This is a genomic window from Altericroceibacterium indicum, from assembly GCF_009828105.1.
GTDB classification, from domain to species: domain Bacteria; phylum Pseudomonadota; class Alphaproteobacteria; order Sphingomonadales; family Sphingomonadaceae; genus Altericroceibacterium; species Altericroceibacterium indicum.
The window spans coordinates 57,672-111,759 of sequence record NZ_WTYQ01000005.1 but is presented as its reverse complement, the minus strand read 5'-3'; the positions used below and the strand labels follow the sequence as shown (position 1 = coordinate 111,759).

Here is a 54,088-nt window from a genome sequence, read left to right as displayed (position 1 = left end):
CCCCGGTAGGCATCCATATCAATCCGGCCGCTCGATTCCATATCGCGCATATGATCAACAAGGTCCTGTGTGGAATCGCCTGAGACATCACCATCAGCCTTTTGCTTCAGGCTTTCAGTCGGGCTTTCCGAATTCGGCGTAAGCCCCTGCGCTTCTTCGGATATTTCCTGAGCCTGAGAAAGGTGGTCATCCTGCTCGTCATTATGCGTTTCAGGTGCCATACCTGCCTGACGCTGCTCCTGATTTTCAACTGGCTTACTGGTCATGGAATCATCTCCTTTGACTTCCACAACGGGCAGTAAGCAAAGCCTGTTCCCGCTCACCGTGTAGGAACAGGTTCTTCCCCGGCATAATCATAGAAGCCCTTGCCGCTCTTTCGGCCAAGCCAGCCAGCAGCAACATATTTCGTCAGCAGAGGTGCAGAGCGATATTTGCTGTCCCCTGTGCTTTCGAAAATCACATGCATGATTTCAAGGCAGGTATCGAGGCCAATAAAATCCGCCAGTTCAAGCGGCCCCATGGGGTGGTTCAAACCCAACCGACACCCTTTATCAACGTCAGCGACATTCGCGGTGCCCTGCCCAAGAACAAAGATCGCTTCATTAATCATCGGCAGGAGAATACGATTCACGACAAAGCCTGGTTCGTCTTCACTGAGAACCACTTCCTTGCCCAAAGCCTCGGCAAAACCACGCGTAGCCGCCACAGTTTCCTGTGATGTGGCTAGTCCGGGAATCACTTCGATCAACTTCATCACCGGAACTGGGTTGAAGAAGTGGAGACCAATAAACCGCTCAGGGCACGGCGTTAAAGCGGCCATCCGGGTGATTGAAATGGAACTGGTGTTGCTGGCGAGGATCGCACCTTTCGCCAGAATCTCGCAAACCTGTTCAAAAATAGCAGCTTTGATTGTTTCGTTTTCAGTAGCCGCTTCAATAACCAGATCAGCTTCACCCATCGGCGTATAGTCGCCAACTGGAACAATGCGCGAAAGAGCGCCCTGTGCATCGGTGGAACTCATCTTGTCTTTGGAGACAAGCCGCTCAAGACGTTTGGAGATGCCATCCTTTGCTTTTTCGGCGATAGATAATTCACGGTCAGCCAGCCACACATGCTGCCCGCAAGCAGCCACTGTCTGGGCAATACCTGCCCCCATCTGGCCTGCTCCAATGATGCCGATATGCTTCATGATGCCACTCCTTCGCAGTTGCGGCATAAGCATACTAGCTGGGTCAGTTCATGGCTAGCGATTGAACATCAAAATCAGGATAATCACGAAAATGGCAGCGCCTTGATATTTGACGCGGGCAAACATCGCCTTGTTCTGACGCAGCTGCATTTCAGTCACTTTATCGGAGCCGCTTTCCAGATCGACCTTCGTACTCTGCATAAAGGCAACAATGCCCCGCACCAGTGAGACAACCACCATGATCGCTAAAAGAACCAGGACGATGACCAGAAGAACATTCATGTAGACCAGTCTAGAGAACTTGAAAGCGTAAGGCCAGCAGGGAAGCAGTTCTTGCGCAATTCATCGGCTAACGCTTTCCCATCGAGACCAGCAGCGCGCATTTGAAACAATGAGGCAGATTGGCGCCTTTTCGCAAGCTTCTTGCCACTTGTATCAACCAGTAATCCATGATGATGCCATCTTGGCACCGGTAGATCGAGCAAGGCCTGAAGCAGACGGTGAATATGGCTTGCGAAAAACAAATCCATGCCCCGCGTTACCAGACTGACTCCATCGGCCGCGTCGTCAAGGGTTGCCGAAAGATGATAGCTTGATGGCGTATCGCGATCCTTGCGTAGCAGAACTACATCCCCGGCTAAACCAGGTTGAGCGACCTGCTCCCCCGCTAATTCATCTATCCAGGTGAGCGGGCCAGTTTCTTCCATTGCAGCGGCAATATCGAGACGCCATGCAACATTTTTTGCATCACTGGGCGGAGGATTGTTTCGGCAATGACCGGAATAGATCATCCCCAATGGGCCTATTTTAGGTGTTTGCGCCAGAATCTGCGCTCTGGTGCAATTGCAAGGGTAAAGCAGCCCTTTGGCCTTTAGAATATCCGATGCCGCTTCATACGTTGCCAGGCGAGTGGATTGCGCGGGCACCTCTTCCCACGACAGCCCAAGCCACGCGAGGTCTTCGCGGAAACTATCTGCGAGTTCACGACGCGAGCGTACACCGTCGATATCTTCAATCCGCAAGAGAAAGCGCCCTAAGCCATTTTGGGCCAGATCATAGCTGGTTATCGCAGATAGAGCATGGCCAAGATGAAGAGAGCCATTAGGACTGGGGGCGAAGCGGGTAACGATCATTCTCAGTTATTCCCAGCGCAGCAGACATAAATAAATTAAATTTCTGTGGATTGTCTGTTTGTAACAGGCTTGACGCTTTTCGCAGCAAATGCTCCCTTGCAATCATCAGGGAGGGCACAAACAGTGTTCACAGCCGAACTGATTGAAAGAGCTGCTCGCTTCCGTAGTGCGGATGATGATCCGACACGCAAGCTTGAAAACTGCCCGGCGTTGGTCCTCAACGCCGATTACACTCCTTTATCCTATTACCCACTAAGCCTGTGGCCTTGGCAGACCGCAATAAAGGCAATCTTCCTTGAACGGGTTGATGTGGTTGCGAGCTATGATCGCGAAGTGCGATCTCCCTCGCTGGACATGAAGATACCTTCCGTGATTGCCTTGAGGCAGTTTGTAAAACCTAGCGAATTCCCGGCATTTACGCGGTTCAATTTGTTTCTGCGGGATCGCTTTGCTTGCCAATATTGCGGCAGCAAGCAGCATTTGACCTTCGATCATGTCATTCCTCGCCGATTGGGTGGCCGTACAACTTGGGAAAATATCAGCACGGCCTGCGCGCCCTGCAACATGCGCAAGGGCGGCAGAACTCCGAAACAGGCTCATATGAAGCTAAGGATGGAACCATTCCGTCCTACCAATTGGCAACTTCAACAATATGGCAAAAGCTTCCCGCCGAACTACCTACATGAGACATGGCGGGATTGGCTCTATTGGGACATTGAACTCAAGGAATAGTGATCAACCCTCAATGATTTGCCCAGCAGGATGATGCTTATCAAGGTGCTTGCGGATAATCTTCAGATTGCGCGAGTTTGAACGATAAATGAAATCGAACAAATCGCCGGCCACAGGGATAGCACCAATGGCTGTATCGAAGGCGATATTGCCTGCCATGCGCCATAGCTTCCATTTCGGGATGCCAAGGTTGCGAGCCTCCCAGACGATATAAGCGCCCATCGCTGCGGTAATGATGTCTCCAACAACTGGGATAAGCCCGATAATGGGGTCCAACCCAACGCCGCGATTGATTCCGGGAATCGTGAAGGACCGCTCCAGCATCATCTCGACCATCTCGATCCGGCGACGAATCGACACCGGATCGTTACCGATAGGAAGTTCAAAACCCATAGGGCTGGGGCGTTTGGGGTCAGACATTTGCTCTCCTTCCTTGTCTATTTGGGGAGCGCAGCAAGCTCCGGCAAGGGATGGAAAGCCCAACGGTTGGTAGCGAACCCAGTCTGGCTACCGCGCACAAGTGACCAACGAATCGGTGCACCAAATGGAATATAGGCATTGCTGCTCGTCAATTCTGCCTCGGCTTCTGTGAGAAGAGCCGCCCGTTCCACGGGATCGGTTGCAACAATCGCTTCGCTGACCCGTTTATCAGCCTCCGGTGAACACACACCGCGCTTCAATTTGCAATTGAACTGATTGAGGAACCAGCGCGCTCCTGCATAACGGGCAACTTCATCCACCAGCGCCAAATCCGCTGACTTGTAATTGTCAGCCCGTTCAAGCTTGACGCCAATTTCTGCGTATTGGCGGGTCAGCTCTACCAGCAGACGATCAAAACCTGGCCCTTTGGGAAGCCAGACAGTTAAGCGAAAAAGTAAAGGTTCAGATGCAGCAGGTCCTGCCCTTTTGGTTTTTCCGGATAATTCGCTGCGTATTGATGCTTTCCAGGCTGCAACACGTAAAGCGGCCTCCTCACGCCGCTGCGCTATCGGCACGTCCGTCCAACGCTCGCCAATAGTCCCAAGGTCACCCTCCAACCCTGCCGCCACGATACGCGATGTTGGTGTCCAGCCACCAATATTAACCGCATTGCCTAAACTATCACGATCAAGCGCCATACTCAGCGCTTCTCGACCCTCTGCCTCTGCCAGAAATCCCTTGTCATGCTTCACTTGCAAGCCAAACAAACCAAGTGCCGGGTCAAGTTGCAAGACACTTCCAGACAAGGGCCCCATATCTATGAGCGGCAATGCCCCCAACCTGCCATTCAACACAATGTCTGCGGTGCCGCTTTTAAAGCGTGAAATCGCTTCTTCTGCTTGCAGGGATTGAACCTCTACCGGGCGATTATGCTCGCCCCACTCATCATCGATTGGTAGCCCCATCTCGTCGGGACTTCTGAGTTCTAATGTCGCAATACTCCCTTTGCGCGACATGCTCATTGGCCCAAAAGCAGCCCCTTTCCTGCGAATCGCCAACTCAGGCTGAGCCAGAAGTTGAAGAAAATCAGGCATTGGGCTGGACAAGCGGATTTCAACAACGCGCTCTGCCATGGCGCGCACGTCAGAGATTTGCGCTGCATCTAACCCAAGTGCTGAACCGGAAAGGCCTCGCAATGTGCGCTGCAATCCCGCACGGACGGTTTTAGCCGTTATAGCACTTCCATCCGGCCAATCTCCGTCGCGTAAACGGAAAATATAGCTTTTGCCGTCGTCAGTAACGATCCAGCGGTCCGCAATGGCAGGTGTGACTGCACCGTTTTTATCCAAGCCAACAAGGCCTGAATCGGTTGCCTCCCGAATATATAAAGCTGCACTATCCGCGGCCCCACCTTCAGCGAAAAGAGAACCTGCCGATGTCGGAAAAACAACTTTAAGAGGGCCACTCCGCCGATCACCACAACCCGAGATTATGCATAGTGCAACACAAAGGGCGAAGATTCGGCGATAGCTCATGCCATTGGCTTACGCTGAGGCCGATGAGGCATCAAATGATATTGATATGAGTGAACCCGGCCGGCGATTAAACGTTGCGGAGCTTGGACAGATCTTTTTGATCGACCTGAGGCATAGCTGTTCGGGTAAAACGAGGACTTTCGATATCGCCAGAACTTTTGACCGAATTGCGCACCCTTTTCGGATCGATCTCATCCACAAATGCAATACCGAAGCGGTTATCCTGGGTCCATGCGACCGCACCATTGACCCAACCAATATTGCGCAAATCGACGGAAATAGGCATTCCCGTAGAAACCTTTACATCACCTTCAGCCATCATCCCACCAGCGGAGAGATTGCGCACTCTCACGTTATGGGACTGTTCTCCTCCATCTACACGCAACTGCGCGAGAAGGAAAAGACTGTCACGACTGACCTGGCGAGTATCGACCTTTGTCATTGTTCCACGATCTTGCCACACTGAGGATACACTTGAGAACTCTGGCAGCCGTGCTGCACTGCCGGAGGTTAATCTCTCCTTAAAATGCTACAGCAAATTTAGGCGCGATCCACTGTAAAACAATCCGTGTTTACTCGTTCAATCATCGCGCGAAATTTTTTCCCGCCGCTCATGCGCTTGCTGGGCCTCTACAGTCATTGTCGCAATAGGTCGTGCAATCAAGCGATTAATGCCAATCGGCTCTCCGGTCACTTCACACCAACCGTATTCACCTTCATCGAGTCGGCGCAAAGCAGAATCGATTTTAGCAATCAGCTTACGCTGGCGATCACGCGTACGCAGTTCGATGCCCCAGTCGGTCTCACTGGATGCACGGTCATTGAGGTCTGCCTCTCTGATCGGGCCATCCTGAAGGGATTGAAGCGTTGTCTCCGCTGCTGACAGAATGGCCTTCTTCCATTCAAGCAACAGTACTCGGAAATAATCGAGTTGCTTGGCCGACATATACTCTTCGTCATCGCCGGGTGTGTAGTCACCATCCAGCGCCCGCTTAGCCTTCGCGAGAATATCGATATCGTCACCTAAAATCGTAGCCATATATGCTACTCCGCAATCGGTCCACCTCGCCAAATCGCCCCGAGCGTTGTGCTATTATGTGCATCTGCTCACGCCAGGCCACGATTGGCCGGGCATATAAAGCGAGGAATATTATGGCACAAGCCGCAATTGGTTCAGGGCCAGACAAAATCATGAATGTCCCTTTTGCGGACTGCCTTTTCTGTATAATAGAATACAAATAACTGAGGTTGAGTTCCTTGCTAATCCGACCCTTCGCGTATTGTACGCCGCTTACCCTCTCTTGAAAGGGCTGCGGCGTCCAAGATAAAACTGATCTTGAGCAATGCCGGATTTTTCTTGCTCCAGAAAGTCAGCCACGGCTTCTCTGAAACTTGGGTTGGCAATCCAATGTGCTGACCATGTACGCACTGGTTCATAGCCTCTGGCCAGTTTGTGCCCCCCTTGAGCCCCCGCTTCTACCCGCTTCAAGCCTCTTCCAATGGCAACATCTATCGCCTGATAATAGCACAGCTCGAAATGCAGGAATGGCTTATCAATTCGGCACCCCCAATAGCGTCCATATAACGCCTCATCACTGGCAAAGTTCAACGCTCCAGCAATGGGCTCGTCATCCTCAAACGCCAGAAATAGGATCACCTTTTGCCCCATCCTTTCACCGAAAAGGTCAAAGGCTTCACGAGTCAGGTAGGGCGTTCCCCATTTACGCGCACCGGTATCCTGATAAAACTCCCAGAAAGCATCCCAATGTTGAGGCTTGATCTGATCGCCGTAGAAGTGGCGGATTTTCACACCATCCTGCGCTGCCTTGCGCTCCTTACGTATGGCTTTACGCTTACGTGAGGCAAGTACACCTAAAAAGTCATCAAATGTCTGAAATTCAGCGTTTTTCCAGTGGAATTGAATATCATTTCGGGTGAGCCACCCTGCCCCTTCAAACACGCGCACCTGTTCTGGTTCAATAAAAGTTGCATGTGCTGAAGATAGCTCATTCTGCTCACACAGTGCCTCTGCGGCCCTTAAAAGCACCGGCGCGAGCGCTTCGTCGCGCACCAAAAGGCGAGGACCTGTAGCAGGCGTAAAAGGTGCTGCAATCTGGAGCTTGGGGTAATAGCTTCCTCCAGCCCTGTGCCAGGCATCAGCCCAAGCATGATCAAAGACATATTCCCCCTGGCTATGCTCTTTGAGATAAGATGGAATCGCGCCCAACAAGCGCCCACCTTCGTCCTCAATGACCAATGGTGCAGGAATCCAGCCAGTACCCACACCGACGCTGCCAGAATCTTCCAAAGTAGTCAGAAATGCATGTGACATGAAAGGGTTACCGGCTCCGCCAAGCACATCCCATTCTTGCTGCGAGAATGACCCTACAGACGGAGCCAAGCGGGCTATCAGTTTATCGTCAGACATTACGATTTAGATAGGATAGCCCGCTTCCTTATACGACCCCCTCCGCCTCTGCGATTGAAGCATCAGCGTAAGTGTCGGCTATTTCCTGCGCCGTAAGGGAGTTTACTGTCCAGGTGAGAAGCGGCACCCCCCGCCTGCGCTGGCGCGCAGCGAAACGGCTAGGAAGGTCACGAACATCATAGGCTAGAAAGTGTGGTTTTGCGGCCCAAAAGGATGTGTTCCGCTTAATGCTGCCTGACAGGGTTCGTGCATTTTCTTCAGTCACAACCAACCCCCGGCACACAGTCTTGCCATGCCTGGAAAACCAGTTCGACACGCGCGGATCAAAGCTCATCACGCCAATGGCGCCAGGATATCCTTCAAGCTCTCGCCTGACTGCGAGGCAAATTCGTTCAATTCGACCACTGTGAGGGATTTTAATTTCCACGAGGATCGGCACCCGGCCACGCACGAGTTTCAAAAGGTCGTGCAAGGTCGCGATATTATCCGCAGTATCGCCAAGCCCGATACGCGTCAGTTCACCTATCGTCCTCTGGCTCACTGGGCCCCGTTGGTGAGTGAGCCGGTCCAAATTGGTATCGTGGAAGACCACAGCGCGGCCATCAGCGCTGGTCTGAACATCGCATTCGATGCCCATTCCAGCGTTAAGCGCAGCAGAAAAAGCGGAAAGTGAATTCTCTACTTTCCCTCTTCCATGCAGTCCACGATGCGCGAACTGCCAGCCCCTTAGCCAATCTACGCGGTTTCTCTCAGGAGTTGGCGCCAGCCAATTATCAATCGCTCGCCAAAGCAATGATTGCATCCACTTCCACAGCTGCACCCAGTGGGAGAGCCGCAACGCCTACGGCGCTACGGGCATGTTTTCCGGCTTCAGCCAGAACATCCACCATGAGGTCTGAGGCACCATTGGCCACCTTGGGTTGATCGGTGTAATCCGCAGAGGAATTCACGAAAACGCCGAGTTTTACCACACGCTCAATCCGGTCAAGCTCGATACCTGCCGCTTTCACTTGAGCGAGGATCATCAATGCACACGCCTGTGCCGCTTTTTGCCCCTCTTCAAGAGAGACATCGTCGCCCAGCTTACCGGTAACCAGTTCATCGTCCACGAACGGAAGTTGGCCAGAAATGTGAACCAGATTTCCGTGAACGACCACCGGAAGATAGCTGGCGACTGGAGCTGCCGCTTGCGGAAGCTTATACCCTTTTTCAGCCAGACAGGCTTCAACAGTCATTTTGTTTCTCCATGAAGATTGTCGAGCAACCAAGGTAACGCCTCTGCCCAATTGTCGATCCGAGCATCTGCATGTCCGGCCTGAAAAGCGCAAGACACATGCGGAGCAATTGTTGCTTCTCCGCAGAAATGCAACCGCCCTATTTCAGGGACTGTTTCTGCAGCAGAGGCATGGTGCACAGCAAGATCATCAACGAATACAGCCCGAGTAGGACGATATTGATCGAAAATCCGACGTAACGCTTCGCCCTTTGGCCCCTGATTTGTAAAGACAGGAGCGTCGATACCATGCTGCTTAAGTTGCTCGACCCGAGCAGCATTTCGCGCATCACCAAGATTAGTGAGAATCACCACATCTGCATTTCGCTGGATTTGCGCTATAGCATCCACAGCGCCTTCAATTGCCGTTTGCCGAGACATTTCAGTGTCGAAAAACAAACCCAGGAAGCGGAAGGTATCCTCTTGCGAAAGGTTTTCACCCGTATCTTGCCTAGTCATAGACTGCACAAATGGTTGCCCATTCAACGAAAAATCGACCCCGTGTTCCTCATCCAGCCAATCACGGAAATGCCGCACCATATGCAGCAGCACTTCGTCACAATCAGAAATCAGTAGAGGGCGATTCATCGGTCCAGCCTTTCACGCGCAGTCGCTATTTCAACAGGTTCAATGCCAATCGCCTCGGCTGCCGCAACCAGATCTGGTTCATGCGCACATAGAAAATCAAGCACCGCCGCTTGAACCGATTTATCTGACAATCCATCTCGTAAAGAATCGGGCGTCAGACCAGTCAGAGCAAGAAAACGCTGCGCCCGGGGTTCATCAGCCAGAATCCAGGCAAGAGCCTGTAGCGCCAACGTTGCCGGGTCTATGGATATATGGTTGGTGCGGTTAATAATTGCCAGATTCTCACAAAATCGATAAGCAGATGAGTAACCTTTCCTTCCACTGACAGGAAAAGTCTTGGGGGACACATGACTAAGAGGATCCTCGTTGTCGAGGATAACGATCTTAACCGGAAGCTTTTTTGCGATGTCTTACGGGCAAGCGGCTTTAATGTAGAGCCGGTGGCCGAAGGGCATGAGGCGATTGCAAGAACTCGCGATTTTTCGCCTGACCTGGTGATCATGGATATCCAGCTTCAGGACTTATCAGGTCTTGACCTGATCGCTGAAATCAAGCGAGATTCTGCGCTTCAGAGCATTCCTGTGCTGGCAGTGACTGCTTATGCCGGGAAGGGTGACGAAGAACGGATTCGTAGCGTCGGGGCGGAAGGATATCTGTCCAAGCCTGTCTCCATTGGTCCCTTTATGACCAAGGTGAAAAGCCTGCTGGAATCAGACAATAATGTTGCCCGGGCACAGGCTATCGCTTGACAAGCAGTGCCTTGCGCCGCTTTTGCGCCTCATTTGGATTATAGACGGCGGGTTAAACGCCAAGGAGTTCTTTTATGGAACGCGCACAAGTTGAGAGCCGCATCCTTTCGCTGATTGAACCTTTCAACAAGAAGGGCATCGAAATCTCAGACGAGACCAGTTTTGCTGGTGACCTCGAATTCGACAGCTTGACTGTGATGGATTTTGTCGCCGCAATCGAAGACGAATTCGACATCATTATCAGCATGAACCAGCAGGCCGAGATTGAAAAGTTCAGCCAGCTCGTTGATGCTGTTTGCAAGCTGCAGAACCGCTGAAATCCTGATGAGCGAGGGTATCAGCCAGTCCGACCAGCCTGTTGCGCGTGAAGGCCTTCAGGGTGATTTGTTTTCCAAATTCGATCCGCTGATCAAACAGCGCACAGACCTTTTGAGCAGTGGCCAGGAAGATCCGTTCAGCCTGGTGATGGAGAAAGTTCTCTCCCCAACGCAGGCCATCTGCAATGGACGTGAGACAATTCTGCTCGGCACTTACAATTATATGGGGATGACATTTGACCCCGATGTGATTGCCGCCGGTAAACAGGCATTGAACGATTATGGTTCCGGCACAACGGGCAGTCGGGTACTGAACGGAACCTATCAGGGCCACAAACAGTGTGAAGAGGCACTGAAAGACTTCTACGGCATGGACCATGCCATGGTCTTCTCAACTGGCTATCAAGCCAACCTCGGAATCATTTCCACCATCGCCGGCAAGGGCGATTACGTGGTGCTCGATATCGACAGCCACGCCAGCATCTGGGATGGCTGCGCATTGGGCAATGCGGAGATCGTGCCTTTCAAGCATAATGATATCGATGCGATGGAAAAGCGCCTGCGCCGGATTCCGGAAGGTGCTGGCAAGCTTGTTGTCCTTGAAGGCGTCTATTCGATGCTGGGCGATATTGCGCCGCTGAAGGAAATGATTGCCGTCGCCAAAAAATATGGGGCGATGGTGTTGGTTGATGAAGCCCACTCGATGGGTTTCATTGGTGAGAATGGACGCGGTGTTGCCGAAGCCCAGGGCGTGATGGATGATGTTGATTTCATCATCGGCACTTTTTCAAAGAGTGTGGGCACTGTCGGTGGGTTCTGCGTTTCGAATCACCCCAAGTTTGAAATCATGCGCCTTGTCTGCCGACCCTATGTATTCACCGCCAGCCTGCCGCCAAGCGTTGTGGCCACCGCCGCCACGTCGATTCGCAAGCTGATGCACAATGCCGATAAGCGGGCGCATCTGTGGGAAAATTCCCAGCGCTTGCACAAGGGTCTTACGGATCTTGGCTTCAAGCTTGGCACCGATGCACCGCAAAGCGCGATTGTCGCCGTATTGATGCCGGACCTCGAAAAAGGCGCAGCCATGTGGGAAGCGCTGCTGACCGAAGGCCTGTATGTGAATCTGGCAAGGCCCCCGGCGACCCCTGCCAATATGACCCTGCTGCGCTGCTCCCTCTGCGCTGAACATAGCGAAGAACAGGTCGGCACGATTCTCGGCATGTTTGAACGCGCCGGGAAGGCTATCGGTATCATTTAATTGGGTTAAAAAGCGCAAGATCGGGAAAGACGGGCGAGCGGCCGCCGGGCAGGATCGAATCATGTCGATTAAAAGAGATGTTCGATGCGCCTGCAGACTGCCGATGACTACACCGCCCGCATTTCCCGCGCGCTCGCCCTGATAGAGAGCCGTGCTTGCGGAGAGGAACCGCCTACTTTGGCCGAGATGGCTGAAGCCGCGGCGCTTTCCCCGTTTCATTTCCATCGCATTTTTCGCCTGATGACAGGGGAAACAGTCGGAGCGCTGTGCAAGCGCTTGCGGCTCGCCCGCAGTCTGGCCGCGCTTGGCGATACCGCGTTCACCATCACCGAAGCCTCCGCCGGATCGGGCTATGCTACCAGTCAGGCCTTCGCCCGAGCGCTTCGGCAGACGACCGGCCTCAGCGCGATGGAAAGCCGCACCAGCCCCGATAGCGCCGCCGCCATGAGCGACCGTCTCATGCAGAGCCCATCAAAAGAAACACCGCTCGCCGTGGAAGTCGTCTCGCTCGATCCTTTCCGGGTGATGGCGTTGCGCCGGCAGGGTGCTTATGACGATCTGGATTCCGCTTACGGAGCTCTGTTCGACACCGTATTTACGGCAGTGAACATGGAAGAATTGGTCAATATCTGGGGCGTGCCGCTGGACGATCCCTTTTCGCATGACGCGGCCCAGCTTTCCTTCGATTGCGCGGTCGACATTGGCGATGCCGCCCCCGACCTGGCAATGCTGGCAGAAAAGGGTATTCAGCCGATTATTCTGGGTGGCTACGCGGCGCTGCACCTTCGCCATGTTGGATCGCATGATGCCGTCCATGCAAAAATGGACGATCTCTATCGCATCGTACTCGAAAGTCAGGGGATAGAGCTGACCGCATCGCCTCCACTGATTCGTTATCTCGATCAGCCCGAAGAAAAGCCGGAGTCAGAATTGCGCAGCGATCTTTATCTGCCCGTCATGCTGGAACTCTGAGCGTTACGGAACACAGCATCGCTTGCCGCGTCTTTCTCCTGAACCGCAAATCAGGAGAAAGACGTATGACCATCAACACGGGCAGCGCGAAATATGAAGGCCTTGGCAAAGAGGGCAAGGGCCATGTGTCCACCCAGTCCAAGGCGCTCGACAATCAGCCCTATGGTTTTCAGACCCGGTTTGAAGACAAGCCCGGCACCAATCCGGAAGAGCTGATCGCAGCGGCCCATGCTAGCTGCTTCACCATGGCGCTGAGCTTTGCCCTGGCTGAAAAGGGCCTGTCCAACGGCACGCTTGAAACCAGCGCCAAAGTGACTTTGGAAAAGGATGGCGATGGCTTCACCGTTACCCGTTCAGACCTGACGCTCACCGGCCATGTGCCCGATACGGATAAAGCTACATTTGAGGAAGTGGCCAAGGGTGCCAAGGCCAATTGCCCGATTTCCAAGCTCTTGAATGCCGAAATCACCCTTGAAATGACATTCGAAGGGTAAAGCGAGAAGAAGTTGGTGGGGCTTTATCTGGCCCCTCCCCCTTTGCTTCAGGCAGGCGCTGTAACACTGGTTGCAGCTTCGCACTTATCCTTGGAATCACTGCCACCATGGCCAAGCAGCGTGATAGCCATGATTCCACCCACGAGCAGCACAACGAAAGCGGCAGTTACCATTCCCAGATATTTGTCGATGAAGCGCTTGATCGGCGCACCGAACAGGCGGAACAATATGCCCACCGTCATGAAAATCAGGCCGCGCCCCGCGATGCTGGCGAGGATGAAGGTGACCAAATTCATCTCGATGAACCCGGCAGTGATGGTCAGCAGTTTGAACGGCACGGGCGTTGTGCCAGCCAATACGATCACTTCCCAATCATATTCGCGCAAATAGCAGGCGGCGACGGGGAAACTGTCATGCAGACCCAGCCCGTCGATCAAGGTCTGACCGATCACGCCATACAGCCCCCAGCCGATCAGATAGCCGAATAATCCACCAATCACCGAAGCCGCTGTGGCGATGAGGCCATAGCGCAGCGCCTTTTTTGGCTGCGCCAGACACATCAGGCCCAGCAACGGATGCGGCGGAATGGGAAAGAAGCTGGCTTCCATGAAGCAGAACAGCGCCAGCCAGCCAACGGCATGGGGGTGCGAGGCCTTGTCCAAAGTCCAGTCGTATAAACGGCGCAACATGCAATGATCCCTCAAACCCGTCAGACAATCTGCCGTAAGTCAGGCTTCACTGCACTGCAACACATTCTATATAACCACTTAGGTTATTTAATGTTGACATCGTAACGCTATTTGGTTAGTGGAGAGGAAGATCGCGAAAGACCGAGTCGCCAAACTCGGCCCTATCGCCCCCTCTTTCAGCGGACAGAATCATCATGACGACCGAGGCCACACCGCCGCGGCGCAGAGCTGCGCGCACCAAAATCAGATCGGAACACCGCAAAGGCGAGGCCGAAAAACTCAACCGCCACTGGCGCACGCTGTTTCTCGACTGCCTGGCTGACACATCCAATGTGAGCGCCGCAGCAAGGGCAGCGGGAATCGATCCGGCGCGTGCCTATAAGGTTCGCCGGGAAGAACGTGGCTTTGCCCTGCAATGGCAAGCGTCCCTGCTGGAAGGCTATGCCAATCTCGAAATGGAAACAGTGTGTCGGCTGCGTATGGGCGCCGCAAAGGATGGCCGGAAATTCGACATTGCCAATGCTCTGCGGTTGCTGGCATTTCACCGGGAGAATGTCCTGCGCGAAAGAGCGCGGCAGGCGGACGAGGATGAAGAAGCGATCCTCGCGTCCATCAATGCCAAGATTGACCAGATGCGGGCGCGGCAAAAAGCGGCGCGCGACAACCTGGCACATGGCGATCAGAACCAGCCGCCCGCTATTGAAGGCCATAAATGTGACTGACCGGTTGCAATGGCTGGTTGATCTTCCGGGCGAAGAACGTTCTTTGTTCCTGAAAAGTCTCAATAAAGGGGAGCATAAGGATCTTCAATTCCATTGGGGCCTTTGGGCACGCCCACAGCAATTGCCCCCGCCCGGTGACTGGCGAGTCTGGCTTATTTGCGCCGGGCGGGGTTTTGGCAAAACCCGCGCCGGGGCAGAATGGGTGCGCCAGATCGCCCGCCGCCATTCTGATGCACGGATTGCTTTGGTCAGCGCATCGCTGGCCGAAGCGCGTGCAGTGATGGTGGAAGGCGAAAGTGGCATTCTCGCCATTTGTCCGCCTTCGCGCCGCCCATTGTTTGAACCATCCTTGCGGCGGATCACCTGGGACAATGGCGCGCAGGCGCTGCTCTATTCCGCCGCAGAGGCCGAAAGCCTGCGCGGGCCGCAACATAGCCACGCATGGTGCGATGAAATTGCCAAATGGGATAATTCGGCCAATCGTGCAATGCGTAGTTGGAACAATCTTCATATGGGCCTGCGGTTGGGCAATGATCCGCGCATTCTGGCCACCACCACGCCGCGCCCGGTTCCGATCATGGAATATCTGCTCCGTCAGGAATCATCGGGTGATGTCGTGGTGACGCGCGGTAAAACGGATGACAATGCGGCGCATCTCGCCCCCGCTTTCCTGCACGATATGCGCAAGCACTATGGCAATACAGCGCTCGGGCGGCAGGAACTCGACGGCGAAATGCTGATGGAGGTGGAAGGCGCCTTGTGGAGCCGGGCGCTGCTGGAACAATGCCGTAAAACTGCACCGCAGGGCAATCTGGTTCGGATCGTGGTCGGGGTTGACCCCCCGGTCTCAGCCCATGGTGATGCTTGTGGGATCATTGTCGCCGGGGTCACGGCTGAGGGGCTTGGCCGGGTGCTTGCCGATGCAACCCTCACCAAGGCCAGCCCCGAACGCTGGGCGCGGCACGTCGCGCTCACTGCCCAAAGCTGGCAAGCCGACCGGGTGGTGGCAGAAGCCAATCAGGGCGGTGCGATGGTGGAAAGCGTGCTGCGCGCCGCCGATTGCGCCATGCCGGTGCGGCTGGTCCATGCAAGCCGTGGGAAATCGGCCCGCGCGGAGCCAGTCGCCGCACTTTATGAAGCAGGCCGCGTGCATCATTCGGCATTGTTTGCCGAACTGGAAGATCAGCTCTGCGGGATGATGGCGGGTGGCACCTATGAAGGCCCCGGCCGCTCCCCCGACCGCGCCGATGCGCTGGTCTGGGCGCTGAGTGACCTCATGCTCCAACGCCATGCGAACCCGCGGGTTTTCGTAATCTGACCTAACTGACTTACCCTCCCCTTATCTGAGAGGTTTTTCCATGTCCTTCCTCGACACACTCCGCACCGCCTTCAAGGGTGGGGGCGAAGCGCGTGTGCCTTTGGCGCGCAGCTATCAATCGCCGTGGTTCCATGCTTTTGAGAAAAGCGCCGCGCGTACACCGTTCGAATATCGCCGGTCGGTGATGCAGGCTTTCCTTGAAAATCCGGTGGCGCAACGGGCTACCCGGCTGGTGAGCGAAAGCGTTGGCAGCGTTCCGCTATCCCCCGCAGATGATGCCGCGCTGGCGCTGGTGAGCGCGTCGAGCGCAGGCCAGGCGCTGATGGAAACGCTGGCCGCGCATCTGCTGCTCCACGGCAATGCCTATGTGCAAATCATGAAGGATGGCGCGGGCCACCCGATTGAGCTGTTTGCCCTGAGGCCTGAACGGATTTCGGTGGTCGCCGGGGCCGATGGCTGGCCGTCTGCCTATCGCTATCAGGTGGGGGACACCACGCTGACCCTGCCGCTGGAAGATGAGGCAGGCTGGCCCAATATCATCCATTTAAAGAGCTTTCACCCGCTGGACGATCACTATGGCGCAGGCTGCCTCAACGCTGCCGATCAGGCCGTGGCGATCCATAATGCGGCGGCAGACTGGAACAGCGCTTTGCTGAAAAATGCCGCCCGGCCATCGGGCGCGCTGATTCACGAGGCGGACGATGGCGGGCCGCTCACAAGCGAACAGTTTGACCGGTTGAAGAGCGAGCTGGTCGACGCCTTTATGGGCGATGGCAATGCCGGACGGCCCATGGTGCTCGATGGCGGGCTGAAATGGCAGAGCATGTCGATGACGCCGGCCGATATGGATTTCATCGAGCTGAAAGCCTCCGCCGCGCGCGATATTGCCCTGGCCTTCGGGGTGCCGCCGATGATGCTGGGGCTGCCGGGGGACAACACCTATGCCAATTACCGCGAGGCCAATCGCGCCTTGTGGCGGCTGACCCTGCTGCCACTGGCGGGCAAGATCCTTGCGGGCATCAGCGAGGGGCTCACCCCGTGGTTTCCGGGCCTTGCGCTCAGCGTCGATCTCGACCGGGTGCCTGCCCTGTCAGAAGATCGGGAGAAGCTGTGGGCGCAAGTGTCCGGGGCTGATTTCCTGAGCGATGCAGAAAAGCGCAAGCTCCTCGACATCGCCCCTGCTGGAGATTTGGCATGACCCCGCAAACCACCCTCGCCCGCCTGATCGCGCAAGCCGCTGAAGAAGGTTCCGATGTCACCACCTTGCGCGGCATTATCGAAGAAGCCAGCCAACAGGGCGCTGACCGTGTGCTCCAGCGGCTCGGTCTCAATGATGACGGTGCGCAGAGCGATATTGACGAATTGCGCGAGCTTCTGCGCGCCTGGCGCGATGCCAAGGCGAGCGCGTGGAAAGCCGTGATCGATTGGGCCGTGCGTGGGATCATGGCGCTGCTGCTGGTCGGGATTGCCATGCGGATGGGCGTGCCGGAGCTGCTGAAATGAATCGCCCTCTCGAAATAGCCCAGCGCACACCACGCCGCACCACCACTAACAAATCAGTGAGCCTTGCAGGCTATGCCGCTTTGTTCGACATCCGCGATGGCGCAGGGGATGTCATTGCGCCTGGCGCTTTTGCCCGCAGCCTTGCCAACGCCGCCGATCCCTTCCCGCTATTGTGGCAACACCGCCCCGAACACAGGATCGGCACGGTGGAATGGCTGGAAGAAGACCGGCGGGGCCTGCGCATCATCGCAAAGCTGGACGATGCCACCGGGCGCGCCGCCCATGCGCTCTATGATCGCACGGTGACCGGCCTCAGCTTTGGCTACCGGGTCGAGCGCTTCCAGCCGCTGCCTGCGGGCCGTTTGCTGGAGGAGATAGAGCTGCTGGAAGTGAGCCTTGTCACCCACCCTTTGCAATATGGCGCCCGGGTCCATCTGGTTCACTGAACCAAAGCCCTCCCTCCCCCCCTTTTCCACCCGCCGCTTCCGAGCGGCTTTTTTGTGCCTGTTTCCCAACCCGAAAGGTGAAATGCCCCATGGATATGATTCCTGAAAACACTCCGCTGGCTGAAAGCTTCGACATCGTTGCGCGCCAGGATGAAGCCGATGCTGCCATTGCTGGCCTGCGCACCGATATGGACGATGTGAAGAGCCGGCTGGAGCGTGTCAGCCGAGCCGCTGCCCGCCCGGCGCTGGCTGGCGGCGCAAGTGACACAATGGACAGCCCGGAGGTCAAAGGCTTCGTCGATGGCTATTTGCGCCGTGGCTCTGAAACACAGGTGAAGAGCATCTCGGGCAGTGTGGCCAAGGATGGCGGCTATGCCGTGCCGCGCGAAATTGATGCGCTGATTGCGCGTGAATTGAAGGAAATCAGCCCGATCCGCGATCTGGCCCAGGTGGTGCAGGTGGGCAGCGCTGGCTATCGCAAGCTCGTTTCCACCGGTGGAACAGCGTCCGGCTGGGTGGGCGAAATCGCCGGCCGCCCGGAAACCGACACACCCGAATTTGCCGAAATTGCACCGCCTACCGGTGAACTTTACGCCAATCCGGCCGCAAGCCAGGCCATGCTTGATGATACAGCTTTTGATCTCGAAGGCTGGCTGGCGAGCGAAATTGCGATGGAATTTGCCCGCGCGGAAGGGGCAGCCTTTGTCGGTGGCAATGGGGTGAACCAGCCACTCGGCTTCCTGTCCTCCCCGGTTTCTACCGCCAGCGATGCACTGCGCCCGTTCAAAACGCTGCAATATATCGGCTCGGGCGATGATGCCGGATTTGATGCCAATCCTGAAGCCAGGCTGATTGATCTGGTTCATACGATGAAGGCCGGGCATCGGCAGGGGGCAAGCTGGGTGATGAATTCCTCCACCCTCTCCATGGTCCGCAAGTTGAAGACCGCTGATGGCGCCTTTCTGTGGCAACCCGGCCTGGTGGAAGGCCAGCCCGATCGCCTGCTCGGCTACCCGGTGGTGGAAGCCGAAGATATGCCCGATGTGGCAGCCGGGGCGTTTCCGATCGCCTTTGGCAATTTCAAGGCGGGCTATCTCATCGCTGAACGCAGCGCCACGACGATCCTGCGTGATCCCTTCACCAACAAGCCCTTCGTTCATTTCTACGCCACCAAGCGGGTCGGCGGGCAGGTGCTCGACAGTGCAGCGATCAAGCTGCTGAAAATCGAGAGCTAAGCCAGCCCGATCCGCTCCCTCACGCGCCTGCGCCGCTGCCTGTCCTCCCCTCCGGGCAAACGGCGCGGGCGCGCCTTTTCTCTCGCCATATGTGGAGACCGCCATGAAGCGGGTAATCATCACGCGGCCCGATCTTTCTGGCAGCGCATTGGACGAGCTGAAAGACTGGCTCGCCATCACCACCCCAAAAGACAATGCCACGCTGGAAGCCCTGCTTCATGCCGCTTGCGACATGTGCGAAGGCTTTACCGGGCGGATGCCGCTGGCAAGCGCCTGTACCGAAATTCGTGGGGCCACGCCCGGCTGGCAACACCTTGGCACTGTCCCGGTCAACGCCGTGACAGTGGTGGAGGCGCTGGCAACAGACGGCAGTGCCGCACCGCTGGCCATCACCGATTATGCACTGGAACTGGAAGCCGATGGGCAGGCCCGTATCGGCATCACCCGCCACCTTAATACCCCGCGTATCAAGGTTCATTTCACCGCTGGTATCGCGCCGGACTGGGCGAGCCTTCCCGATGCCCTGCGCCACGGGATCTTGCGCCTTGCCGCCCATCTTTACCGCAACCGGGATAGCGAAAATTCTGCCTCCCCGCCCGCCGCAATCGCGGCCCTATGGCGACCATGGCGGCGGATACGCCTCGCATGATCGAGGCAAAAACTGGCAGCGCCCAGCTCGTTGATCGGCTGACCCGCAAGGCGCGTGTGCTGGCCGAAGCCCATGGTGAGAGCCAGCGCCTCAAGGCCCGCAATTCACCGGCAAGATGGCGCGATCCGCGCTTGCTCTGGCCGCTTGGTAACAGGGAGTAGAACTCATGGAAACGGCTCTGCGCAGCGCGCTTATCCAGCATTTACAAGACGATCCCCTCCTGACGAGTGAGCTGAACGCCATCACCGAAGAGGCCCCTTTGCGGGCGAGCTTTCCCTGGGTCGGTATCGTCGCCAGCGCCAGCACGGATTGGAGCATGAAAACCACGCAGGGGCGCGAAATTCGTCTGGCGCTGGAGCTTCATTGCCGGGGTGATGACCCGGACACAGCCGCCGCTCTGGTGCAGGCGCTGGAAAAGCGGGTTGAAAGCCTGCCGGCTGATCACACGCTTTTTACTTTGGCCTCCGTCCAATTCCTGCGTGCGCGGGCCGAACAGCGCCCCCGCAATATCCGCGCGGTGCTGCTGGAATATCGTTTCCGCCTCCACGCCCCCCTCATCTGATCTGCTTTTGGAGAAATGCCCATGTCTGCCCAAAAAGGCTCCGCCTTCCTTCTCAAGATTGGCGATGGTTCTGCCGATCCTGCATACACCACCGTTGCGGGCCTGCGCACCACGCAAATGTCCATCAATGGCGATACTGTCGTTGTCACCCACAAGGAATCGGGTGGCTGGCGCGAATTGCTATCAGGGGCAGGCGTGCGCTCTGTCTCGGTCAGTGCGGCGGGGATTTTCCTTGGCAGTAGCGCTGAAAATGCCATCCGCACCCATGCACTGGCCGGAACTTTGGAAGATTATGAACTCTCCTTCGAAGATGGCGAGAAATTGCGCGGGCGCTTCCTTATTCAGCGGCTCGATTATGCCGGCGATTTCAATGGGGAGCGCAATTACACGCTCCAGCTTGAAAGCTCCGGCCCGGTTCTTCCGGCATGAGCATAGCCGCCAATCCCCTGCGCGGGGAAGCCACCCTCACCATTAACGGTAAGCCGCATCTCCTGCGCCCCAGTTTCAACGCATTGGTGGCAGCAGAAGAGGAATTAGGGCCGCTCTTCGCGCTGGTGGAACGGGCCGGAGCGGGCCAGTTGCGTCTCTCTGAAATGGCCGCGTTGTTCTGGCATTGTCTGGCGGACCCTGCCGTTGTGCCGCGCGATGCGGTGGGCGAAGCGGTGTTAGAACTCGGCCTTGCCGGAACAGCCGCGCCTTTACGGCAAGTGCTGGGGCAAATTCTGCAAGGCCGCGCATGAAAGAGCGTTTTGGCCCGCTCGCGCTGCAATGGGCCGGACTGACCTGCCGAACATTCGGCTGGAACCCGGCGCAATTCTGGCAAGCCACTCCGGCAGAAATCATCCCCCTTTTCACGGCGCAGGCCAGCGATACGCCCCGCCCGCCCAGCCGCGCCGAGATTCACACCATGATGGAGCAAGAGCGCCATGGATGACGAAATCGAAACGCTGATCATTGATGTGCGAGCCAGCACCCAGGGATTCCGCAGCGATATAGACACGATGCGCGGCACGCTCGACACCACGCTGACAGATGGCTTTGCCAAGGCCGGAAATGTGCTCGAAAGCGGGCTTCTCAGTGCCATTAAGCGTGGGAATATGGGCTTTGATGATCTGAAGCGCGTGGCCCTCAACACCATGAGCGAAATCGCCGCACAGGCGGTGCAAAGCGGGGTTGGCTCGCTGTTTGGCAATGTGCCAAGCGGCAGCTCATCCGGCGGGTCGCTTGGCAATGTGCTCGGCTCTACCATCAGCGCATTGCTCGGCGCGCCGGGCCGCGCCACCGGCGGGCCGGTCTCTCCGGGGCGCGCCTATATGGTGGGCGAACGTGGACCGGAAATGTTTGTCCCCACCAGCGCAGGGCGAGTGGAAACGCAAACCTCCGGCGGCGAAGCGCCACGCAATGTGACAGTCGGCATTTCCATCGCCGCCCCACGTGGAAGCTCCACCCCCGCCATTCTCCAGCGCTCGTCAAGGCAAGTGGCCAGTTCCGTGCGCCGCGCGCTTGCCGGAAACTGACAGGAGAAACACCATGGCTTTTAGCCTTATCCACACAGCAAGCGGGCAGCAATCTGACTATATCCAGCGGTTTGACCCACGTTTCTGGACCGTCGATTTTCCTCGCCCAATGATGGCAAGCGTTGTCACCACAGGCCCCGATTCCCTGCGTATTGATGCCGAATTTCAACGTAAAAGTGATCTTGCCGGCCTTATCTGGGTCAGCGAAGACACGCTGGATCATCCCCTGCTCGCCTATCGGACAGACCGTGATTATGCCCGCACCACTTTGCGCTTTCACTGGCGTTCGGGCGGTATCATCCCGCTAGATGGTGAAAATGGCCCGACGCTGACCATAGAAGGCCGCGATGCTGCGGGGGAAGCGCATATCTGGTTGGTTCGCTTGTGGAATTACGCCGATGGCGCACCGGATGATGCCGAAATCACACTCGACTTCTCCAATCTGGCGGGTGGCTGGGATCTGGAAAGCGATGCCGATCCGGTCTGGCCGCATGATATTGACCGGATGTTCCTCTCCCTGACCCCACCCGATTTTATACCCGAGGATGACACATTGCTCCCCGCCCGCGCCGATGGCTGGGTTACGCTGAGCGGGATCAGTTGTCAGGGTGATCGGCCGATGCTGGAAATCGGTGATGTGCTGGTGCCGCCGCATGGGGTGCAAATGGCCACCGCTTATGATGACAGCTACAATCAGACACCTGCGCGTATTCTCAGAAATCTGCGCGGTCTCGGTTATCGCGGGCGGGTGCTGCATTATGTCGGGATGAGCCATTTCTACCGGCTGGTGCGGTCAGGCGGTGCATTGTTGGCCGATCCGGCAGGAACGCTCTGCACGCCAGCGCGAAACTGGCATGCAAGCTTCTTCCAGCTCTGCGCGGCGCAAGGGTTGGAAGCGATCATATCGCTATCCTATGAATTGCTGGCCCGGAATTGCCCTGCCTCATGGCAACAATGCGCATCTGACGGCACCCCCGGCCGCACCGGCTGGGAGCCACCATCTGCCCTGCTCTCCCCCGCCAATGATGAAGCAATGGGCTGGCTTCAGGCGGTGGCTGGCAAGTTTATTGCCTTGCAGAAAGCCGCTGGATTGCCGGTGCTGTTCCAGATCGGGGAAGCCTGGTGGTGGATCACACCGGAGGGCGGAATATGCCTCTATGATGCTGCTGCGAAAGCTGCATGGGGCGGCGATCCGGTGGCCATTCCCGATATGCGCGCACCCTTGTCACCCGCGCAGACGGACCTGCTCGATGAGGCAGGGGCCATGCTCGCCCAATCCACAGCCGCACTCACCAGCGCCATTCGCGCGGCGGCAGGCGAAGCGGGGGCCGAAGTCCTGCTGCTGGCCTTCACGCCGACCGTGCTCGCTGCCGACATGCCCGAACTGATCCGTGCCAATCTGCCTCACGGCTGGGCCTATCCCGCTTTCGACCGCTTTCAGGTGGAAGATTATGACTGGCTCACCAGCGGAGCCGAAGCCCAGCGCAAAGCAGCGTATGAAACAGTGCAAGCGCGACTCTCCTACCCAATCGAATTGCAGGATTATCTTGCCGGTTTCGTGCTCGAAGCAGCGGATGCCGGCACCTATTGGCAGCGCATTGATCGCGGCTTGGAAGAGGCTGAACAGCGCGGTGTTGCGCAGCTCTATGTCTGGGCGCTGCCGCAGGTCACCCGCGATGGATACACCCGCACACCTTCGCCCAAGGAGGACGATATGCAGGCTTTTGACGATATTCTCTACCCGCTCGCCCTGGGCCGGGATGCCGGGGTCAGCCCGGAATTTTCAACCTCTGTGGTGGTCACCGCATCAGGCCATGAACGACGCAACAGCCTGTGGAGCGATGCGCGCCTGAGCTATGATGTCGGCCCCGGAATCAGGTCAGAAGAAGAGCTGGGCGTGTTGCTCAGCTTTTTCCGGGCAAGGCGCGGAGCAGCACGTGGGTTCCGCCTGTCTGATCCCTTCGATTGCAGTTCCAACGCCATGCGCGGCACTCCCACTCTGATCGACCAGCGCATCGGTACAGGCGATGGCATCACGGCCAGTTTCCAGCTGGTGAAGCGCTATGGCAGCGGTGACGATGCGCAGATTCGCCCTATCACCCGACCGCGTGCCGGCACCATCACAGTCAGTGTGAATGGGCTGGCTGAAGCCGATTGGACATTGGGTGCGGGCGGCATCATCACTTTCGCCAGCGCACCGCCCGAAGGGGCCGATATTCGCGCCGGCTTTCTGTTCGACGTGCCCGTACGCTTTGCCGAAGATCGACTGGATATCACCGGCGCAACCTTTGCTGCCGGGGAGGCCCCATCGGTGCCACTGATCGAAATTCGGGAGGCTGTATGAGTCGGGTTTTCTTCCGTGAAACGCTGGAATGCGTCAGCATTTTCTGGCGGATATTGAGGCGTGATGGCGTGGCGCTGGGTTTTACTGCCCATGATCGTGACCTGTGGTTTGACGGGATCAACCATCGCGCCGCGCCCGGCATTACCCCCTCTTCCATCCGCCGCAATGCCGATATTTCGATGGATGCTGCCGAAGTTCAGGGCGTGTTGTCGCATAGCGCCATCAGCGAAACGGACCTCGCCGATGGTCGTTATGACGGAGCAGCCGTGCTCATTGGCGTGGTCGATTGGGAGACTTTGGAAAACGCCCTGCTCTATCGGGGTGAAATCGGAGCCATCGCAATGGAAGGCGGGCAGTTCAGTGCAGAATTGCTCTCAGCCAAAGCTGCGCTCGACATTGACACCATTCCGCGTACCAGCCCGACCTGCCGCGCCAATTTCTGCGGCCCCGGATGCACGCTGAGCGCTGTCCAATTCACACATGAGGCCGCCGTGTTATCAGTAGACTGGGACGCAAACCGCGTGGATTTCACCCCTCCAATCGCGCCAAATGTGATGGCCAGTGGTTCGCTTCGCTGGCTCGACGGGCCACATGCAGGATTACAGATGGAGGTGGTGGAGGCCGATGCGACCGGGCTGATGCTGGACAAGGCTCTATCGCGCGAACTCCAACCGGGAATGCGGGCACTCTTACGCGAAGGTTGCGATCATCGGTTGGAGACTTGCCACATACGCTTTGCCAATGCCGCCAATTTTCAGGGCGAACCCTTTTTGCCCGGCAATGATGCGATCACCCGCTACCCGACTTCCTCCAGCGCATGAACGGACGGGCCGCTGCTCTGGCAAAGGCGGCGCAATCCTATGTCGGCATGCCCTTCTGCCTCCATGGACGCCATCCGGCAGGAGGGTTTGACTGCCTTGGCCTGATCCTCACCGCTTTGGCCGATGTGGGCATTATCGCTCCACCACCGCCTGCCTATGCCATGCGCAACAGCACCATCTCACCCTTATTCGCCTTTGCCGAAGAGCTGGGATTGGTGCCGGGCGCAGCACCTTTTCGGGCGGGCGATATTCTGTTGGGTCGCACCGGACCTGCCCAATTCCATTGCGCCATTGCCTTGGGTGAAACGGATTTCATCCACGCCCATGCCGGTTTGCGCCGCGTCGTCAGAACGCCAGGTCCATTCCCATGGCCATTGCGGCGCCTGTGGCGCCTTCCACCAGACTGAAAGCAATTCTCATGGCTACACTCGTCTTTACCGCTGTCGGGACAGCCCTTGGTGGCCCGTTGGGCGGCGCATTGGGTTCACTGATTGGCTCTCAGGTCGATCAGGCAGTCTTTGGCAGCAACCGTCAAGGCTCCCGCCTCAAGGAGCTGGCGCTCACCACGTCAAGCTATGGCACCGCCATTCCCCGCCACTTTGGGCGGATGCGGGTCGCTGGAAGCATCATCTGGGCGAGCGATCTGGTGGAAAGTTCAGAAGCTACAGGTGGATCGAAAGGCGCTCCATCTACCCAGACTTACAGCTATTCAGCATCCTTCGCTGTCGCCCTGTCCAGCAGCCCTGTCCATGATATTGGCCGGATCTGGGCTGATGGCACTTTGCTGCGCGGCGCGGCAGGCGACCTCAAAGTGGGCGGCACGTTTCGGTTCTATCGCGGCGGTGGGGACAATACGATTGATCCACTGATCGCATCTGCAGAAGGGGCGGCCTGCCCGGCCTTTCGCGGATTATCCTATTGCGTGTTTGAAAATCTCCAGCTTGCTGATTTTGGTAATCGCATCCCGGCACTGAACTTCGAACTGATCGGAAAGGATGGTACACCACTGCGCCTAGCATCTCTTATCGGCCCACTTCCCGATACGATCCACACGCTCACCATTTTGCCCGGCCTTTCCGGCTTTTCCTGCGAAGGGGGTTCGCTGCTCAACCTATTGTCCACCTGCGATGCGCTCTATCCACTAAGCTGCAATGTCGATGGCACAGGTCTGACCATTACTTCTGCGCAGAATATACCACCTGACCCACCGCTTCTGCCTGAACCGGCAATGGCGTTGGATTCAGACAGCCACGCACCACAAACCGGGAAATGGCATCAGCGCAAGGCAGGCTCTGCCACCATTCCGAACGCGATACGCTACTATGACGCCACGCGCGATTATCAGCCCGGTGTCCAACGCGCCGATGGTAAAGCGGCCTCAGGGCGGGGAGAAACCCTCCAATTTCCTGGAACGCTCAACGCCCAAAGTGCTCGCGATCTGGTGAATGGCGCGGCTGAGCGAGCCGGATGGCGATCGGAAATGATGGGATGGCGGCTAGCCGAACTGGACCCAACGCTTGGCCCTGGCTCCATTGTACGCGTGCCCGATCAGCCGGGCTATTGGCTGATTGAAAGCTGGGAATGGCGCGATCAGGGGATCGAACTGGAACTGCGCCGCCTGCCCCGTGGCCCCGCCCGGCAAGCTGCCGCTGACGGAGGAACCGTGCTTGCCCCAAGGGATCGGATCGCAACGCCCACTGTGCTCCATGCTTTCGAACTTCCATGGGACGGCATAGGGGCTGCCACCAACCGGAATATCTATGCCGCACCTTCCTCTGTTTCGGATGGCTGGACAGGCGCTGCGCTTTATACCGTGCGCGATGGTCAGTTGATCCCGCTTGGCCCCAGTGGCCCTCGCCGGGCCATTATCGGAAAGTCTCTTACGCCACTGGGAAGCTCGTCATGCCTGCGCCTCGATCCGTCTGCCCAGCTTGAAATTGAACTGGCTTCAGCAGATTTCACACTGACCAATGCCACACCAGAAATGCTGGCTTCCGGAAGCAACCGGGCGCTGCTGGGTGAAGAGGTGATCCAGTTTTCGCAAGCGGCCCATCTTGGTGCCAATCACTGGCGTTTGTCTGGCCTGCTCCGTGGGCGAGGTGGCACAGAAGCCAGGGCCGTCGATGGAAATCCCGCACTATCGCCCTTCACCCTGCTCGATCATCGCTGCATCCCGCTCGACCAGACCGAAATCGCCACACAGGCTGGCACGCAGATATTGGCGCTCGGAATTGCCGATGATGAACCGGTATACGCGTCCCTTGCCAACGCAGGGATCAGTCTCAAGCCATTAATGCCGGTGCATCCCCGGATGATACTCCAGCTTTCAGGAGATATCACTTTCACATGGAGCCGCCGCGCACGCGGGGCCTGGGAGTGGCGCGATCAGGTCGATGTGCCACTGAATGAAGAGGCGGAATCCTACCTCCTCGGCATTGGCCCGTTTGCAAGCCCTGAACAGCAGTGGAGCGTAACGCTGCCTTCCATCACCCTGCCTGCCGATAGTCTGTCAGACTATTCCGGCAAGCCACTCTGGGTGTGCCAGCAAGGTAGTTTTGCCCTGTCCGCCCCCCTGCTCCTCACCATTCTTCCCTGATCCTTAGGAGACCATCATCATGCCCGACCCGATCAGCTTCACCTCCGCCAGTCCACGCTTTGGCCTGCCCCTCCTGTTTGCCGGACAAACGCAGAAAGAGTTCTTCGTCAACGAAGCCCACTGCCTGACAGATGCCCTGCTCCATCCCGCCATCGAAGGTGAACAAAGCGCTCCGCCATCAGCTCCTGAAGAGGGGCAATGCTGGTTGGTGAGCGATACCGCCAGCGGTGAATGGTCCGGGCACGACAGCAAACTCGTCTGCTGGCAAGCCGGGGCATGGCTTTTCATCACCCCGCGTGAGGGGATGGCCGTATTTGACAAGACCAGCAACCAGATGATCCGCTTTGCCGAAGAATGGAAACGCCCTGAAACTCCTGCCCTGCCAATTGGCGGCGCAAACGTCGACAGTGAGGCCAGGGCGGCCATTTCCGGACTTATAGCAGGATTGATCGAGGCTGGCATTTTCCCTGATTCATAAATCTCGGAGCAAATCCGGGATCAGCGCGTTGGTAATCGTTATTCTGACTGGAGGAGCATTTATGACGATCTATCGTTTCGCCGCCCTTGCCCCACTCACCATTGCGCTCGCCGCTTGTGGGGGAACCCCCGAAAAGGCCGCAACGGATAGCCCGACTGAGGCTGCTACTACCACCGCGCCCGAACAGCTCGGCACGGCTGAACTGAAAACAGCCGATGGCAAACCTGCTGGCACCGCCACACTGCTTGCCAATGGTGATGCGATTGAAGTCATGGTCAATGCCACTGGCCTTGGTGCCGGGGCGCATGGCTTCCATCTGCACCAGACCGGCAAATGCGATGCGCCAGATTTCAAATCAGCTGGTGGCCATCTCAATCCCGGCGACAAAGAACATGGCACTGAGAACCCCAAGGGTGCCCATTTGGGTGACATGCCTAATCTAACGATCGATGATAATGGTAATGGCAGCGCCACTGTCACCTTGACCGGCGATCGCGATTATATTCTGTCCAACATCTTCGATGATGATGGCACAGCTATCGTGATCCACGAAGGCCCGGACGATTATAAGAGCGACCCTGCTGGCGATGCCGGCAGCCGTATCGCTTGCGGTGTTATGGAGAAAGCCGCTCCTACTGCCGAGACAACGCCAGCAGCCTAAAACGCCCTGAAGCTATAAAACCGCTCGCCCGCTATTCACCTAGCTGGCGAGCGGTTTTTGGTATGGATTGGCAAGCGATAAAGAGCGCGAGCAATCCAAAGGGCACAGCCACCAATGTGGCCTTCACGCCCAATCCCAAAGCGCCCGTCGCCGTAGAAACATAACCTGCTGTAAACGGTCCAAGCGACAGACCGATCAGGGTTGTCCCGATAAGAAAAATTGCCGTGGCTGTCCCGCGCATATGGGGTTTCACCAGAGACTGGCTGGCTGCTGCGGAAGCTGACAGCGCTGTTGAAGTCGCAAGCTGCAGCAAAAAGCTGATGATGTAAAATGTCGTTGCACTGACATGGCCATAGCCAATCAGAATCAATGGCACTGGAACCAGCAAGCCAATCAGCAAGACCATCGCCCGCCCAATAGGTATTCGGCGGGCAAGAATATCCGCTAAGCGTCCACCACCGATAACGCCCAAAAAGCCGCCTACAGCAGCAGGTGCACCCAGCATCCAGCCAAGCGTTGCCTTGTCCACGGCAAAACTTCTCTCGGCAAAAGGCGCAGCCCAATAGGTGACTGAGTAACCCACAAAGCAGATCGCCCCATAGGCCACCACAATGCCCATGAAAGCAGGTGACCCCCAAGTGAAACGGAAAGTCTCGGCATCTCTATGCTTGAGAGCCATCGCCCAGCTCATAACGGCGTAAACACCAAGACCCAGCAGCCAAAACTGCTCCTGATTGCCGGTAAGGAATGAGACAAGCCAGGCAAGCAGCACCACGCCTGCAAGACTAGCACAATTGCCCAGCAACGCACGCCTTCCACGCTTGGCCGCGCCAATCAGAGTAAGGGGTGGGATAACATCGATACAATCCTGAAGCAGCACTAGCCATGGCGATGCTTTGATACGTTCGGCAGGTTGAGGGCGAACAGGCTCTCGCAATGACATAACGACAGCCGCCAGTATCACCCCTGGCAAACCCACCGCCAGAAACGCCGCTTGCCAGCCTGCAAGCCCGAGAGGGGCACCGCCAGGAAAGGCCGAATTCCATTTCTCTACGACCGTGCCGCCAATCAGCAGCGACAGACCACTCCCGACAAAAAGGCCGGAAGAATAAATGCCAATCGCCGTGCCCCGAAGCCGTTTTGGAAACCAGTCTCCGATCAGGGAATAGGCGCAAGGGTTGGCAGTCGCTTCTCCGACCCCGACACCGATCCGCGCGACTGCGAGAGTGGCACCATTACGAGCCATTCCTGAAAGCGCCGTCATGCCAGACCACAGCAACAAGCCAATGCTGAGCAATCGCACCCGGTGCCAATTGTCCGCCAAGCGCCCCAATGGAATACCAAAAAGCGCGTAAAAAATGGCGAAGGCAGTGCCATACAAAAAGCCCAGATCAGCATCATCAAGACCCAGATCAGCTTTGATATCATTGGCAAGAATCGAGAGAATCTGGCGGTCTACGAAATTTAGAAAATAGACCAGCACCAAGATGCTCAGCGCATACCAGTGATAGGGTGGCACTGCCCTGTTCGGCATGGCCTTATCATGCTGATATACTGACATTTAATCGAGTGAAGGCTCTTCTGCGTAAGGCGTACGGTCTTCCACGCCAGCATCCGCAAAGCCTTTGCGGCGCAAGCGGCAGCTATCGCAAGTGCCGCAAGCAAGGCCGTCACGAGTGGGATCATAGCAGGACCAGCTCTGTGCCGGATCAAGACCCAAACGCGCTGTTTCGCGGGCAATGTCCGCTTTCCCAAGAAATTGCAGCGGCGTATGAATGGTAAACCCTTTGCCCCCATCCCCCGCTTTGGTCGCCAGATTTGCAGTTTTGGTAAAGCTTTCGATGAACTCCGGCCGGCAATCAGGATAGCCTGAGTAATCAAGCGCATTCACACCGATGAATATGTCCTGCGCACCGATTGCTTCAGCCCAAGCCAGAGTGACCGAGAGAAACACCAGATTCCGTGCAGGGACATAAGTGACCGGAATACCATCTTCCAACCCACCCTTAGGGACAGCTATGTCTGTATCCGTCAATGCTGAGCCGCCGAACTGTCGCAAATCAAGCGGCAGAATCACATGGCGCGCCGCACCAAGATTGGCTGCGATTGCTTTGGCTGAATCGATCTCGCAATGATGCCGCTGATTGTAATCAATCGTCAGAGCATTGATTCGATACCCTTGCTCCCGGGCCAGCGCTGCCGACACCATGGAATCAAGGCCGCCACTCAGCAGAACGACCGCGTCCGCACCTTGTTTTGAATTATTCGCCATGATTTCGCGCTAGGCCGCTGAAAGCCTGCGCGCAAGTCCTCGGATTAGCAGGAGCCAACGCGCCGCAGTTCGGCATCAATTGAAAACGGTCGGCCATTGGAAATGCCCTGACTCTTGAGCTGGGCAAGGCCACTGGCTTCCTTGCGGATCGAGGTTCGGCCATAGCCATTACCGTGGCAGGTATATTGCACGATTACTTCATTAGGCGAATCTTTCACCACAAAGCGCTCACATCCAGGCTGACGATGTTCCACCTGAATGAATTCCCGGCCATTGCGCATACAGATACGCTCCAACCGTTCATTCCCGCGGACACGCAATTCCCACATTCCCTTGTCGAGACTATCGAGCATGGCGAGCTTTCCACCAGCCGCCAATGCAGGAACTGCGCCAGCCAGAGCGAGCCCTGCCACCAGCCAGCGGCCAGGCTGCACAGAAAAACTGCGCATGAAGCGGGAAATTGAAAATGTGGTCATAAGTTTCTCAATACCACCCAGCACATGAACGACGAATTGCCCTCCATATACGATGAGGCGAAGTTTAAGTTCCGCAGGCCGCAGGATCAATCCTGAATCGGGAACTCTCGGGAGCAGAATGCACAATCCACGCGAATGATCCCCTGATCATCGCTCATCTCACGACGCTCATCCTTGGAAAAGCGTGAAATGACATTTTCAAAATGCTCGACAGTACAGCGACATCCACGCCTCAATTGCGGACCGGCCTCCACCCGAACTTCCGATTCTTCGTGAAACAGCCGCCAGACCATCGCTTCCTGGGAAAGCGCTGGATCGACCAATTCATCATGACGAATCGTACTGGTGAGAATGGACACATGCTCCCATTCCGGGTGGTCCATTCGCACATGAAGACGTTCGCGCCCTTCCTCACCTTCAGGCAGATGCTGAACCAGTAAACCGCCAGCAACACAGCCGTCTGGCCCTGCTTTAACAGCGGTCTGAATGATTGTTGGAACCTGCTCGCTCTGTGCGAAATAGGCTTGCACGGCTTCAGACAGGGAGCCACCTTCCAAGGGCACTACACCCTGATAACGCTGACCGGAAGTCGCCAGATCATAGGTGATCGCAAGATAACCCTCGCCAAACAGTGCAGCGAGGGTGGGGTTTGCCCCCAATCCATCAAAGCGCTCTCGGTCATGCTTAACATAGCCACGCAACTCATTGTCGCGATAGTCACACACCAGAAGGTCAACCACCCCGCCTTTGGTTTGGGCCTGAAGAGTGAGCTGACTGCCCTCATCCTTAAGCAAACCGCCCATCAAAGCGGTGAGAACCAATGCTTCACCAAGCAGGTGTTTCAGCGCTGGTGGATAATCATGGGCCGCTAGAATAGTATCAAGCACAGGCCCAAGACGCACAGCGCGGCCGCGCGCATCCCGCTCTGGGAGCGAAAAAGCAAGAATTTGGTCAAAGCCGGTTTCGTCAGCCGGCGGCGTCATGGGAATTGGGTTGTCGGTCATCGCAAGGCCATATGGGAAGCGCATAGCCTCTCGGGAAGACCCTGCTGCCAATTGTAAAAGTGTGAGTGCTTCAGGAGCGAGCCGATCAGCCCGCTCCTGAATACAGTATCAAATCTGGCCGAAGCACCAGCGCAGAATAGACTTTTGCGCATGAAGACGGTTTTCCGCCTCATCGAAAACGACAGATTTATCGCTTTCGAACACACTTTCCGTCACTTCTTCCCCGACATGGGCAGGCAGGCAGTGAAGAAAGCGGGCATCCGGCTTGGCCAATGTCATCAGAGCATCATTGACCTGATAGGGCGCCATGGCTGCCAGTTTTTCCTCAGCATGGGCCTGACCCATCGACACCCATGTATCGGTGACGATGATATCAGCTCCGCTTGCAGCCTCGGCGGCATCGCGGGTCATCACGATATTGGCACCGCGCGCGCGCGCCTGATCGACAAATTCACCATCCGGATCATAGCCTTCAGGCGTTGCGACACGCATGTTGAACTTCAGCAAGCCAGCCGCTTCCAACACGGAATGCAGCACATTGTTGCCATCCCCAAACCACGCCACTTCCAATCCTGGAAGCGCCTTCCCATGCTCCACAATCGTCAGCAGATCCGCGACAATCTGGCATGGGTGTGAACGATCAGTAAGGCCATTGATGACCGGAACAGTGGCATGCCGTGCCATCTCTTCGATCTTGGCATGATCATCTGTCCGGATCATGATGGCATCCACCATCCGGCTGAGAACGCGAGCCGTATCAGCGATGGGTTCTCCACGGCCGATCTGCGTGGTCCCGGCATCCATAATCAGCGCATGGCCGCCGAGCTGGCGCATGGCCATGTCAAAACTCACCCTGGTGCGGGTAGAGTTCTTCTCAAAAATCATCGCCAGTGTGCGCCCTGCCAAAGGCGCATCGGGGTCTGGCATGCCTTTCGGCAAAGCCGAACGCGCCGCCTTGCGATCCTGAGCATCGTTGATCATAGCGGCGATAGCATCGCCGCCCGCATCAGACAGGTCGAGAAAATGCCGAAACGTCATCAATCACTCTCCGGCATCGGATAATCATTGGCACCCTTCGACAATTTGTCGAAGAATTCGTCGATTTCAGCATCACCAATGATGAGCGGGGGCAAAAGGCGCAGCGTGTTGTCCCCGGCTGCTACGGTCAGCAACTGATGCTTATCGCGCAAATGCTGCATGAAAGGACGCGGCTCAACTTTCATCTTCAGGCCCAGCATCAAACCCTTACCGCGCACACCTTCGAACAATTCCGGATAATTACCGATAAATTGTTCCAGCCGAGAACGCAGGCGCTCGCCGGTTGCAGTGACTTGACCCAGAAATTCATCATTGGCGACCGTATCTAGCACAGCCATCCCCGCCGCCATTGCAAAAGGATTGCCCCCATAGGTTGAACCATGTGAGCCAAAGCCCATGCCGCGGGCTGCTTTTTCCGTCGCAAGGCAGGCACCAAGCGGGAAACCACCACCAATGCCCTTTGCCGTAGCCATGATATCCGGCTCAATTCCATATTGCTCGTAAGCATAGAGTGTGCCGGTACGGGCGACACCGCATTGCACTTCATCGAGAACCAGCATCAAATCATGTTCGTCTGCCAGATCGCGCAGGCCTTTCATGAATTCCTGCGTTGCCGGACGAATACCTCCCTCACCCTGAATCGGTTCAACAAGGAAGCCAGCGGTGTTCGGGCCGATTGCTGCTTTTACGCCTTCCAGATCGTTAAAATCGACGTATTTAAAGCCGGGCAACAGAGGCATGAATCCCTTATGCATCTTTTCCTGACTGGACGCGCTGATCGTCGCCATGGTCCGGCCGTGGAAAGCATTGTTGAACGTGATCAGTTCGAAACGCTGTTCATTGCCTTCATGCTGGTGATAAGCGCGTGCGGTTTTGATCGCAGCTTCCACAGCCTCAGCGCCCGAATTGGTGAAAAATACTGTGTCAGCGAAAGTGTGATCGACCAGCCGCTGGGCGAGTGCTTCACCTTGCGGACTACCATAAAGGTTGGAGACGTGCATCAATGTCTCAGCCTGCTTTTGCAGCGCGCCAATCAGGGTCGGATGGGAATGCCCCAGAAGATTGACTGCAATACCTGCCGCAAAATCGAGATATCGCGTGCCGTCTTCCGAAATCAGATGGCAGTGATCGCCTCGGACAGGCCGTACGTCACACCGGGGGTAGACAGGCATGAGCGGAGAGATGGACATCGCGTATTTCCTCAAGAATTGGACAGGCTGTATGTTCTGGAGCCTGACGTAAGAAGAGATTGTTAAAACGACAAATGGCGGCTCCCGAAAGAGCCGCCATTTGCATCCGTTTATGATGTTTGCTCAAAATTCGGAGCGATTACCGAATGTGAGCGGCGCGTCAGTCTTGAACGGGCACAAGGTTGACCGCCGAGTGCTTGCCTCGTCGATCGACTTCGAGATCGAACTCAAAACGCTGGCCTTCATCGATGCCAGTCAGTCCAGAACGTTCAACCGCGCTGATGTGAACAAAGGCATCTTCCTTGCCATCGTCACGCACGATGAAGCCGAAGCCCTTCATGGAATTGAAGAATTTGACTGTGCCGGTAGCCTTTTCGCCAGTGAGCGAGCGCTGTGGAGCACCACGATCAGGGCGATCGCCCCCGCGTTCAGGACGATCACCGCCGCTACGCTTCTCAACCGGGATGATGTCACCCACAACCTGGAGATCAGCCGCAGAGACCTTACCGCCACGATCAACGAGATTGAAAGCCAGTTCCTGCCCTTCAGCAAGACCTTCCAGCCCGGCGCGTTCTACCTGGCTAATGTGAACAAACACATCTTCGCCACCTTCATCGCGTTGAATAAAGCCGAAACCCTTTTCCGAGTTGAAGAACTTTACCTTGCCTTGACCGGTCCCAACAACTTGTGCGGGCATGCCACCACCACCGCGCGGGGCGCCGCTGCGGAAACCGCCGCCGCCGCCAGCACCGCCGAAACCGCCGCCGCGATTCCCGCCGCCGAAGCGATCATTGCCACCGCCGAAATCATCGCCGCCACCGAAGCGATCACGACCCGAACTCGGAAAGGAATCAAAACTTTCTTCACCGAATCCGTCGCGTTTGTCGCGCCCACGACCGCGACGACCTCTATCGTAACCCATGAACCTTACGTACCTTCACTTCGCCCTCACCAAACGCTCAGCTACGGGGGCGAATCCGTGCTAAACAGACAATGGAGGCGTCCCCCCCGAATTTATCCGGGAACACTTATAAACCAGAATAGCTCTCATAGCGAATGTTTTAACAGCCTTGCCATAAGACGAGTAAATTTTGACCAGGTCGGCACATGCATGTGCTTGCCAGTCCCCTTAGTCTTGAGCAGAAACATCGCTTATGGAAATCATCGCTCTTCTCTCCGACCCGGCTGCATGGGTCGCATTGTTTACACTCATCGTACTCGAAATCGTTCTAGGTATCGACAACCTCGTGTTCATTGCGATTCTGTCGAACAAATTGCCCGCCCATCAGCAGACCAATGCTCGCAGAATTGGCTTGGGGCTTGCGCTTTTGATGCGAATCGGCCTGCTTATGCTGATCGGGTGGATTGTCACTCTGCAGACGCCTTTGTTCGACCTGGGGCTGCAAGGTGCACCCGGTCCACATGGCGAACCCACCTTCGAAACCGCTTTTTCCGGGCGCGATCTGATTCTGTTCGCCGGGGGCCTGTTCCTGCTGTGGAAAGCCACCAAGGAAATCCATCACAGCATGGAGCCTGACGACGAATCCGGTGAATTGCTCGATCATAAGAAGGGGCTGGGGCAAATAACTTTTTCAGCCGCAATTGCCCAAATTGTGGCACTGGATCTCGTCTTCTCCATCGATTCGATCCTCACAGCTGTGGGGATGACCGATCAGGTGCCGATTATGGTGACAGCGGTGATCATTACGGTTGGTATCATGCTAGTGGCCGCCGACCCATTGGCCAAATTCATTGAGCGCAACCCTTCGCTGGTGATATTGGCGCTGGCCTTCCTGGTAATGATCGGCTTCGTGCTGATTGCCGATGCTTTCGGCTTCCATGTTCCCAAGGGCTATATCTATGCCGCAATGGGCTTTTCCGTTGCCGTAGAGGCTCTCAATATGGCCAAGCGCAACCGCCGTGTGGCGCTGGCACAAAATGAAAAGGATTCGTGACGATGAGCGATTTTCGTCAGCTGACGCCCACCATGTTCGTCAGCCCGCAAATTCAGCCGAGCGATGTTGCGCAAGCCGCTGAGCAAGGCATCACGATGGTCATCAATAACCGGCCGGAAGGCGAATCCGATGATCAGCCTGACGGTGCATCGATTGAACAGGCTGCATCAGAAACCGGACTTGAATATTGCGCCATTCCGATCACCCACGCAGGCTTCAGCGAAGCACAGGTTCAAGCGATGGTTGAGGCCATTGGCCAATCCGATGGACCAATCCTAGCCTATTGCCGTTCCGGCACACGTTCGACCCTGCTGTGGTCCTTGGCTCAGGCAATGATGGGCAAAGACAAAAGCCAGATTACCGCAGCTGCAGCAGGCGCCGGCTATGATATCTCACCGATAGAACCCGCCATAGATATGTTCATCGCTCGCAATCAGGGGGAATGATCTGAATTACAGCTATGAAAAAGGGGCCTTATGGCCCCTTTTTTGTAACAGATGAGGGTATTACCCCTTCTCAATCGCATCCACCAAAGGCTTAAGCGCATCACCATATTTGGCTCGGCGGTTTAGTGAAGTCTGATAGATCGGCTGGCGGACTTGGGCCACGCTAGCTGATCTGACGGGACGATCCAGCTTGTGGAAATCAAGCAATTTAGCGTCCCACTCCAGCCCGACGAATTCGATAATCTCCTTCGCCTGCGCTTCAGTATCCTTCACGATATCTTCGTAATTGACCACTTTCATGACGCCTTTGGGAAGCACCTTTTCCCAATGTTGCATCAAGCTATCATATTTGCGGTAATAGCCGCCTAGTTCCTTCATGTCATAGCTATGCGGCATATCATCGCTGAACAGCTTAGTGAAAGCAGACAGGCAGGTATCCACCGGGTCCCGACGAGTGTTGATGATCTTGGCATTGGGAAACAGCAGATTGATCACACCAGCGAAAAAGAAATTCGTCAGTAGCTTATCGATCGTCACTCGTGCATCGCCAGCATGTTTTCGGATCGCCGCTTCGTAGCCGTCGGCCAGCAATTCCCATTGTGCCGGATTAAGCTCCCTCATCATGTCAGGATAGGCTGAGAGGGAAGGGAAGCGATTTCGCAACCCGACCAGTTCATCATTCAGATATTTGACCTCGCCTGCACCATAGGCATCATCATGGCTGGCAATGATCTGTTCAACCAGAGTCGATCCTGAACGTGGCATGCCAATGATGAACACCAGACCTTCAGTAGAATGGCCATCGAAAGGACGGTTTGTGAATATATTGGCGGGAAAGGCTTTTTCGATGTCGGCAAAGAAGGTAGCCGCTTGACGCTCATCATAACTGACCTGCTTGCGCTTCAGCTTACCAGCGGTCACGTAATGGGATACAGCATCTTCATATTTGCCGTGATCCTCCAAGGCCTTGCCATATGAAAAATGCACCGAGATCCTGGCAGTATCATCGAGGATTTCTCCGTTCTCAGCAAAACCCTTGAGTGTTTCATAGAGCGTTTTGTACTCAGTGAAGTCGATCAGATCGCTCAAATTGGAGTAAGCGCCGAACATATGCGGGTTGATTTCCAATCCGCGCAAAAGATGCGCGCGCGCATCATCAAGCTGCCCTAGAGACTTCAGCGTCACACCGTAATAATTGATGGCTTCGAAGGATTGCGGTGAAATCGCAATTGCCTTTTCAAGTACCTCTTTCGCTTCCAGATAGCGGTCGGTTTCATGGAGAATGAAGCCCAGTACCGTCAATGCATCGACATTGTTCGCATTCACATCCAGCGCCATGCGGCAAGCCTGCTCTGCTGTAGCCATTTTTTTACGCCGCAATTGAATACGAGCGGTCAGAACAAGCGCGCGCTCATGCTGCGGCTGAAGCTTGAACAGCTCCCCCAGTTGCCCCAATGCTTCCACATCAGCTTGTTTCAAAAACAATGTCAAAGCTAGGTTGAAATAGGCCGATACATAGCCCGGTTTTTGCTGAATAGCTTTGCGCAGCGCTTGTTCAGACTGATCAAGCTTACCTGTATCTCGCAGTAACGTGCCAAGATTGGCATAGGCTTCAGGGTAGTTTTCCTTCAGCAGCAACGCGTTCTGATAGGCCTCTTTAGCCGCATCCACCTCACCCGTCCGGCACAACGCATTGCCCAGATTATTAAAGGCTTCAGCAAAAAGAGGGTTCAGTTCAATCGCCTTGCGATAAGAGGTCACTGCGTCATCATAGGCACGACCTTCGAACCGAATGATACCAAGGTTATTATGTGCCTTGGCATTGCGAGGATCGAGATCAATGGCTTCGATCAGGCTCACAGTCGCATCGGCCAGATTGCCTTGCAATCGCTGCACTTCGCCCAGGTTTGAACGAAAAATCGCTGCCTTTGGTGCTAGGCTGATCGCTTTCTTGAGCGATGCCACCGCATCTTTATGCCTACCGAGCGCATTAAGTGTGATCCCGAGGATGGAATGTGCATTGGCAAGCTGAGGCTTATGAGAAATAAGCTGACGGCAGATATTTTCCGCCTGCTTATAACGCCCTTTCGCATAAAGCTGCCCTGCAATATTCATGGCATCGGCTTCGGTCATGCGCATGCTGGCGGACTGTATCTTCTGGATCATCGCTTCAAGGCGATCATCGGTCTGGGCCTGCTGCATCAAAATCTACTTTCTGTCATTCAACGGATAATGCGCCTGGCTGCTGCATCCAAGCGGATGTAGCAGCGATAAGATATGTCAAACTTGGTGTCACGCTGCAGTTCCATTCAAACCATAGCGTGGATTACAGCGCCATATCACCATGCTCATTGGTACGAACCCGAACAGCCTCTTGCAGTTCAAGTACAAAAATCTTGCCATCGCCAATAGCGCCCGTTCTGGCCGCCTGCTGAATAACTTCCACCACCCGAGGCGCAATGTCATCAGCCACGGCGACTTCCAGCCGCACCTTTGGTACCATGTTTATGGAATATTCGGCACCGCGATAGATCTCAGTCTGACCTTTCTGGCGGCCAAAACCCTTCACTTCAGTCGCAGTGAGGCCCGCCACGCCAATGGCGCTGAGGGCTATCCGCACTTCTTCAAGGCGGGATGGCTTGATGACGGCGACAACGAACTTCATGCTTTCCCCTTTGTCCTTATGACATGGGGGATAGGCACATCTGGCCATAAAGTCACCGGCCGATCTGATCCAGACCTATGGGATGCGTACTCAAATCCTCTCCAGACATAAAAAAGGGCCGGAGCAATTTGCCCCGGCCCATTGAGTTGACGTTCGCAGGAGGAACATCTTGAGGCGGGATCGGATCGGAGAGGAGTAATCCCATCCCGCCAAGCTTGGTAATCAGTTGTAAGCGCGTTCTCCGTGCTCACCGATATCGAGGCCTTCCTGTTCAACCTCGGGGGATACCCGCAGGCCAGTCAGTGCCTTGGCGATGAAGATCGCAATGGTCGTGCCAACAGCAGCCCAGACAATGGCAATGACAACAGCAGTGATCTGAATGAAAACCTGTGTGCCCATTGCAGTTGAACCATCACCGGGGCCACCGAACAGGGGCTGATAGACAAGGCCCGTGCCAATGGCGCCGACAATGCCGCCCACGCCATGGATACCGAAAGCATCAAGCGAGTCATCATAACCCAGCATTGGCTTCAGCTTAGCCACTGCAAAGTAGCAGATAACCGAGGCGACCATGCCCAGAATGATCGCGCCAAACGGGCCGGAGTTGCCTGCAGCCGGTGTGACCGCCACGAGGCCGGCGATGATGCCTGAGCAAAAGCCCAGAGCCGAACCCTTGTGACCTGCCAGACGCTCAACAACCATCCAGGTGAGTGCGCCAGCAGCAGTCGCAACGAAGGTGTTGATCATAGCCAGACCAGCCGTGCCGTCAGCTTCAAGCTCCGAACCAGCGTTGAAGCCGAACCAGCCCACCCACAGAAGGCCTGTACCAACCATAGTCAGCGTCAGAGAATGCGGAGGCATGGGTTCAGACGGATAGCCCTTGCGCTTGCCGAGGATGAGCGCGGCCACCAAAGCCGAAACACCGGCGTTGATGTGCACCACAGTACCACCAGCAAAGTCGAGCGCACCCAGCTTGAAGAGATAACCGCCACCGGCCCAAACCATATGTGCGATCGGGAAGTAAACGATCGTCAACCAGATGGCAGTGAACACCATCATGGAAGAGAATTTGAGGCGTTCGACCGTCGCACCCAGAACCAGTGCTGCGGTAATCGCGGCAAAGGTCATCTGGAAACAGACGAAGACATATTCGCTGATCACTTCATCAGAGAAGGTCGCCGCAGTGCTGGATGGCGTGACGGAGGAGAGGAACAGGCTACCGCTACTCACGAAATTGCCAATGAAGCCTTCCGAAGTTGTCGGACCAAAGGCCATGGAATAGCCCCACATTACCCAGATCAACATGGCCAGTGCTGCTGCACCGCCGACCTGCGTCATGGTAGAAAGCATGTTCTTTGAACGGGTCAGACCACCATAAAACAGCGCTAGGCCCGGCAGGATCATCATCAATACCAGAATGGTAGCCGTCATCATCCAGGCATTGTTGCCGGGGTTAGGAACGGCTGCCACGGCGGCGGCAGTTTCTGTTGCAGCAGCGATGGGCGTGCCGGCGGCATCGGCAGCTGTGGTAACAGCTGTCATGGCGGCTTCCTGTGCCCATGCGGCACCTGAAACCATGAATGAGGCGACGGTAGCACCGGCTCCCCAGGCGAATTTGCGGATCATAGTGTTACCCCTCATTTGCAAAGCGTAGCTCACAGCGCCGTATCGCCGGTTTCACCGGTGCGAATGCGTGTTGTCGATGCCAGATCGAGGACGAAAATCTTTCCGTCACCGATGCTCTCGGTGCTCGCGACCTGCTGGATCGTTTCCACGACCTGCGGCGCAATAGCGTCGGTTGCAGCGACTTCGATTTTCACTTTTGGCAGCATATTCGTCGAATATTCTGCGCCGCGATAGATTTCCGTCTGCCCCTTTTGACGCCCGAAGCCCTTGACTTCAGACACCGTCATACCGGCTACGCCGATCCCACTGAGTGCTTCACGCACTTCATCGAGCTTGAATGGTTTGATTATCGCGATGATGAATTTCATCACTCATCCCCCTGTTGCTTTCCGCGCCGGTACCCGGCTGCAAAGATCAATGCAACAAGCGTGCCAGTTTACACATGACACAAAATAGATGGGTATGCGCAATTTTTGGCTGCAATCTGACAGCCTCAAGGCTGCAATATTGTGCAGATGCTCAAAATTTAGGCAAATAATTCCAGATCGGCCTTAACTGGCAGGTGATCAGATGCCTGAACGGCAAGCGCGCTTTGATGAACTGCTGTATTCCGGCAAGTCCACTGCGAAGAGATTACAATTCTGTCGAGTGCGGCGAGCGGACGGCGGCTATGGAAGCTCTTGCCCGGGCGCAGGACTTCCCAACCCTCGCCAAATTCGCGGAAGCATCCGCCTTTGCCCGACCATTCATTAAAGTCGCCTGCAAGCACTGCCGGACCAGGCCGCTCTGCCAAATGCTGGCACACCGACGCGATCTGCTGGCGGCGGCGCAGGCCAGACAGATCGAGATGCATACCGACTACGCGAAAGTCATGGCCAGCCATATTGAGATGCGCACAAACTGCACCGCGTGGTTCAATCGTGGGCAGTCCAATCGGCTCAGCGTCGACAATATCGATTCCGTGCCGAACCAGAATGGCATTGCCATGCCAGCCAATGCTCGCCGGTTTCATCGCAAGCGGCACAAGCTGCCAGTGGTTTTCCGCCAAAAGCCCTCGAGACAGCACCGCGCTGCGCGCACCAATACGGCGGTCCACTTCCTGCAACACAACGATGTCGGCATCCATTTCACGCAACACCGTCATGATCCGCTCAGGATCACGCTTACGGTCGAGGCCAACGCCCTTGTGAATATTGTAACTTGCCAGAGTGAATTGCACAGCCCCGCCCTCTTGTCCCCTGTCAGAATGAGAAGATCGGGAGGAATGGTCTGAACTCTGTGGCATCGGCATCCTATATTGCGATGGGCGCTGGTTGTACGATCACACCGCCCGGACCCTTAACCAGCCAAATGCCCTCAGCGTTCCTTGGTCGCGCTGAAAGTCAGGTCCTTGTTCTTTTCTTCCTGATAGCTCACATCCCATGGGGATTTGGCCATAAACACCAGATCGCCATCACGATCCTTCGCAAGGTTGGCCCGGTTGAACTTCTCAAATTCATCCATCGCGCTTTCACTCCCCTTGAGCCAGCGCGCTGTGGAGAACGGAGAGGCTTCAAGCCCTGCTTCCACCTTATATTCCGCTTCCAGCCGCGCGATAAGCACTTCAAGCTGGAGCTGGCCCACCACACCAATGATCCATTGACCGCCGATTTCAGGATAGAAAACCTGAATCACGCCCTCTTCCGAGAGATCGTCCAGCGCCTTGCGCAGCTGCTTGGTCTTGGTCGGGTCACGCAATTGCACGCGGCGCAGGATTTCAGGGGCGAAATTGGGAAGGCCGGTGAAGCGAATCTGGTTCTTTTCAGACAGAGTATCGCCCACCCGCAAGGTACCGTGGTTGGGAATACCGATGATATCGCCCGCTTCGGCCGTATCGGCAATTTCACGATCCTGTGCAAAGAACATGATCGGGGAATGTACAGCTATAGGCTTGCCCAGCCCAGAAGGCGTGAGCTTCATGCCGCGTTTGAAAGTGCCCGATACCATCCGCATAAACGCGATCCGGTCACGATGCTGCGGGTCCATATTGGCCTGCACCTTGAAAATGAAGCCCGAGACTTCATCACGATCCGGCGTCACCATATCCTCGCCTGCGGGCTGTGGCCGCGGTGGCGGGGCAAATTTCTCAATCGCATCGATCAATTCGACCACGCCGAAATTCTTGAGCGCTGATCCGAAATAGACCGGCGTCAGATCGCCATTGCGATAGGCTTCCAGATCAAATTCGGGATAGCCGATTTTGGCCAGTTCAATTTCTTCAGCAATATCTTCGGGCAATGTCGGATTATCATCCCGCGCCCCCAAAAACTCACGACTTGGCCCTTCAGGGCGGCTCACACTATTGCTGGCCAAGTCGAGCACGCCCTTGAACTGTCCGCCCATACCAACAGGCCAGCCTTGCGGGCTGACATCCAGCGCCAGCATATCGGCCACTTCATCAAGCAATTCGAACGTCGGGCGGCCTTCGCGGTCCACCTTATTGACGAAGGTGATAATCGGCACCGAACGCAGGCGACACACTTCGAACAATTTGCGCGTCTGCGGTTCGATACCTTTGGCGGCATCGATCACCATGATCGCAGAATCGACGGCTGTCAGTGTGCGATAGGTATCTTCCGAGAAATCTTCATGGCCCGGTGTGTCGAGCAGGTTAAAGGTGACGCCATTGCGTTCAAAGGTCATCACCGAACTGGTCACCGAAATGCCGCGCTGCTGTTCGATCTTCATCCAGTCAGACCGGGCCCGCCGCGCTTGCCCACGCGCTTTCACTTCGCCTGCAAGGTGGATTGCCCCGCCTTGCAGAAGAAGCTTTTCAGTCAGCGTCGTCTTACCCGCGTCTGGGTGAGAAATGATGGCAAAGGTGCGGCGGTTTGAAGTCATGAGGTGATCTCGAAAGGGGAAGGGAAGGAACCATTTGTCCAGCCCATCACCCCGGCCGGAACCGAGGTGACACTGGATAGAACGCCTGCCCTACCCGCGCAATTCAGCCCCCTGTTTCGCAGCCGATTTCACGACCTTATCAGAAATACCCTTGAGGTCTTCTTCGGTATAGCTTTTCTCGCCAGGCTGAAGGGTAACTTCGACCGCCAGTGATTTCTTGCCTTCTGGCACGCCTTGACCACGGAAATCATCAAAGATGCGCGCATCGACGATATTGACCTTATCGGCAGATTTCACGCTGCGCAGCAGATCACCTGCCGGAACATCGACATCCACCAGAAACGCAAAATCGCGCATGACCGATTGCAGGGCTGGAGGAGCATAGGCCACACGGGCAAATTCCTGCGCGCCCTTCTTGCCCGGAATCGCATCGAGGAAAATCTCAACCGCCATAACCGGGCCTTCAACGTCAAAGGCTTCTAATGTCTTTGGATGTAACGTGCCAAAGCGCGCCAGCACATTCTTTGGCCCAAGCCGCAAGGTGGCAGACTGGCCGGGATGGAACTGCTCTCCAGCCTCTCCCATCACCTGAAGCTTATCCACCGGCGCACCGGCTTCCGCCAGGAGAGCCACCGCTTCTGCCTTGGCATCATAGGCATCAAACGCTGCCGCTTTGCCACTGGCCCAGCCGCGCGGTGTCTTTTCACCGGCCAAAAGAACCGCCAGCGTCGGGCGTTCATCGCTCATCCCGTCAGCCCCGCGAAGATAACGACGGCCAATTTCAAACAGACGAACGCCTGAAGCACCGCGATCCATATTGCGCTTGGCTGCGGACAGCAGACCGGGAAGCAAGGACGGGCGCATAGCCTTCATGTCTTCGCTAATCGGATTGTCGAGCTGCCACAGGGCCTGATCGTCGCTAACAAAGTGAGCCGCTTCAGCCACCGGAATGAAGGACCATGTGATCGCTTCATTAAGCCCCCGCGCTGCTGCTGCCCGACGCACACGCCGTTCGAGCTTTTGCTGCGCCGTTGCTGTGGGCTTGGCCACACCTTCGGCGCGTGGAAGCGCTGTGCTTTCCACCTTGTCGAGACCGTAGATGCGGACAATTTCCTCAACCAGATCGGGCGCGCCTTCCACATCCGGACGCCATGTGGGCACACCCACCCGCCAGTCTTCCCCGGCGGCAAAGCCGAGCTTTGCCAGAATGGCGCGCTGTTCAGCTTCAGCCACATCCACACCGCCAAGGCGGCTGGTCAGCGCCGGATCAAAGGCTACCACCTTGGTATCGAGCGGCGCTTCGCCAGCGCGGACAACTTCGGAGGCTTCGCCTCCACAGATATCCAGCACAAGCTGGGTCAACAGGTCGAGGCCATCATCGAGGAAAGCCGGATCAACCCCGCGCTCAAACCGCGTACGCGCATCAGAGGCAAGGCCGAGCTTGCGGCCCGTCACACCAATGGCTTCCGGGTTGAAATAGGCGATTTCGAGGAGGACATCCTGCGTGGTGTCGCTCACCCCGGAATGTTCCCCGCCCATGATCCCGGCGATGTCATGCACGCCGCTGTCATCAGCAATAACGGTCATGCTTGAATCGAGCGTATAGGTCTTTTCATTGAGCGCGAGGACGGTTTCACCATCACGCGCCCGCCGTGCCACAACCGCACCATTCAGCTTGGCAAGGTCATAGGCATGGGCTGGACGGCCAAACCCGAGCATCAGATAATTGGTAATGTCCACCAGAGCGGAAATCGGCCGTTGGCCCGCGCTGCGCAGCGCATCCTGCATCCAGTCAGGTGATACGCCATTGCGCACTCCCCGGATCACGCGGCCATGAAAGGCCGGGCAACCTTCTGCATCTTCCGTGCGAATCTCGACCGGGCAGGTATAGGCACCCGCAGTCTTCGCAATGTCGAGCGGTTTCAGCGTGCCAAGGCCCGCCGCTGCCAGATCGCGGGCAACGCCATAAACGCCCATGCAATCGGGGCGGTTGGGTGTAATCGCCACATCAAAGATCGGTGAGGAGCCGTGATATTCGGCAAAGCTGGTGCCGATGGGTGCATCGTCAGGTAGCTCGATGATCCCGTCATGATCTTCGCCCAGTTCGAGTTCACGAACCGAACACATCATGCCGTTGGATTCGACCCCGCGAATAGCGCTTTTGCGCAGCTTCATGCCATTGGCTGGAACCACTGCACCGGGGAGGCCCAGCACGCCCTTCATACCAGCACGCGCATTGGGGGCACCGCAAACAACCTGCAAAGGCTCACCCTCGCCTGTGTCTACCGAGAGAACCTGCAATTTGTCGGCATCGGGATGCTTTGCCGCGGTCAGCACATGGGCAATGCGGAAGCCGTCTAGAGTTTGGGCCGGATCATCAACGCCTTCCACTTCAAGGCCAATTGCATTGAGCTTGGCCGCAATCTCCTCAGCCGAAGCATCCGTATCGAGATAGGTTTTGAGCCAGTTCAGCGAGAATTTCATGCGCTCGCTCCTACGCCAGCGGAAAGAGTTGGCTGGTCCAGCCCGGAGAAGCCGTAATGGGCAGCCCAGCGCACATCGCCATCGAAGAAGGCACGCAGATCGTCCATGCCATATTTCAACATCGCTAGACGATCCACGCCGGTGCCAAAGGCAAAGCCCTGCCACTCATCAGGATCAAGCCCGCTCATTTCAATCACCCGGCGATTGACCATGCCGGAACCCAGGACTTCCATCCAGGCATGGCCCGGCGCATCGCCAGAGCCACCCACAACGCGGCGGCCTTTTTCCATGGAATAGCCAACATCCACTTCCACTGATGGTTCGGTGAAGGGGAAATAGGATGGCCGCAGGCGCAGCACGATATCGTCACGCTCGAAGAAGGCTTTGAGGAACGTTTCCAGCGTCCACTTCAAATGGCCAAGGTGAATGTCACGATCAATCACCAAACCTTCGATCTGATGGAACATCGGCGTGTGGGTTGCGTCGCTATCAGAACGATAGACACGACCCGGCGCGATGATCCGCAAGGGCGCGCCTTCAGCCATCATTGTGCGCACTTGAACAGGGCTTGTGTGCGTTCTCAGCAGCATCTTGCCCCCTTTAGGTGCCTTATCGGGGAAGTAGAAAGTATCGTGCATCGCGCGTGCCGGATGACTTTCAGGCATATTCAGCGCGGTGAAATTATACCAATCGTCCTCAATCTCTGGCCCGGTAGCCACAGAAAAGCCCAGATCTGCGAAGATTTCAGCCAGTTCATCCATGACTTGACTGACAGGATGCACCGAACCTTTGGGGCTGGCTGGCTCCGGCAAAGAAAGATCAAGCGTTTCCTCTGCAAGCCTGGCATCCAGCAATGCCGCCTCCATCATCGCCTTGCGTTCGGACAATGCATCCGACACGAATTGACGAAGCCCTTGGATTTTGGGGCCTTTTTCTTGCCGCTCATCCGGTGTCATTTTGCCAAGCGTTTTAAGCAGCGCAGAAACGCTGCCTTGCTTGCCAAGATATTCCACGCGCAGGGTTTCCAGTGCTGCAAGGCTATCTGCCTCAGCAATACGGGTGCGGGCTTCCGCTTCGATCTGTTCCAGTTCGGCCATGTTTTCTATCGCAAAGAAGGTGTGGCGCGCCTGTTAGCCCCGGTTGTGGCTTAGCCCAACCCCCTAATTCTCTTCCAACGCGCGCCGGGGGTGAGAATTGGCATATTTCGTCGCCCCTAAATCCGTCATTCGCTGTTTCAGCACAACATCAAGAACGGGGTGAGGCATACTGGCAAATTCGCGTGGCGTGAGATGCATAAACTTACGGAATTCCCGCACAAATTGGGCCTGATCGAAATATTGTCCGTCTAACGCTTCAGACCAGTTTTTCCGAGATTCCAGCATGAATTGTGAGATACTACGCAGAAACCTCTGTCGGCGCAGAAGAAATTTCGGCGGGAACCCGAAATGCCGCGCACATAGCCGTTCGAGTGAACGGGTGGGTATTCCAACCTTATCTGCCAATTGCGCGACAGTGGAAGTATCCGGATCATGCAACGCCTGCTGACAGGCCAGAATCTGGTCAGCCTGAGCCGGTGGTTCATCAGCCTGCTCACGCAAAAAATCCGAAATCCATTCAGCAATTCTATCGTGCGAAGAATATTGCGATGCCGTCATTTCCAGGATTGGTGAGAACCGGTTAAAAGGCTCCATACCACAGCCGTTAAAAAGCTGATCGGTCAATTGAGTTGCTGGAATTCCAATATATTTTGCCCAACCCAGAGGGCGTAGCGTTAAGCTCCAGACTTCACTCTCATAGACAGAAAAATAAATCCCTCTGCTGGTAGGGCCGGTCACAACGAAAGGCCAGGTATCCTGCTTCTTATTCGCTTCGATAGCAGCACGAATAACACGGCCCTTTACAAAGTGCATCTCCGCAGGCCCTGGGTACAGAACGTCATTTGCGGACGCACCTTCAGCATAAGCAATTCTACTGGAAATAAGTGTTCCAAAGTAGGGCCGAAGATCTTCGTTCAAATCATAAAACTTGCCTTTAAACACGCTTCCAGGTGGCATATTATTTCAACTCTAAACGTCTGAACGTCGAAAATGGCATATCTATTCGGTTTATGGACTTAAACAATATGTACTCGACCAGTAGCATACAAGGCACAAAAAAAAGGCGCTGGAAAACCCCAGCGCCTTCTCTTTTAATCTGTAAAACTTGAAGCAAATTAAGCTGGCAGAGCGTCTTTCGCCTGCTTCACGATAACACTGAAGGCAGCACCTTCATTCATCGCAAGATCAGCCATCACTTTGCGATCAAGTTCGATGCCAGCAAGCTTCACGCCATGCATGAACTGCGAATAGGTGAGGCCTTCATTACGGACCGCAGCGTTGATACGCTGAATCCACAAGGCGCGGAAATTGCGCTTCTTGATTTTGCGGTCACGGTAAGCGTACTGGCCGGCCTTTTCGACGGCCTGACGAGCGACGCGGATCGTATTCTTACGACGGCCGCGATAGCCCTTGGCCTGATCTAATAGCCGCTTGTGCTTCTGGCGCGTGGTGACGCCGCGTTTAATGCGGGGCATGGTCTAGCTCCTAATTCCTGTAGCCGGGCTCAATTGAGGCCGTATGGGGCCCATTTCTTCACCGTCTTCGTGTCCGCGTCGGACAGGACGGAGGTGCCACGGTTCTGGCGGATATACTTGGCGTTGTGGCTGATGAGCCTGTGGCGTTTGCCGGCAACACCGTGCTTAACCTTGCCGCTTGCGGTGATCTTGAAGCGTTTCTTCACACCACTTTTGGTTTTCAACTTGGGCATTTTCGTCTCCTTATTTCGAGACACGTTTGACTAGCCCTGGCAGCCCTTGTCGCCAGACCAGCCTCAAAAATCGTGTCAATGAAGGGCGCGCCTCTATTCCGGGTGGCACTTAAACGCAAGCATTTATCGCAATTGCCACCATCATTCGGCATAAATCATCTTGCGGGTCATACCACCATCAACCACCAATTGCTCTCCGGTTACAAAACCAGCGCCAGCAAGATAAGCGATGGCCTGAGCAATATCTGCCACTGTACCGACCCGGCCTGCAGGGTGCTGCGCGTGGTCGATAGGACGCAAGCCCTCGCCAAAATCCTCGCTCCCCACTGACGATGGCGTAGCAATCCAGCCCGGAAGAATGGCATTCACGCGAATCTCAGGCCCAAGACTCATCGCCATGGAGTGCGTAAGCGCGCTCACCCCTCCCTTGGCAGCGGAATAAGCAAAAGTGTCTGATTCAGACTGCAGTGCACGCGTAGAAGAAATATTGATGATACTGGCCCCGCCAGACTTCCGGAGGAGTGAGAGCGCTTCACGGCTGACAAGAAAAGTTCCAGTCAGACTCGCATCAATCCATCTCTGCCACTCCGGCAAGGAAAGCGCTTCCAAAGGGCCACAAGCCGGATCAGCGATACCCGCATTGTTGACAAGACAATCCAGTGGTGCGCCGTCAAGCCAATTTGCTACCTCCTGAAAGGACTCCCGCACCTCACCTTCACACCCCACATCGCAACAGAGCGTTAAGCAATGCTCGTGACGAAGATCAGACAGGCCGTCTGCATTCTTGTCGAGTGCAATGATTCGCCAGCCAGCTTGGTGAAAATGCTCCACGGCGCCGCGCCCGATTCCAGAAGCAGCGCCTGTTATGCAAATGGTTTGAGTGATTTGATCAGTCATGCCCCGCTAACGCGCGGAAGACATCTCAGTGCCCGCAAGCAAGCGCCGCTACAACATCCTCAAGCCTGGCCGGATCACCCAACGCAATCACATGGCCATCCGATTCGGCATGAAGCGGATCGCCATTCCAATCGCTCATTGAGCCACCCGCCCCTTCAACAATTGGCACGAGCGCGGCGAAATCATACAATTTCAGGCCTGCTTCGCACACGATGTCGATGTGGCCGGAAGCCAGCATGGCATAATTGTAGCAATCGCCGCCCATCACCATCCGTTTATGATCCGTCTTGGCGGCAAGCGCCATGAAATGCTCACCTTGATGATCATCGAAATAATGTGGGCCAGTGGTTGCCAATGCTGCGTCGCTCAACTCACGGCAGCGTCGTGTGTGAACCGGCTGGCCATTGAGCGTGGTATCCTTGCCCGTCACACCCAACCAGCGTTCATCATTGATGGGCTGGTCTATAATGCCAAGCACAGGGAAGCCTTCAACAAGTAGTGCAATCAGCGTTCCAAACATTGGCCTGCCAGCAAGGAAACCCACAGTGCCATCAATTGGGTCCAACACCCATTTGCGGCCAGAACGGCCTTCCGTCACACCAAACTCTTCACCAATGATGCCATCATCGGCACGTTCTTCGGTGAGAATTGCGCGCATAGCTTCTTCTGCCGCACGATCCGCAATGGTCACCGGTGAGGCGTCGCCTTTGCGCTCAGGATCAAGCGCTGTGCGAAAATGCGGGCGAATGGCCAGACGCGCAGCGTCAGCGAGACGCCCTGCTAAAGTGATATCCGCCCCCAGATCCATATCAGTCAAACAAGCTCGAAACAGAGGCTTCATCAGCAATACGGCGAACCGCTTCGCCGATCAGCGGTGCAATTGTAACGATCCGGATCTTGTTGGAATCCTTGGTCGCATCAGTCGGAAGAATCGTATCGCAGATCACCAGTTCCTTCAGAGCGGAATTGTTGACCCGTGCCACAGCGGCGCCAGAGAGCACGCCATGCGTAATATAAGCGGCCACGCTCTTCGCGCCATTGTCGAGCAGAGCCTGCGCCGCATTGCAAAGTGTGCCACCCGAATCGACAATATCATCAATCAGGATGCAAGCGCGTCCCTTAACGTTGCCGATGATATTCATCACTTCCGATTCGCCGGGGCGATCACGTCGCTTATCAACGATTGCGAGAGGTGCGTTATCGAGGCGCTTAGCCAGCGCGCGGGCGCGCACCACACCACCAACGTCAGGCGAAACAACCATCAGCTCTTCATGGCCATAATGAGCCTGAATATCGGCAGCCATGGTTGGCGCACCATAGAGATTGTCGGTCGGAATGTCGAAGAAGCCCTGAATCTGTCCCGCATGAAGATCGACCGAGAGGACACGGTCAGCCCCTGCCTGTGTAATCAGATTGGCCACAAGTTTGGCAGAAATCGGTGTCCGTGGCCCCGGCTTCCGGTCTTGCCGGGCATAGCCGAAATACGGCACAACTGCTGTAATCCGCCTTGCTGATGCGCGCTTCAGCGCATCAATGCAGATCAGCAGTTCCATGAGGTTATCATTGGCTGGAAAGCTTGTGGACTGAACCACAAACACATCTTCACCACGCACATTCTCATGGATTTCGACGAAGATTTCCTCGTCGGCAAACCGTCTTACACTGGCATCTGTCAGTGGCAGTTCGAGATAGGCGGCAATTGCCCTGGCTAGCGGCAGATTTGAGTTGCCGGCCATAATCTTCATCGGTGGAAGCCCTTTTCTTGCACAGATATGCTTGTGGATGCGGCTCTAAAGAAGAGTCACATGATTGCAACCTTGAGAAGGCCCGCTTCGTGGAAAAGCGGGCCTTCTGTGTGTTTCGGGCACTCTCTTTGCGAATTGCCGAATGGCTCAGGCCCGGCGATGTTCACCCTTCACCCAGCGCACAGTGCCAGAAGCTGCCCGCATGACCACACTATCGGTCGTCATGCGGCCATCGCGGCGGCGCTTCACGCCTTCCAACAACGAACCGTCAGTCACGCCCGTGGCAGCAAAAATGCAATCGCCCTTTGCCAGATCATCAAGCAGATAGATCCGGTCGAGATCTTCAATGCCCCATTTGCGTGCACGTTCACGTTCATCGTCATTTCGGAATACGAGTCGGCCATTGAACTGCCCGCCAACGCAACGCAACGCAGCTGCAGCCAGAACGCCTTCCGGTGCCCCGCCCTGCCCCATATAGATATCAATCGTGGTGTCTTCGTCGGTCGTTGCGATCACTCCAGCCACGTCGCCATCGGGAATGAGGTAAATGCCGCAGCCCAGCTTGCGCAGTTCAGCGATCATATCCGAATGGCGTGGACGGTCGAGCACGCAAACGATGATTTCAGACGGCTTCACGCCTTTGGCAGCGGCAACCGCTTCGACATTTTCAGTGACGGTTTTTTCAAGGCTGATCACACCAGCCGGATACCCTGGGCCAACCGCAATCTTGTCCATGTAAACGTCAGGTGCATTGAGCAGGCAACCTTCTTCTGCTGCAGCCAGAACAGCAAGCGAGTTGGGCCCGGCTTTAGCGGTAATCGTCGTACCTTCGAGGGGATCGAGTGCGATATCAATTTTGGGGCCTTTGCCTGGCGCACCACCGACTTTTTCACCAATATAAAGCATCGGTGCTTCATCGCGCTCGCCTTCGCCGATGACGACGGTGCCATCCATGTAAAGTTCGTCAAATGCCTTGCGCATGGCTTCAACGGCAGCAGCGTCAGCTGCCTTTTCGTCACCCCGACCAACAAGATTTGAGGCGGCGATAGCGGCCGCTTCTGTTACACGCACCATCTCGAGCACCAGCACCCGGTCAAGGACTTTGCTGGCGGTGATTTCTTTCTTGTTCATGTGCAGTACAATCCCTCAAGGCTGATCTTGATTAAGGCTTAGGGTGAGGAAACGACAATGTCGAGAATAGTAAGGCAGCTATTTCTCTTATGGATTGCATTTCTTGCACCATCCACAATGGCCCATGCTCAGGTCACAGCAGAGCAGGCTATTGAGACCGCAAAAGAAACTTACGGGCCGCCCGCCCCAGACAGCCAACCCAAGTGCCCAAAACAGACAAATTCAGATGAAATTATTGTCTGTCGCGAACTGGAGGAACAATCCCAGTTCAGAGTCAAATCGACCAGCGAGCTTGATCCAAAATCCCGTCAAGCGCGCAACAATAGCATTCCAGACGCACCGAATGTCGCTTCGCCCGGGCTGACCGAATATGGGCCGGTGACGATGCGCGGATGCGGCATACAGAAATGCCCACCGCCACCTGCTTACATGATCGACTTCAGCACCCTTCCTGAATCCCCTGAAGGATCAGATGCTGACCTTATTGCAAAGGGTGAAAAGCCAGCGAACTGACACTGCTGTGACGTTCACTCTCCAAGTAAACGCATAACCAGCGGCGGTTCAGTCAGACTTTCGGAACCTTCGAGCAACTTAACTGCATCCGTGACGCAATGTTCAGCACATTCATGGGTCACCATAACCACCAGAACTTCATGCGCATCACCAGCCTGGCCCTTCTGGATCAAGCTCTCAATAGAGACGCCTGCATCGCGCATGGCGGCAGTAATTTCAGCCAACACACCGGGTTTGTCGGTCACGGTGAAACGCAGATAGGCACGACTGAGGCGGTGACCCGATTCTGCCGGGGCCATATGTTCCAACTGACCCACCGGAACAGAAAAAGC

The 54,088-nt window shown here is 56.0% G+C and carries 65 protein-coding genes (2 of these 65 only partly in view); 28 read left to right on the top strand and 37 right to left on the bottom strand.

Annotated features, from left to right (window positions below; all coding sequences use genetic code 11):
- The 4 genes in view from GRI39_RS12770 to gluQRS are tightly spaced (at most 54 nt apart) and all read right to left on the bottom strand, a layout consistent with a single transcriptional unit that may run on beyond the window.
- Nucleotides 1–266: the 5' portion of a hypothetical protein gene (locus GRI39_RS12770; protein WP_160740116.1), read on the bottom strand. It extends 67 nt beyond the left edge of the window; only the first 266 of its 333 coding nucleotides appear in the window; the start codon lies at nucleotides 264–266; its stop codon lies off the left edge, out of view.
- Nucleotides 267–319: 53 nt separating this feature from the next.
- Complete coding sequence (locus tag GRI39_RS12765) at nucleotides 320–1,189, bottom strand: 3-hydroxyacyl-CoA dehydrogenase NAD-binding domain-containing protein (protein WP_160740115.1); 870 nt, start codon at nucleotides 1,187–1,189, stop codon at nucleotides 320–322.
- Between the two features lie 54 nt (nucleotides 1,190–1,243).
- Nucleotides 1,244–1,471, bottom strand: coding sequence for an HIG1 domain-containing protein (locus GRI39_RS12760; RefSeq protein ID WP_160740114.1), 228 nt, complete (start codon nucleotides 1,469–1,471; stop codon nucleotides 1,244–1,246).
- On the bottom strand, nucleotides 1,468–2,322 hold the full coding sequence (gluQRS, locus tag GRI39_RS12755) for a tRNA glutamyl-Q(34) synthetase GluQRS (RefSeq protein ID WP_160740113.1): 855 nt from the start codon (nucleotides 2,320–2,322) through the stop codon (nucleotides 1,468–1,470). Before gluQRS ends, GRI39_RS12760 begins: the two co-directional genes overlap by 4 nt.
- Nucleotides 2,323–2,445: 123 nt before the next feature.
- Here gluQRS and GRI39_RS12750 point away from each other — a divergent pair, with 123 nt between their 5' ends.
- On the top strand, nucleotides 2,446–3,054 hold the full coding sequence (locus GRI39_RS12750; RefSeq protein ID WP_160740112.1) for an HNH endonuclease: 609 nt from the start codon (nucleotides 2,446–2,448) through the stop codon (nucleotides 3,052–3,054).
- Between the two features lie 3 nt (nucleotides 3,055–3,057).
- Here GRI39_RS12750 and GRI39_RS12745 read toward each other — a convergent pair whose 3' ends face one another.
- The 9 genes from GRI39_RS12745 to GRI39_RS12705 all read right to left on the bottom strand — a co-directional run bounded on the left by GRI39_RS12745 (nucleotide 3,058) and on the right by GRI39_RS12705 (nucleotide 9,645).
- Nucleotides 3,058–3,474, bottom strand: a complete 417-nt coding sequence (locus GRI39_RS12745; protein WP_246205074.1) for a DUF4112 domain-containing protein — start codon at nucleotides 3,472–3,474, stop codon at nucleotides 3,058–3,060.
- A gap of 17 nt (nucleotides 3,475–3,491) precedes the next feature.
- Nucleotides 3,492–4,823 (bottom strand): ABC transporter substrate-binding protein, encoded by a 1,332-nt coding sequence (locus GRI39_RS12740; protein WP_160740111.1) that lies wholly within the window; start codon nucleotides 4,821–4,823, stop codon nucleotides 3,492–3,494.
- A 253-nt stretch (nucleotides 4,824–5,076) separates the two neighbouring features.
- Nucleotides 5,077–5,451 (bottom strand): PilZ domain-containing protein, encoded by a 375-nt coding sequence (locus GRI39_RS12735; protein ID WP_160740110.1) that lies wholly within the window; start codon nucleotides 5,449–5,451, stop codon nucleotides 5,077–5,079.
- A gap of 138 nt (nucleotides 5,452–5,589) precedes the next feature.
- Nucleotides 5,590–6,048, bottom strand: coding sequence for an RNA polymerase-binding protein DksA (gene dksA, locus GRI39_RS12730; protein ID WP_160740109.1), 459 nt, complete (start codon nucleotides 6,046–6,048; stop codon nucleotides 5,590–5,592).
- A 252-nt stretch (nucleotides 6,049–6,300) separates the two neighbouring features.
- Nucleotides 6,301–7,437: a GNAT family N-acetyltransferase gene (locus tag GRI39_RS12725; RefSeq protein ID WP_160740108.1), complete on the bottom strand. Its 1,137-nt coding sequence runs from the start codon at nucleotides 7,435–7,437 to the stop codon at nucleotides 6,301–6,303.
- Between the two features lie 28 nt (nucleotides 7,438–7,465).
- Nucleotides 7,466–8,239 (bottom strand): glycerophosphodiester phosphodiesterase family protein, encoded by a 774-nt coding sequence (locus tag GRI39_RS12720; RefSeq protein WP_160740107.1) that lies wholly within the window; start codon nucleotides 8,237–8,239, stop codon nucleotides 7,466–7,468.
- The gene (locus tag GRI39_RS12715; RefSeq protein ID WP_160740106.1) at nucleotides 8,211–8,672 is read right to left on the bottom strand and encodes a RidA family protein; all 462 of its coding nucleotides are present in this window, start codon (nucleotides 8,670–8,672) and stop codon (nucleotides 8,211–8,213) included. The genes GRI39_RS12720 and GRI39_RS12715 overlap by 29 nt, the downstream gene beginning before the upstream one ends.
- A complete protein-coding gene (locus tag GRI39_RS12710; RefSeq protein ID WP_160740105.1) occupies nucleotides 8,669–9,298 on the bottom strand; it encodes an HAD family hydrolase in 630 nt (209 codons plus the stop codon). Before GRI39_RS12710 ends, GRI39_RS12715 begins: the two co-directional genes overlap by 4 nt.
- Nucleotides 9,295–9,645, bottom strand: a complete 351-nt coding sequence (locus tag GRI39_RS12705; RefSeq protein WP_343033344.1) for a DUF3572 domain-containing protein — start codon at nucleotides 9,643–9,645, stop codon at nucleotides 9,295–9,297. The genes GRI39_RS12710 and GRI39_RS12705 overlap by 4 nt, the downstream gene beginning before the upstream one ends.
- Here GRI39_RS12705 and GRI39_RS12700 point away from each other — a divergent pair, their 5' ends adjacent.
- The 5 genes from GRI39_RS12700 (at nucleotide 9,646) to GRI39_RS12680 (ending at nucleotide 13,088) form a co-directional block, all read left to right on the top strand.
- The gene (locus GRI39_RS12700; RefSeq protein ID WP_160740104.1) at nucleotides 9,646–10,047 is read left to right on the top strand and encodes a response regulator; all 402 of its coding nucleotides are present in this window, start codon (nucleotides 9,646–9,648) and stop codon (nucleotides 10,045–10,047) included.
- Nucleotides 10,048–10,121: 74 nt separating this feature from the next.
- Nucleotides 10,122–10,364 (top strand): acyl carrier protein, encoded by a 243-nt coding sequence (locus GRI39_RS12695; protein WP_160740103.1) that lies wholly within the window; start codon nucleotides 10,122–10,124, stop codon nucleotides 10,362–10,364.
- A gap of 7 nt (nucleotides 10,365–10,371) precedes the next feature.
- Entirely contained in the window at nucleotides 10,372–11,622 is a 1,251-nt protein-coding gene (gene spt, locus GRI39_RS12690) for a serine palmitoyltransferase (RefSeq protein ID WP_160740102.1), read from the top strand.
- Between the two features lie 84 nt (nucleotides 11,623–11,706).
- Nucleotides 11,707–12,594 (top strand): AraC family transcriptional regulator, encoded by an 888-nt coding sequence (locus tag GRI39_RS12685; RefSeq protein WP_160740101.1) that lies wholly within the window; start codon nucleotides 11,707–11,709, stop codon nucleotides 12,592–12,594.
- A gap of 65 nt (nucleotides 12,595–12,659) precedes the next feature.
- Nucleotides 12,660–13,088, top strand: a complete 429-nt coding sequence (locus tag GRI39_RS12680) for an OsmC family protein (RefSeq protein ID WP_160740100.1) — start codon at nucleotides 12,660–12,662, stop codon at nucleotides 13,086–13,088.
- A gap of 47 nt (nucleotides 13,089–13,135) precedes the next feature.
- Here GRI39_RS12680 and GRI39_RS12675 read toward each other — a convergent pair whose 3' ends face one another.
- Complete coding sequence (locus GRI39_RS12675) at nucleotides 13,136–13,777, bottom strand: YqaA family protein (RefSeq protein ID WP_160740099.1); 642 nt, start codon at nucleotides 13,775–13,777, stop codon at nucleotides 13,136–13,138.
- 194 nt (nucleotides 13,778–13,971) lie between these two features.
- Here GRI39_RS12675 and GRI39_RS12670 point away from each other — a divergent pair, with 194 nt between their 5' ends.
- From GRI39_RS12670 to GRI39_RS12580, 19 genes are all read left to right on the top strand, one after another.
- The gene (locus tag GRI39_RS12670; RefSeq protein WP_211371601.1) at nucleotides 13,972–14,499 is read left to right on the top strand and encodes a hypothetical protein; all 528 of its coding nucleotides are present in this window, start codon (nucleotides 13,972–13,974) and stop codon (nucleotides 14,497–14,499) included.
- Nucleotides 14,450–15,817: a DNA-packaging protein gene (locus GRI39_RS12665; protein WP_160740098.1), complete on the top strand. Its 1,368-nt coding sequence runs from the start codon at nucleotides 14,450–14,452 to the stop codon at nucleotides 15,815–15,817. Before GRI39_RS12670 ends, GRI39_RS12665 begins: the two co-directional genes overlap by 50 nt.
- A 40-nt stretch (nucleotides 15,818–15,857) precedes the next feature.
- Nucleotides 15,858–17,015, top strand: a complete 1,158-nt coding sequence (locus GRI39_RS12660) for a phage portal protein (RefSeq protein WP_160740097.1) — start codon at nucleotides 15,858–15,860, stop codon at nucleotides 17,013–17,015.
- Complete coding sequence (locus GRI39_RS12655) at nucleotides 17,012–17,320, top strand: DUF6127 family protein (RefSeq protein ID WP_160740096.1); 309 nt, start codon at nucleotides 17,012–17,014, stop codon at nucleotides 17,318–17,320. The genes GRI39_RS12660 and GRI39_RS12655 overlap by 4 nt, the downstream gene beginning before the upstream one ends.
- Nucleotides 17,317–17,766: an HK97 family phage prohead protease gene (locus GRI39_RS12650; protein WP_160740095.1), complete on the top strand. Its 450-nt coding sequence runs from the start codon at nucleotides 17,317–17,319 to the stop codon at nucleotides 17,764–17,766. The genes GRI39_RS12655 and GRI39_RS12650 overlap by 4 nt, the downstream gene beginning before the upstream one ends.
- 89 nt (nucleotides 17,767–17,855) lie before the next feature.
- Nucleotides 17,856–19,001, top strand: coding sequence for a phage major capsid protein (locus GRI39_RS12645; RefSeq protein ID WP_160740094.1), 1,146 nt, complete (start codon nucleotides 17,856–17,858; stop codon nucleotides 18,999–19,001).
- 103 nt (nucleotides 19,002–19,104) lie between these two features.
- Nucleotides 19,105–19,650 (top strand): head-tail connector protein, encoded by a 546-nt coding sequence (locus tag GRI39_RS12640; protein ID WP_160740093.1) that lies wholly within the window; start codon nucleotides 19,105–19,107, stop codon nucleotides 19,648–19,650.
- Nucleotides 19,647–19,811, top strand: coding sequence for a hypothetical protein (locus GRI39_RS12635; protein ID WP_160740092.1), 165 nt, complete (start codon nucleotides 19,647–19,649; stop codon nucleotides 19,809–19,811). Before GRI39_RS12640 ends, GRI39_RS12635 begins: the two co-directional genes overlap by 4 nt.
- A gap of 5 nt (nucleotides 19,812–19,816) precedes the next feature.
- Nucleotides 19,817–20,212, top strand: coding sequence for a DUF3168 domain-containing protein (locus GRI39_RS12630; RefSeq protein WP_160740091.1), 396 nt, complete (start codon nucleotides 19,817–19,819; stop codon nucleotides 20,210–20,212).
- A 21-nt stretch (nucleotides 20,213–20,233) separates the two neighbouring features.
- Nucleotides 20,234–20,641 (top strand): phage major tail protein, TP901-1 family, encoded by a 408-nt coding sequence (locus GRI39_RS12625; protein WP_160740090.1) that lies wholly within the window; start codon nucleotides 20,234–20,236, stop codon nucleotides 20,639–20,641.
- Entirely contained in the window at nucleotides 20,638–20,952 is a 315-nt protein-coding gene (locus GRI39_RS12620) for a gene transfer agent family protein (protein WP_160740089.1), read from the top strand. Before GRI39_RS12625 ends, GRI39_RS12620 begins: the two co-directional genes overlap by 4 nt.
- On the top strand, nucleotides 20,949–21,146 hold the full coding sequence (locus GRI39_RS12615) for a phage tail assembly chaperone (protein ID WP_160740088.1): 198 nt from the start codon (nucleotides 20,949–20,951) through the stop codon (nucleotides 21,144–21,146). The genes GRI39_RS12620 and GRI39_RS12615 overlap by 4 nt, the downstream gene beginning before the upstream one ends.
- The gene (locus tag GRI39_RS12610) at nucleotides 21,139–21,729 is read left to right on the top strand and encodes a tail tape measure protein (RefSeq protein WP_160740087.1); all 591 of its coding nucleotides are present in this window, start codon (nucleotides 21,139–21,141) and stop codon (nucleotides 21,727–21,729) included. The genes GRI39_RS12615 and GRI39_RS12610 overlap by 8 nt, the downstream gene beginning before the upstream one ends.
- 13 nt (nucleotides 21,730–21,742) lie before the next feature.
- The gene (locus tag GRI39_RS12605; protein WP_160740086.1) at nucleotides 21,743–24,073 is read left to right on the top strand and encodes a DUF2460 domain-containing protein; all 2,331 of its coding nucleotides are present in this window, start codon (nucleotides 21,743–21,745) and stop codon (nucleotides 24,071–24,073) included.
- Nucleotides 24,070–24,894, top strand: a complete 825-nt coding sequence (locus GRI39_RS12600) for a DUF2163 domain-containing protein (protein ID WP_160740085.1) — start codon at nucleotides 24,070–24,072, stop codon at nucleotides 24,892–24,894. The genes GRI39_RS12605 and GRI39_RS12600 overlap by 4 nt, the downstream gene beginning before the upstream one ends.
- The gene (locus GRI39_RS12595; RefSeq protein WP_160740084.1) at nucleotides 24,891–25,301 is read left to right on the top strand and encodes an NlpC/P60 family protein; all 411 of its coding nucleotides are present in this window, start codon (nucleotides 24,891–24,893) and stop codon (nucleotides 25,299–25,301) included. Before GRI39_RS12600 ends, GRI39_RS12595 begins: the two co-directional genes overlap by 4 nt.
- Nucleotides 25,302–25,312: 11 nt before the next feature.
- Entirely contained in the window at nucleotides 25,313–27,490 is a 2,178-nt protein-coding gene (locus GRI39_RS12590; protein ID WP_160740083.1) for a phage tail protein, read from the top strand.
- A 19-nt stretch (nucleotides 27,491–27,509) separates the two neighbouring features.
- Entirely contained in the window at nucleotides 27,510–27,968 is a 459-nt protein-coding gene (locus tag GRI39_RS12585; RefSeq protein WP_160740082.1) for a DUF2793 domain-containing protein, read from the top strand.
- 61 nt (nucleotides 27,969–28,029) lie between these two features.
- Nucleotides 28,030–28,629, top strand: a complete 600-nt coding sequence (locus GRI39_RS12580; RefSeq protein WP_160740081.1) for a superoxide dismutase family protein — start codon at nucleotides 28,030–28,032, stop codon at nucleotides 28,627–28,629.
- Between the two features lie 31 nt (nucleotides 28,630–28,660).
- Here GRI39_RS12580 and GRI39_RS12575 read toward each other — a convergent pair whose 3' ends face one another.
- The 7 genes from GRI39_RS12575 to GRI39_RS14730 all read right to left on the bottom strand — a co-directional run bounded on the left by GRI39_RS12575 (nucleotide 28,661) and on the right by GRI39_RS14730 (nucleotide 35,531).
- The gene (locus tag GRI39_RS12575; protein ID WP_246205073.1) at nucleotides 28,661–30,163 is read right to left on the bottom strand and encodes an MFS transporter; all 1,503 of its coding nucleotides are present in this window, start codon (nucleotides 30,161–30,163) and stop codon (nucleotides 28,661–28,663) included.
- Between the two features lie 27 nt (nucleotides 30,164–30,190).
- A complete protein-coding gene (gene queC, locus GRI39_RS12570) occupies nucleotides 30,191–30,901 on the bottom strand; it encodes a 7-cyano-7-deazaguanine synthase QueC (RefSeq protein WP_160740079.1) in 711 nt (236 codons plus the stop codon).
- Nucleotides 30,902–30,945: 44 nt separating this feature from the next.
- Nucleotides 30,946–31,377, bottom strand: a complete 432-nt coding sequence (locus GRI39_RS12565; RefSeq protein ID WP_246205072.1) for a hypothetical protein — start codon at nucleotides 31,375–31,377, stop codon at nucleotides 30,946–30,948.
- Between the two features lie 86 nt (nucleotides 31,378–31,463).
- Nucleotides 31,464–32,381, bottom strand: coding sequence for an Hsp33 family molecular chaperone HslO (gene hslO / locus GRI39_RS12560; protein ID WP_160740078.1), 918 nt, complete (start codon nucleotides 32,379–32,381; stop codon nucleotides 31,464–31,466).
- A gap of 108 nt (nucleotides 32,382–32,489) precedes the next feature.
- Nucleotides 32,490–33,419, bottom strand: a complete 930-nt coding sequence (gene argF / locus GRI39_RS12555; protein ID WP_160740077.1) for an ornithine carbamoyltransferase — start codon at nucleotides 33,417–33,419, stop codon at nucleotides 32,490–32,492.
- A complete protein-coding gene (locus tag GRI39_RS12550; protein WP_160740076.1) occupies nucleotides 33,419–34,609 on the bottom strand; it encodes an aspartate aminotransferase family protein in 1,191 nt (396 codons plus the stop codon). Before GRI39_RS12550 ends, argF begins: the two co-directional genes overlap by 1 nt.
- A 160-nt stretch (nucleotides 34,610–34,769) precedes the next feature.
- On the bottom strand, nucleotides 34,770–35,531 hold the full coding sequence (locus GRI39_RS14730) for a cold-shock protein (RefSeq protein ID WP_160740075.1): 762 nt from the start codon (nucleotides 35,529–35,531) through the stop codon (nucleotides 34,770–34,772).
- 232 nt (nucleotides 35,532–35,763) lie between these two features.
- Here GRI39_RS14730 and GRI39_RS12540 point away from each other — a divergent pair, with 232 nt between their 5' ends.
- Together GRI39_RS12540 and GRI39_RS12535 are read left to right on the top strand one after the other, a co-directional pair.
- The gene (locus GRI39_RS12540; protein ID WP_160740074.1) at nucleotides 35,764–36,564 is read left to right on the top strand and encodes a TerC family protein; all 801 of its coding nucleotides are present in this window, start codon (nucleotides 35,764–35,766) and stop codon (nucleotides 36,562–36,564) included.
- A 2-nt stretch (nucleotides 36,565–36,566) separates the two neighbouring features.
- Nucleotides 36,567–37,010, top strand: a complete 444-nt coding sequence (locus GRI39_RS12535) for a protein tyrosine phosphatase family protein (RefSeq protein WP_160740073.1) — start codon at nucleotides 36,567–36,569, stop codon at nucleotides 37,008–37,010.
- A 60-nt stretch (nucleotides 37,011–37,070) separates the two neighbouring features.
- Here GRI39_RS12535 and GRI39_RS12530 read toward each other — a convergent pair whose 3' ends face one another.
- From GRI39_RS12530 to glpX, 15 genes are all read right to left on the bottom strand, one after another.
- Nucleotides 37,071–39,212, bottom strand: a complete 2,142-nt coding sequence (locus tag GRI39_RS12530; RefSeq protein ID WP_246205082.1) for a tetratricopeptide repeat-containing sulfotransferase family protein — start codon at nucleotides 39,210–39,212, stop codon at nucleotides 37,071–37,073.
- 124 nt (nucleotides 39,213–39,336) lie between these two features.
- Nucleotides 39,337–39,675, bottom strand: coding sequence for a P-II family nitrogen regulator (locus GRI39_RS12525; protein ID WP_160740071.1), 339 nt, complete (start codon nucleotides 39,673–39,675; stop codon nucleotides 39,337–39,339).
- A gap of 222 nt (nucleotides 39,676–39,897) precedes the next feature.
- Nucleotides 39,898–41,301 (bottom strand): ammonium transporter, encoded by a 1,404-nt coding sequence (locus GRI39_RS12520; protein ID WP_160740070.1) that lies wholly within the window; start codon nucleotides 41,299–41,301, stop codon nucleotides 39,898–39,900.
- A gap of 29 nt (nucleotides 41,302–41,330) precedes the next feature.
- Complete coding sequence (locus GRI39_RS12515; RefSeq protein WP_160740069.1) at nucleotides 41,331–41,669, bottom strand: P-II family nitrogen regulator; 339 nt, start codon at nucleotides 41,667–41,669, stop codon at nucleotides 41,331–41,333.
- 158 nt (nucleotides 41,670–41,827) lie between these two features.
- Nucleotides 41,828–42,520, bottom strand: coding sequence for an endonuclease/exonuclease/phosphatase family protein (locus GRI39_RS12510; protein WP_160740220.1), 693 nt, complete (start codon nucleotides 42,518–42,520; stop codon nucleotides 41,828–41,830).
- A gap of 137 nt (nucleotides 42,521–42,657) precedes the next feature.
- The gene (locus GRI39_RS12505; RefSeq protein WP_160740068.1) at nucleotides 42,658–44,181 is read right to left on the bottom strand and encodes a peptide chain release factor 3; all 1,524 of its coding nucleotides are present in this window, start codon (nucleotides 44,179–44,181) and stop codon (nucleotides 42,658–42,660) included.
- Nucleotides 44,182–44,271: 90 nt separating this feature from the next.
- Nucleotides 44,272–46,665, bottom strand: a complete 2,394-nt coding sequence (gene pheT, locus GRI39_RS12500; RefSeq protein WP_160740067.1) for a phenylalanine--tRNA ligase subunit beta — start codon at nucleotides 46,663–46,665, stop codon at nucleotides 44,272–44,274.
- Nucleotides 46,662–47,762 (bottom strand): phenylalanine--tRNA ligase subunit alpha, encoded by a 1,101-nt coding sequence (gene pheS, locus GRI39_RS12495; protein ID WP_160740066.1) that lies wholly within the window; start codon nucleotides 47,760–47,762, stop codon nucleotides 46,662–46,664. Before pheS ends, pheT begins: the two co-directional genes overlap by 4 nt.
- A gap of 63 nt (nucleotides 47,763–47,825) precedes the next feature.
- Nucleotides 47,826–48,719: a helix-turn-helix domain-containing protein gene (locus GRI39_RS12490; protein ID WP_160740065.1), complete on the bottom strand. Its 894-nt coding sequence runs from the start codon at nucleotides 48,717–48,719 to the stop codon at nucleotides 47,826–47,828.
- A 158-nt stretch (nucleotides 48,720–48,877) separates the two neighbouring features.
- The gene (gene rplT / locus GRI39_RS12485) at nucleotides 48,878–49,237 is read right to left on the bottom strand and encodes a 50S ribosomal protein L20 (protein WP_160740064.1); all 360 of its coding nucleotides are present in this window, start codon (nucleotides 49,235–49,237) and stop codon (nucleotides 48,878–48,880) included.
- 29 nt (nucleotides 49,238–49,266) lie between these two features.
- On the bottom strand, nucleotides 49,267–49,470 hold the full coding sequence (rpmI, locus tag GRI39_RS12480) for a 50S ribosomal protein L35 (protein WP_160740063.1): 204 nt from the start codon (nucleotides 49,468–49,470) through the stop codon (nucleotides 49,267–49,269).
- Nucleotides 49,471–49,611: 141 nt separating this feature from the next.
- Entirely contained in the window at nucleotides 49,612–50,367 is a 756-nt protein-coding gene (locus GRI39_RS12475) for an SDR family NAD(P)-dependent oxidoreductase (RefSeq protein ID WP_160740062.1), read from the bottom strand.
- A gap of 25 nt (nucleotides 50,368–50,392) precedes the next feature.
- Nucleotides 50,393–51,175: an inositol monophosphatase family protein gene (locus tag GRI39_RS12470; RefSeq protein ID WP_160740219.1), complete on the bottom strand. Its 783-nt coding sequence runs from the start codon at nucleotides 51,173–51,175 to the stop codon at nucleotides 50,393–50,395.
- 1 nt (nucleotide 51,176) lies between these two features.
- Complete coding sequence (locus GRI39_RS12465; RefSeq protein WP_160740061.1) at nucleotides 51,177–52,112, bottom strand: ribose-phosphate pyrophosphokinase; 936 nt, start codon at nucleotides 52,110–52,112, stop codon at nucleotides 51,177–51,179.
- A gap of 147 nt (nucleotides 52,113–52,259) precedes the next feature.
- Complete coding sequence (glpX, locus tag GRI39_RS12460) at nucleotides 52,260–53,243, bottom strand: class II fructose-bisphosphatase (RefSeq protein ID WP_160740060.1); 984 nt, start codon at nucleotides 53,241–53,243, stop codon at nucleotides 52,260–52,262.
- 117 nt (nucleotides 53,244–53,360) lie between these two features.
- On the opposite strand from glpX, the gene GRI39_RS12455 reads away from it, so the two are divergent.
- Nucleotides 53,361–53,756 carry a hypothetical protein gene (locus tag GRI39_RS12455; protein ID WP_160740059.1) on the top strand — a complete coding sequence of 132 codons (396 nt, stop codon included), beginning with the start codon at nucleotides 53,361–53,363 and terminating at the stop codon, nucleotides 53,754–53,756.
- A 14-nt stretch (nucleotides 53,757–53,770) separates the two neighbouring features.
- Here the strand turns inward: GRI39_RS12455 and GRI39_RS12450 are convergent, their stop codons facing one another.
- Nucleotides 53,771–54,088, bottom strand: partial view of a homoserine dehydrogenase gene (locus tag GRI39_RS12450; RefSeq protein ID WP_160740058.1) — the final stretch only. It continues 993 nt past the right edge of the window; the window shows 318 of its 1,311 coding nt (coding positions 994–1,311); its start codon lies off the right edge, out of view; its stop codon occupies nucleotides 53,771–53,773.

Excerpts from the sequence above, each read along its gene's own strand:
- GRI39_RS12765 (WP_160740115.1), bottom strand. The coding sequence starts at position 1,189 with ATGAAGCATATCGGCATCATTGGAGCAGGCCAGATGGGGGCAGGTATT.
- GRI39_RS12760 (WP_160740114.1), bottom strand. The coding sequence starts at position 1,471 with ATGAATGTTCTTCTGGTCATCGTCCTGGTTCTTTTAGCGATCATGGTG.
- gluQRS (WP_160740113.1), bottom strand. The coding sequence starts at position 2,322 with ATGATCGTTACCCGCTTCGCCCCCAGTCCTAATGGCTCTCTTCATCTT.
- GRI39_RS12745 (WP_246205074.1), bottom strand. The coding sequence starts at position 3,474 with ATGTCTGACCCCAAACGCCCCAGCCCTATGGGTTTTGAACTTCCTATC.
- GRI39_RS12735 (WP_160740110.1), bottom strand. The coding sequence starts at position 5,451 with ATGACAAAGGTCGATACTCGCCAGGTCAGTCGTGACAGTCTTTTCCTT.
- dksA (WP_160740109.1), bottom strand. The coding sequence starts at position 6,048 with ATGGCTACGATTTTAGGTGACGATATCGATATTCTCGCGAAGGCTAAG.
- GRI39_RS12725 (WP_160740108.1), bottom strand. The coding sequence starts at position 7,437 with ATGTCTGACGATAAACTGATAGCCCGCTTGGCTCCGTCTGTAGGGTCA.
- GRI39_RS12720 (WP_160740107.1), bottom strand. The coding sequence starts at position 8,239 with ATGCAATCATTGCTTTGGCGAGCGATTGATAATTGGCTGGCGCCAACT.
- GRI39_RS12715 (WP_160740106.1), bottom strand. The coding sequence starts at position 8,672 with ATGACTGTTGAAGCCTGTCTGGCTGAAAAAGGGTATAAGCTTCCGCAA.
- GRI39_RS12710 (WP_160740105.1), bottom strand. The coding sequence starts at position 9,298 with ATGAATCGCCCTCTACTGATTTCTGATTGTGACGAAGTGCTGCTGCAT.
- GRI39_RS12700 (WP_160740104.1), top strand. The coding sequence starts at position 9,646 with ATGACTAAGAGGATCCTCGTTGTCGAGGATAACGATCTTAACCGGAAG.
- GRI39_RS12695 (WP_160740103.1), top strand. The coding sequence starts at position 10,122 with ATGGAACGCGCACAAGTTGAGAGCCGCATCCTTTCGCTGATTGAACCT.
- spt (WP_160740102.1), top strand. The coding sequence starts at position 10,372 with ATGAGCGAGGGTATCAGCCAGTCCGACCAGCCTGTTGCGCGTGAAGGC.
- GRI39_RS12685 (WP_160740101.1), top strand. The coding sequence starts at position 11,707 with ATGCGCCTGCAGACTGCCGATGACTACACCGCCCGCATTTCCCGCGCG.
- GRI39_RS12680 (WP_160740100.1), top strand. The coding sequence starts at position 12,660 with ATGACCATCAACACGGGCAGCGCGAAATATGAAGGCCTTGGCAAAGAG.
- GRI39_RS12675 (WP_160740099.1), bottom strand. The coding sequence starts at position 13,777 with ATGTTGCGCCGTTTATACGACTGGACTTTGGACAAGGCCTCGCACCCC.
- GRI39_RS12670 (WP_211371601.1), top strand. The coding sequence starts at position 13,972 with ATGACGACCGAGGCCACACCGCCGCGGCGCAGAGCTGCGCGCACCAAA.
- GRI39_RS12665 (WP_160740098.1), top strand. The coding sequence starts at position 14,450 with ATGGCGATCAGAACCAGCCGCCCGCTATTGAAGGCCATAAATGTGACT.
- GRI39_RS12660 (WP_160740097.1), top strand. The coding sequence starts at position 15,858 with ATGTCCTTCCTCGACACACTCCGCACCGCCTTCAAGGGTGGGGGCGAA.
- GRI39_RS12655 (WP_160740096.1), top strand. The coding sequence starts at position 17,012 with ATGACCCCGCAAACCACCCTCGCCCGCCTGATCGCGCAAGCCGCTGAA.
- GRI39_RS12650 (WP_160740095.1), top strand. The coding sequence starts at position 17,317 with ATGAATCGCCCTCTCGAAATAGCCCAGCGCACACCACGCCGCACCACC.
- GRI39_RS12645 (WP_160740094.1), top strand. The coding sequence starts at position 17,856 with ATGGATATGATTCCTGAAAACACTCCGCTGGCTGAAAGCTTCGACATC.
- GRI39_RS12640 (WP_160740093.1), top strand. The coding sequence starts at position 19,105 with ATGAAGCGGGTAATCATCACGCGGCCCGATCTTTCTGGCAGCGCATTG.
- GRI39_RS12635 (WP_160740092.1), top strand. The coding sequence starts at position 19,647 with ATGATCGAGGCAAAAACTGGCAGCGCCCAGCTCGTTGATCGGCTGACC.
- GRI39_RS12630 (WP_160740091.1), top strand. The coding sequence starts at position 19,817 with ATGGAAACGGCTCTGCGCAGCGCGCTTATCCAGCATTTACAAGACGAT.
- GRI39_RS12625 (WP_160740090.1), top strand. The coding sequence starts at position 20,234 with ATGTCTGCCCAAAAAGGCTCCGCCTTCCTTCTCAAGATTGGCGATGGT.
- GRI39_RS12620 (WP_160740089.1), top strand. The coding sequence starts at position 20,638 with ATGAGCATAGCCGCCAATCCCCTGCGCGGGGAAGCCACCCTCACCATT.
- GRI39_RS12615 (WP_160740088.1), top strand. The coding sequence starts at position 20,949 with ATGAAAGAGCGTTTTGGCCCGCTCGCGCTGCAATGGGCCGGACTGACC.
- GRI39_RS12610 (WP_160740087.1), top strand. The coding sequence starts at position 21,139 with ATGGATGACGAAATCGAAACGCTGATCATTGATGTGCGAGCCAGCACC.
- GRI39_RS12605 (WP_160740086.1), top strand. The coding sequence starts at position 21,743 with ATGGCTTTTAGCCTTATCCACACAGCAAGCGGGCAGCAATCTGACTAT.
- GRI39_RS12600 (WP_160740085.1), top strand. The coding sequence starts at position 24,070 with ATGAGTCGGGTTTTCTTCCGTGAAACGCTGGAATGCGTCAGCATTTTC.
- GRI39_RS12595 (WP_160740084.1), top strand. The coding sequence starts at position 24,891 with ATGAACGGACGGGCCGCTGCTCTGGCAAAGGCGGCGCAATCCTATGTC.
- GRI39_RS12590 (WP_160740083.1), top strand. The coding sequence starts at position 25,313 with ATGGCTACACTCGTCTTTACCGCTGTCGGGACAGCCCTTGGTGGCCCG.
- GRI39_RS12585 (WP_160740082.1), top strand. The coding sequence starts at position 27,510 with ATGCCCGACCCGATCAGCTTCACCTCCGCCAGTCCACGCTTTGGCCTG.
- GRI39_RS12580 (WP_160740081.1), top strand. The coding sequence starts at position 28,030 with ATGACGATCTATCGTTTCGCCGCCCTTGCCCCACTCACCATTGCGCTC.
- GRI39_RS12575 (WP_246205073.1), bottom strand. The coding sequence starts at position 30,163 with ATGCCGAACAGGGCAGTGCCACCCTATCACTGGTATGCGCTGAGCATC.
- queC (WP_160740079.1), bottom strand. The coding sequence starts at position 30,901 with ATGGCGAATAATTCAAAACAAGGTGCGGACGCGGTCGTTCTGCTGAGT.
- GRI39_RS12565 (WP_246205072.1), bottom strand. The coding sequence starts at position 31,377 with ATGACCACATTTTCAATTTCCCGCTTCATGCGCAGTTTTTCTGTGCAG.
- hslO (WP_160740078.1), bottom strand. The coding sequence starts at position 32,381 with ATGACCGACAACCCAATTCCCATGACGCCGCCGGCTGACGAAACCGGC.
- argF (WP_160740077.1), bottom strand. The coding sequence starts at position 33,419 with ATGACGTTTCGGCATTTTCTCGACCTGTCTGATGCGGGCGGCGATGCT.
- GRI39_RS12550 (WP_160740076.1), bottom strand. The coding sequence starts at position 34,609 with ATGTCCATCTCTCCGCTCATGCCTGTCTACCCCCGGTGTGACGTACGG.
- GRI39_RS14730 (WP_160740075.1), bottom strand. The coding sequence starts at position 35,531 with ATGGGTTACGATAGAGGTCGTCGCGGTCGTGGGCGCGACAAACGCGAC.
- GRI39_RS12540 (WP_160740074.1), top strand. The coding sequence starts at position 35,764 with ATGGAAATCATCGCTCTTCTCTCCGACCCGGCTGCATGGGTCGCATTG.
- GRI39_RS12535 (WP_160740073.1), top strand. The coding sequence starts at position 36,567 with ATGAGCGATTTTCGTCAGCTGACGCCCACCATGTTCGTCAGCCCGCAA.
- GRI39_RS12530 (WP_246205082.1), bottom strand. The coding sequence starts at position 39,212 with ATGCAGCAGGCCCAGACCGATGATCGCCTTGAAGCGATGATCCAGAAG.
- GRI39_RS12525 (WP_160740071.1), bottom strand. The coding sequence starts at position 39,675 with ATGAAGTTCGTTGTCGCCGTCATCAAGCCATCCCGCCTTGAAGAAGTG.
- GRI39_RS12520 (WP_160740070.1), bottom strand. The coding sequence starts at position 41,301 with ATGATCCGCAAATTCGCCTGGGGAGCCGGTGCTACCGTCGCCTCATTC.
- GRI39_RS12515 (WP_160740069.1), bottom strand. The coding sequence starts at position 41,669 with ATGAAATTCATCATCGCGATAATCAAACCATTCAAGCTCGATGAAGTG.
- GRI39_RS12505 (WP_160740068.1), bottom strand. The coding sequence starts at position 44,181 with ATGACTTCAAACCGCCGCACCTTTGCCATCATTTCTCACCCAGACGCG.
- pheT (WP_160740067.1), bottom strand. The coding sequence starts at position 46,665 with ATGAAATTCTCGCTGAACTGGCTCAAAACCTATCTCGATACGGATGCT.
- pheS (WP_160740066.1), bottom strand. The coding sequence starts at position 47,762 with ATGGCCGAACTGGAACAGATCGAAGCGGAAGCCCGCACCCGTATTGCT.
- GRI39_RS12490 (WP_160740065.1), bottom strand. The coding sequence starts at position 48,719 with ATGCCACCTGGAAGCGTGTTTAAAGGCAAGTTTTATGATTTGAACGAA.
- rplT (WP_160740064.1), bottom strand. The coding sequence starts at position 49,237 with ATGCCCCGCATTAAACGCGGCGTCACCACGCGCCAGAAGCACAAGCGG.
- rpmI (WP_160740063.1), bottom strand. The coding sequence starts at position 49,470 with ATGCCCAAGTTGAAAACCAAAAGTGGTGTGAAGAAACGCTTCAAGATC.
- GRI39_RS12475 (WP_160740062.1), bottom strand. The coding sequence starts at position 50,367 with ATGACTGATCAAATCACTCAAACCATTTGCATAACAGGCGCTGCTTCT.
- GRI39_RS12470 (WP_160740219.1), bottom strand. The coding sequence starts at position 51,175 with ATGGATCTGGGGGCGGATATCACTTTAGCAGGGCGTCTCGCTGACGCT.
- GRI39_RS12465 (WP_160740061.1), bottom strand. The coding sequence starts at position 52,112 with ATGAAGATTATGGCCGGCAACTCAAATCTGCCGCTAGCCAGGGCAATT.
- glpX (WP_160740060.1), bottom strand. The coding sequence starts at position 53,243 with ATGAACAAGAAAGAAATCACCGCCAGCAAAGTCCTTGACCGGGTGCTG.
- GRI39_RS12455 (WP_160740059.1), top strand. The coding sequence starts at position 53,361 with ATGGCCCATGCTCAGGTCACAGCAGAGCAGGCTATTGAGACCGCAAAA.